Source organism: Desulfosarcina widdelii, assembly GCF_009688965.1.
In the GTDB taxonomy this organism is placed as follows: Bacteria; Desulfobacterota; Desulfobacteria; order Desulfobacterales; family Desulfosarcinaceae; genus Desulfosarcina; species Desulfosarcina widdelii.
Window position 1 is genome coordinate 2,765,389 of sequence record NZ_AP021875.1, and the last position, 56,001, is coordinate 2,821,389.

Below are 56,001 nucleotides of genomic sequence, written 5' to 3' on the forward strand. Positions count from 1 at the left end.
ACTGCAAGGCAAAACCTTGCGAAAACAATGGAAAACGTTTGCAGAGACCACGCGCCGATGATTGTAACGCGGAAATCATCGGAATCTGTGGTGATCATGTCTCTTGAGGACTATGAAGCCCTTGAGGAGACAGCCTATCTGTTGCGGTCACCAAAAAACACTAGACGGCTGATTGAATCTATCGCTCAACTCGAAGATGGCAAAGGAAACGAAAAGGAGCTTGTAGAGTGAAGCTCATCTTTTCAGACCATGCCTGGGACGATTATATATACTGGCAAAAAACTGACAAAAAAATCCTTCGCCGTATCAACACCCTCATAAAGGAGACAAAACGCAACCCTTTTGAGGGTGTCGGCAAACCTGAACCATTGAAACATGCACTTTCCGGCTATTGGTCCAGACGAATAAGCGACGAGCACAGATTCGTTTACAAGGTTTCAGAAGATGCCATTAATATTGCTCAACTGAGGTATCACTATTGACGGATCCCATATCGTAGCCTTCATGTCCCCTACACCATCCGGGAAATTCAGCTACCGGCATGGTCGCTTCCCAACAAAAACCCGCAAATCATATCGACCAGGCCATCGGCCAGACGCTCCGATTCGATGTCCGACCCCATGAATTTGGCCGTGTGGGCCACGTTCTCGACGGCATTGTGGATAACCATGGCCGCCGCCTGGGAATCGGTTATGTTTTTCAAGCTGTCGGCATTTTTCTCCAACAGGTGCCGAATCCGATCGACCTCGCGTTCGCGTTCCCGGTCGTAGATGCGTTTGATGTCCGGGTCCGTATACCGCAGGGCATGGGTCTGCCGGTGAAAATCCGGCGAGATGTCGTAGGCATCGAACACACTATCGACAATGGTTTTTATCTTCTCCCGAACCAGACTGTCTTCATTGTAGTCGTTCAGCTTTTTCCATATCGTGCGGTAGTGCTGCTCCACATAGTCTTCCAGCACTTCAAGCAGAAGCGCTCGCTTGTTTTTGAAATAAGAATAAAAACTTCCTATGGAGACGCCGGCTTTTTTAGCAATCTCCGTAGAATTCGTTCCGTGGATTCCCCTGCGGGCAAACAATCGAAGGGCCGTTTTGACAATCCGCTGTTTGGTTTTGATTCCGCGTTGCTGCTTCGGTGTTCTCAACCGTTTCATTGGCTCCCCGTATTCTGGTGTACGATTCCATCAATTGTACACGCTCCCCCCCACCTTTTCAAGGATGCATATTTTTTACGAATTTATATTCGTATTTTTATATATAACTATTTCTATATTTGATAAATTTTTTTCTTTACAAAAAAGAATAAATATTCGTATAAAGCGGCGGTCAGCGACTGAATCCCATTTTGGAGGCAAGATGAAGGCCCTGCAATTCAATGTCGGAACGCTCCAGTTCATTGCGGCAAAAAGCCTGACGCCCTTTTTGGGAAATCGCGTCTTGTTAAAAGGGCCGTTGAAAACGGTACGGTTGGCCGAGGTTCCCGAACCCCAACTGCCTTCGCAGGAATGGGTGAAAATCAGGACGATCTATTGCGGCTTTTGCGGGAGCGATCTCAACCTCATGCTGCTGCACGACTCCCCCACGGCGTCGCCGTTCACCTCATTTCCCTGCGTGACCGGCCATGAAATCGTCGGGGAAATCGTCGCCAAGGGAAACGATGTCGACGATTACGACGTCGGCGACATCGTGACCCTCAACCCCTTTTTGGGGTGTGAAGCCCGCGGCATCGCCCCCTGCTGCCCCGCTTGCACGGCGGGGCGATCCTGCAATTGCGAGAACATGGCCGAAGGCGACCTTGCGCCGGGAATGTTCATCGGCATCAACCGGATGATCAACGGCGGATTCGCCCCCTTCCTGGTGGCCCACCGCAGCCAGTTGTTTCGCGTGCCCACAGGACTCTCTTTGAAATCGGCCGCCATGACGGAACCGGTGGCCGTGGCCCTGCAGACCGTATTCGACAACCTGCCGGAACCCGGCGAAAAGGTCCTGGTTATCGGCGGCGGGGTCATCGGCAACCTGGTGGTCCAGTCCATCCGCGCGCTGGCGCCGACGGCCTCCATCTTTGTCATCGAACCTTCGGCCCACGCCGCAGACCTATCCCTGAAAATGGGCGCCAGCAAGATCCTTCCCTGGAAGCAGGCGGTCCGCAAGGCAGCGGACATCACCGGTGCCAGGGCATACAAGCCCCTGCTGGGCAGCAAAATTCTCATGGGCGGGTTCAACCGGATCTACGACACGGTAGGCGTTTCGTATACGCTCAACATGAGCCTGCGGATGCTGGCCGCCTTGGGCACCGTGAGCGTGGTGGGAATCGGCAAGGAAGTAAAATTGGATCCGACTCCCCTGTGGCTCAAGCTCCAGACCGTCAAGGGCGTATACGGCTACGGTATGGTGTTCTACAACGGAGAAAAGCGCCACGTTTTCGACATCTCGCTGGCGTTCATGGCTGAAGGTCGGATTGACGCCCAAACCCTGGTGACCCATATCTTCAATCTGGACGCGTACATGGAAATGATCACGGTAAACATGAACAAGGGGAAGCACAAAGCGGTTAAAACCCTGGTGTCGTTTGTCTGAGTCACCATTCGATAAATAGGAGCTGTCCATGCATTTTTCTCTACTTCTTTTCGCCCTGGGGTACATCCTGAAGATTGCCTCCATCGTCTCCAGGCCCTTCAAGCGCTTTATCCGTAAAGCCGACGTCCGCGTCCTGATCAAGACGGCGGACGGCAGCCGGGCGAGGTCGTTCGTGTTCAACAAAGGAAAGGTCTCCTCGCTTGCGGGGAACCGCGAGGATTTTGATGTCGCCCTGATTTTTTTGGATGCGGCCACGGGATTTCGGGTGTTGACCAGCAAGCGGAAAGACGCTTCGTTCAATGCCGCGGCCGAAGGCAAGTTGAAAATCGCCGGGATGAGCTTTTTCGCCCAGTGGTTCGAGGATGCTACTAAACTCGTTCTTTCGTGATTGAAAAGGAGCCCAAGATGTCACAGATAAACGGCGGGCACATCGCAGCCAAATACATGCAGGAAGTGGAAAAGGTGGAAAAGGTCTTTACCCTTTCGGGCGGCCATATCGAAAACCTTCTGGACGGATTGAACGAGTATGGCATTCAGGCCATCGACGTGAGGCATGAGCAGGCCGCAGCCATGATGGCCCATGCCTGGTCGATCTACAAAAAACAGCCCGGCGTCTGCCTGGTGACGGCAGGGCCGGGGTTCACCAACACCCTGACCGGCATCGCCAATGCCTTTCTGGACAACGCCCCGCTGGTGGTGCTCTGCGGCCGCCACCCCTTGAGGGACGACCTGACGGGGGCGCTCCAGGAGATGAACCAGATCGACGTCGTACGCCCGATAACCAAGTGGTGCGCCACCTGCTACGATATCAAGCGAATCCCCGAGTATCTCGCAACGGCTTTCCGGCAGGCCGTTCTGGGGCGGCCCGGACCGGTTTTTCTCGAACTTCCGCCGGATATTCTCTTTGCTTCCATGGACGAGAAAGCGGTTCGCTTTCCCGTCAAGCGCACCCATCAAACGGTGGTCCGCCCTCACGATGCGGAACTGCGGGAAGCGGCAGCAATCATCAACGGCGCCAAAATGCCGCTGTTTATCGGCGGCAGCGGCCTCGGCATGAGCGACGGCGACCCGCAGTTCAAAACCTTCATCGAGAAAATCGGCTTTCCCTTCGCTTTGATCAACAACGGCCACGGGGTCCTGCCGGACAGCCACCCGCTGTCCATCAACGACGGCGGCTTTACGGGCGTGTCGGCCGTGGCCCCCCAGGCGGACGTTATCGTCGCCGCCGGCATCCGCTTCAACTGGATCATGCAGGCCACCAAGCTGTTCCCCGACGCCAGGGTCGTCCGCATCGATATCGATCCCACGGAAATCGATCGCAACCGGACCTCGGAAGTGGGACTGGTGGGCGACTGCGGCCAGGTGTTCGAGGCCCTGATCCCCCTGGTCGAAACGGGCCGCCACGATGCGTGGATCGAGAAGGCCCGCAACGCCTACGGGGCGTTCATGGCCACGGAGACCGAGCAGAAGAACACGCCGTCCGATCCCATCCACCCGTTCCGCCTGGTGGCCCGCATCATGGAAGCGGTCGGCCCGGACGCCTATTACGTGTCCGATGGCGGGGATACCAGCTACTACGGCATGGCCGGTTTTCTCTCGGACAACCGGGCCGGCGTATTGTCCCCGGCCGGAGCCCTGCTGGGATGCATCGGCACGGGCATCCCCTTTGCCATGGCCGCCAAACTGGCCCATCCGGAAAAGCCGGTCATCCTGCTGCAGGGCGACGGCTCCTTCGGTTTCAACGCCATGGAGTTCGACACCATGGTGCGCCACAACATTCCCGTGATCTGCGTGGTCAACAACGACTGCGCCTGGGGCATGATCAAGCACTCCCAAGAGATGAGCATCGGCGAAGATCGCTGCACCTGCTCCGAACTGGGTATGCGGCAGTACGAGAAAGTGGTCGAGGGGCTGGGCGGCTTCGGTGCACTGGTCACCAAGGACGAGGAGATCGTTACGGCCATCCAACGGGCGTTGGCCTCGGGCAAACCGGCCTGCGTCAATGTGGTCACCGACCCCACGGTCTACAGCCCGGCCACCGCCATGTTCTACCAGAACCTTTCCGATTTCTGATGCCCGTCGGGCTAGGGGCCGTACCCGCGCCCCTTGCCTTCCTGAACCCTTACTGGCAGGAGTCGCCATGAACATCCTGATTACCGGCGCCGCCGGATTTATCGGCAGCCATCTGGCCAGGGAACTGGCCCATCAAGGGCACCGGGTTCGGGGCCTGCTGATGCCCCGGGAAGATGGTCAGACCCTGGAGGCGTCTGGGATCGAAATCGTTCGTGGGGATTTGACCGCGCCCGACACCCTTGCCGGTGCAGCCGAGGACATTGACATCGTTTTTCATCTGGCCGCCCGCACCATCGACTGGGGAACCCGCAAACAGTTCGAGGCCATCATGGTGGACGGCACCCGCAACATTCTTCAAGCATCCAAGGGGCACACGTCGCGGTTCGTCTACTGTTCGTCCGTTGCCGCCTACGGACTGGACCGGGACCTGGCCGGATTCGACGAAGACAGGGCAACCAGGATGTGCGGCGTTCCCTACTGCGACACCAAGATCATTGCCGAGAACCTGGTAAAGCAATACTGCGGCGCCAACGGCCTGGCGTATACCATCGTTCGGCCGGCCAACGTGTTCGGCCCCGGAAGCGTGTGGGTGAAGGAGATGCTGGATGCCTTTCGGCGCGGCCCGCTGCCCCTGATCGACAAGGGGCGGGTGCCGGGCGCCTTCGTCTATGTGGACAACCTCGTCAGGGGCATGATCCTGGCCGGCCTGGCCGACATTGCCGCCGGCAGGACCTACCTGTTTCGCGACGATTATCCCATTACCTGGGGCGAGTATCTGCGAACCATCGGGGGATGGATCGGAAAAACGCCCAGGGGCAACCTCTCTTTCCGGATGGCATGGACGCTGGGCGCCGTTTGCGAAGCCCTGTTGACTCCATTGGGTATCCGCCCTCCCTTGACGCGGTTGTCTGTCGGGGTGATGGGAAAGGACCTGAGTGTGGACGCCGGCCGGGCCCGCCGGGAATTGGGGTGGAAAAGCCGGATTTCCCAGGATCAGGCCATGCAGCGAATCAAGGAGTGGGTAGAAAGCGATTATCTTTGACTAAAGCTGGCGTTTCGCCTTTTTCGAAAAAATTAAAGATGATGCCATGAACACAACTGATAATTCTCTTCTTAAAAACCTGAAACTGCCGGCCATGGGCCAACTGGGTATCGTGGTGGGAAAAATGGGCCCGGCAATCGCGCACTATTACAATCTGCTCGGCATCCGACCCTGGTACCGGGCCAAAATCGTCGAATCCGATATCCATTACCGCGGCAAACCCATCGAACTCGAACTGGACATTGCCGTGGGGTACAGCGGGGGGCTTCAATTCGAGTTGATCGAGGTCATCCGCGGGGAAGACAACATCTACACGGAATTGATCGACTCCCGGGGCCAGGGGATTCACCACATCGGCTTCGTCGTTTCCGGAATATCCGAACGGATCGAAATTTTCAAACGGTCCGGTTTCCAGCCCTTGCAGCACGGCACCCTGAGAACCCGAGGCAAAGCAATCACCCGCTTTGCCTATTTCGACACCCTCGACCAGTTCGGCTACATTACCGAATTGATCCAGACAACCCTGTTTGGCGTCAGCGTCGGCATGTCCCGCTGGATGATGAAGGCAGGCAAGCTGATTGGCGATGTGGAGACGATTTAAAAAATGGATTGGAGCTTGCCTTCAACTAAAATAACGCCATTTCAATCGAGATAGTCTTCCCGCACCGGCGAGAACACTTCCACGGCCACCGAGTCTTCCAACGCCTTCGCGGCATGGGGAACACCGGAACCGATGCACCAGCTGTCCCCGGGCGCCACGTCATGGTCCAGGCCGTCGATGGTCAGGACGATATGGCCTGATATCAGCAGGCCGGTCTGCTCGTGGGGGTGTTCGTGGGCCGGGATGTCGCTGCCACCGGTCAATCTGAAACGGGCCATGAGGGTCTTTTCTCCATGAACCATGGTCCCCATTTTCACGCCTTCGATCATCTCGCGTTCGGTCAGTTGATCCTCTTTTTTGAACATAATGCCTCCGCTAATTTCAACCTAAAATAGGCGTTTCGCCTTTCTCGAAAAATAGAGAAAAACTATGATTGCACTATTTTGCGTACTGTTTTCCATCTCAAAAGGCGATACCCTAAGGGATTGCCGATCTCACCGCATCTTCGGCGTTAGCCACCGCGCCGCATAGCCGACTATAGCGCCACGGCGGCTGCCTTGAATCTACGGCAAGCTCGATAATCGCCTAATTTAGGTTCAATAATCCGATTTCGCCGGTTCCTTGATCGTTTATCCCCCTGAGTCTTCAGTCCCTTTTGTTGCATCCTCGGATTCCAGCGCGGCAGCACAGGCCTCGGGCAGCGCCTTGTTGGCCTTGACCCCCAAGGCCTTGAGCTGTTCGGCCCGCCGGACGAGGTTGCCCCGCCCGGAGCAAAGGCGCTCGGTTGCCGTACGGTGGGCCTGCCGGGCCCGCTCCAGTTGCCGACCGACCTCTTCCAGGGCTTCGATGAAACCGACGAATTTATCGTACAGGTTGCCGGCCTGCCGGGCAATCTCCAGGGCGTTGGCGTTCTGGTCGGCATAGCGCCAGATGTTGTGAATGGTTCTCAGGGTGACCAGCAGGGTGGACGGCGAAACCATGATCACGTTTTTCTCGAAGGCCTCGGTCATCAGGTTGCGGTCATGGTCGATTGCCGCGAAGAACGCCGCTTCGATGGGCACGAACATCAGCACGAAATCCAGAGTCCGGATGCCTTCCAGGTCTTCGTAGTGCTTTTCGCTCAATCCCTTGAGGTGGTTGCGCAGCGACGCCAGGTGCGCCTTGATGGCGGCGGAACGGACATTTTCGTCTTCGGATGAATGGTACCGTTCGTAATCCTTGAGCGACACTTTGGCATCCACGATCACGTCCCGCCCCTCGGGCAGCCGCACGATGACGTCCGGCTGGTAGCGGCTGCCGCCGGCCCCGGTCAGGCTCACCTGGGTGTCGTAGACCCGGCCCTTTTCCAGTCCCGAAGCTTCGAGAATCTTCTCCAGGATCACCTCCCCCCAGCCGCCCAGGGTTTTCACGTCTCCCTTGAGAGCATTGGTCAGGTTGAGGGCATCCTTGCCGATTCGTTCGTTGAGCCGTTTCAGGTGGCCGATTTCGTTGACCAGCGCCGCGCGGTCGCGGGCCTCCTTGTCGTAAACATCCTCCACTCTCTTTTTAAAGTCGCCCAATTGCTCCCGCAGCGGCCCGATCAACCCATCCATCTGAACCTTGCTGCGCTCGGAGAAGGTTTTGCCCTTCTCCTCCAGGATTCGGTCCGCCAGGACCTTGAACTCGTTGGTCAGCCGCTCGCGGGCGTCGTTGAGCAGGGCGATCTTCTCTTCGGCCTGCCGGCGCTCCCCCTCCAGTTGGGTGGAGACCTCCGCCAGCTTTTTTTCCAAAGAGAGGTTGACGGCGGCAAGCCGCTCGAATTCGCCGCGACTTTTTCCCAGGCTTGTTTCCAGTTCGGGAATCCGGGCCGCCGTCTGAGTCAGGGCCGCCTTTTCCGCTTCCAGTTGGACCCGGGTTGCCCGGCTTTGCTCCAACCGATCCTCGTACGCCGCCAATTCCGTCTCGGCCGCCTCCATTTGCCTGGCGGCCGACGCCAGTTTCTCTTCCAGGGCGACTTTCTCTATCTCCGCCATTTTGGTCGCAGCGGCGAGATCGGCCTTCAGACGGGACCGGATCACCATCAGCACGATGGCCACGATTAGAAGCAGACCGGCAACGCCGCCGCTCAGGTACAGGATTTGATTCGGTGTCATCTGACGTTCACCTTGGGTCGAAATTGCCACATTGGTATCATCCCCGCGAAGGCCGTGTAGGGACGAAAAATTTTTCGCCCTTACGCACACTACACGGAAAGCGATAAATTTCAAGTTGCCCGCGCGCCTTTCTACGAGTTCATCACTCTTGTTTATACGCAAGTTTTGCCAACAAATCCACCCTGCCCCCGCTAACCATTGCCTGACTTTTTTCTAACATAATTCTAACAAAACCGTTGACTGAGCCATTTGTGCCATTTATTTTTTGCTCATAGAGATCGGGTTCGACGCATGATTGAATGGTCCGATCATCAACCGCTTACAGAGGCAATTCCATGGCCTACGACCACACATGGCAATCCGTACTGCGACCGGGAGATTCCGAAGACTTCTTCAAGGATCACCGCCCCATGGAATTTCGTGTGCGTTCGGAGGGATTCGATCCGGTCAATGCCTGGTGGCTGTCCGAACTTTCCCGGCTGATCTATCGACGGGACGCCTCGGAAGGTTTTCACCATCCCGGTCAGGCCTCCAGGAACGATATCCTGGAAACCGTGGGGCTGGTGGAAAGGTGCTTTTTCAATGGTCCCACGGTTCAGGGGGCCCTGGTGACAACCGTCGAGGACGGCGAGGACGCCTACGCAGCGTTGGTGTTTCGCGGAACCGTCGGACGGCTGGCCAGTTGGCTGGGCAACCTGGACATGGCCATGACCCCATGGCGCCGCGGCGGCAGGGTGCATCGGGGATTTAATACCATGCTGATGGAGCTTCGGGATGAAATCTCGGAAGCTTTGGATGAGGTCCACGCTCCCCTGTTCTATACCGGACACAGTCTGGGCGGGGCACTGGCGACCCTGGCCGCCTCGCTGCGTCCACCGCGGGCCGTCTATACCTTCGGCGCCCCGCGCATCGGCGACGCGGCTTTTTCCGAAACCCTGGCCGGGATGCCGATCTACCATGTATGCAACCCCAAAGATATCGTGACCGCCCTGCCCCCTGCCCGATGGGGTTCGGGGTTCACCCTTCCGGGCACCCGGATCATCAACACCGAAGTGCCCCTTGCCCATCGCCGCTTTTCCCAGACGCCTGCTTTTCTTGCCGGCCACGCACCGTTGAATTACACGGCGCAGCTGCCGGTGGCCTTCGACAACTGATTCAGCCACCGCACCCGAAGACGTTGACCCTTGCAACCGGTCTCTGGTACCTAAAGTAGGCGTTTCGCCTTTTTCGAAAAATAGACGAAGGGCATGATTCCATGACGTTATTTGTAGTTTTCCGTTTCAAAAGGCGAAACCCTTCGGGATTACCGATCTCACCGCATCTTCGGCGTTAGCCGCCACGGCGCATAGCCGACTATAGCGCCGCGGCAGCTGCCTTGAATCTGCGGCAAGCTCGACAATCGCCTATTTTAGTTGGTAGGAACCGTTTCAACCCCATGCGAAAAGGAGCCCTGCTGCCGTGCCCGTCATTCCGGATCGAACCGACCTTCTCGACAATTATTTGATCGCTTCGGAAGCGCGGATCGGCGGCATACGGAAGGACTGCGAGAAAAAGATCGTCTGGTACGGCAGCCGGCGCCGGCAGCGCGACCTGGCCATCGTATACCTTCACGGGTTTTCGGCCAGCCGCATGGAAACCTGGCCCCTGTGCGACCGCCTGGCCCAATCTTTGGGAGCCAACCTCTTTTATACCCGCCTCGCCGGCCACGGCCGGGATGGGGCCGCCATGGCCACCGCCACGGTCCGGGACTGGCAGGTCGACGCTATGGAAGCCCTGGCTGTCGGCCGTTTGCTGGGCAGGAAAGTCATTTTAGTGGGGACCTCCACCGGAGGCACCCTGGCCACCTGGCTGGCCGCCCAGCCGTCGGCGGCACGACTGCTGGACAGCCTGATCCTCATTTCTCCCAACTTCATGCCCAAAAACCCGCTGGCCGCGGCAGTCCTCTGGCCGCCGGCCCTGCGATTGATGGAACGCTTTTTCGGCGGCTGGCGGAGTTTCAGCGTGCAGAATCCCGAGCAGGCCCGCGTCTGGACCGTACGATACCCGATCAAGGCCATCGGTACGATGATGCAACTGGTGCGCCTCTCCTGGAAGCTGGACCTGAAATCCGTTGCCGTTCCGCTGCTGATGATGGTCAACCCCTGGGACCGGGTCATTAACGTCTCTTTGGCCCTTTTACGCTACCGGGCCTTTGGCAGCCCATATAAAAAACGGGTTCTGTTCCGGGGCAACCGGGACCCGGGCCGTCACGTGCTGGCCGGAGAAATTCTCTCTACGAAATCAACGGATAAGGTGCTGGCGGTTATCGAGAGGTTTTTGATCGACCGCGAATCATGATCGGATGGCTGCAAGCGCCTTTCCCATGCGAAATTAGTTCGTGTAAACACTGGTTCCGTTTGTGAAAGGGGACTGCCGGGTGCGCCCTTTGAGCGCCGCACCCGGCAGCCTGAATACGCATGGGTTCTGACAACGGGCAGGGATTATCAGAAGGTGTAGGTGACGCCGACGCCGCCATAGGTTTTTACATCCAGGGAGCCGCCGTCATCCTTGTCTGCCAGGTTGTCGCTGTCGAGGGCGTCCGTATACTTGATGAATGCCGAAACGCTCCATTCCGGAGTGATGACGTACCCGGCCGAAATCGAAAGATTGTAGTCGTAAAAGCCGGCGCTGCCGTCTGAACAATAGTCATCTCCGGCCCAAGCCATGGAAGCGCCCGCCCCCAGGCTGAGCTTCTCGCTGACGGCATAGGAATAGGTGAGTCCCAACGAGGTATACCATTCCTTGAGTTCATCGATGTCCCGGTACACGTCTAAAGAGACGGCAAAACCAGCCGCCAGATCCATTCCCGCATTGGCAAAAAGTTCACGGGTTCCCGGCGCACCACCAGCATCCGTCGTGGGGAACAGATACTCGATGTAGCCGACCCGAAGATCCACCATACCGACTGTGAAGCCATAGGAAGCGGTCAGATCAACCTCGGAAAACTCTCCTGAATCCAGCCTGTCGTCATAGTCGTCCATATCGAAGTTGCCCCAGACGTTGAGGTCGAAACCGCCTTTGGCAATGTCGATGCTAGGTTGGGCGACCCACCCGTCATTGAGAGTCATGCCTCGCCATACATAGGCGGAATTGAGATCGACGGCGCCGGTGACATCCGCTGCCGATACGCTCTGAAAGGTAAATGCCAGGGACGCCACCAGGATCATGACTACTATAATGTGTTTCATCACTGCTTCTCCTCCTCATTGTGCATTGAAAAAATTTAATCGGTTAGGCGATCAATCGGTTTGCGCCACGGGATGACCATTGTCTGGCTGCCTCCTGTCACCTCCTCTCCACATCCGCCGCCCCGCTAAACCGGACTCGTTGAGGAAGGGACAGCAGCACGACACATGCCAATTCACCGAACGCCCACAAACTTTATTTATCCTTTAATAGTAATAGGATATAAATTTTTTTGGGCGTCCTCTAATCGTCACGCCTGGACATCGTGCGCCAGTTTTGTAACTATTACGCAATATGGTAGACAATTTTGTTTCAATTGAAAAAATGGAAGATTTATTGCAGGATCAACACGCCATCACGTATCGTCGGACAGACCGATGCGTAAAGGAAAGGAACGGCTTTAAATGAACGACAACCCCACCCACCCGACACCCGTGGGCTACATCCTGTGGATTTTCGGATTCACCGGTTCGCACCGGTTTTACTTCGGAAAACCCATCTCCGGAACCATCTATTTCTTCACTCTGGGCCTGCTGGGCATCGGCTGGCTCATCGACCTGTTCCTCATCCCCGGTCTGAACCGGCAGGCCAGCCTCCGGTTTCGCGCCGGGCCCTTGGACTATACCCTGGCCTGGGTGCTGCTCACCTTTTTAGGCCTGTTGGGCATTCACCGCATGTACATGGGGAAATGGCTGACCGGCATCGTCTATCTGCTTACCGGCGGCATCTTTGGCGTGGGGTATCTGTACGACTTCTGGACCTTGAATGATCAAATTACGGTGATCAACGGTTCCTGACGGTGGGCCGGTCGAGTTCTTTTCGGGCGGTCATAACGGGTCGATCCCTGGCCTATGCCAACAAGCCTGTCTGCTGGAAGTCAGCGATCACCGCTTGGACCAGTTTGGCGTCGACATCGGCCGGCAGGGCCAGCCCTTCGGCCATCTGCTTCGAAACGCCCTCGGGATCGGAAACGAACCATTGGAACGGCGTGCCGTGAAGATGACTGAGGTGATTGGCATAGGCAACAATCCGGACCAGGTTAGGTTCGGTTCCGGCGTCTTCGACATGGTGGTGCGATTTCACGCAGGCCTTGGCCGAGGCCGGCATGTTCCACTTCTCCATGAGCAATTCGCCGATTTCCATGTGATCGGTTTTCAGGATTGACTTCTCTGCTTCGTGGTCGCAGAGGCATTCCCGCTTTTTCAGGCTCTGTACCCGGCGATAGATGTCTCCGCTCACCAGGAGTAAAACCAGCTTGCCGATGTCGTGGAGCACCCCCCCGACAAAAGCCTTCTCCGGGTCGTCGTAACCGGCGGCGACGGCAATCCGGCGGGCGGCCGTTCCGCATTCGGCGGCATGCTGCCACAAAGACTGCCCCCAGGTCTGCATCCCGGGATTGTTCCTGAAAAAATAGGCCTGCATGGAGGTGGAAAGGATGAGGCTCTTGGTGGTTCTGGCGCCCAGTCGGGCCAACGCCTGGCTCAGGGATTCGACCCGTTGGAGTCCGCCGTAAAGCGCCGAATTGCTGATTTTAATCAGCTTGGTCACCAGGGATTGGTCGTTGCCGATCACCTTCTCGACTTCCCTGATGTCCACCTCGGGATCGGAAAGCATGTCCAGGGCACGTGTCACCACGGTCGGCAGGGGCGGCAGTTCGTATATTTTGGCCACCAGCTGTTTTGCGATGGGTCCGCCGTTCGCGCCCACTCCGTTTTTGGTCCCTGCCTGATCGACCGCCTTGGCCTTCAACATCCCGGCATCGGCCATCGTCTTTTTGGGAGTCACCATCCAGGAGAGCAATTCAAGGTATTGCTGAGGAGAAATCCCTGTGAATCCCTTCTCACTGAAAACGTAAAGGAAGACCGCCACCTGACCTTTGATGACCACCGGAATCAGGGCACACTCACCCGATTCGACCCGCCCGGAGAACTTTTCCAGCATCTCGGAAGGAAAACGGCTGCCGAAGAACCCGACCCTCGACCGGTGCACAGCATCGAAGACCGGCTCCCGGTCCAGCCTGCCCAGCTGTCCGGCGGTGGACTTCTGGAAAAGTCCCTTCTCCCTGGTATACCGCATCTGTTTGCAGTGCACGATCTGCCCCTCTTTAGCGGTCAGGATCAGGACAACATCGTACAAGCCTTTGCAGAAGGTGACCAGGGTCTCGATGCGCTTCATGGGGTCATCACTGGACATCAGTTTCTTAAGGGCCTGGCGGAAAGCGGCGAAAAGCGGATCTGTGACGGCGGCTCCCTGCAGCCGAATTTCTGCGGTATCCGCCGGAGAAAGGGTGACGGCTCCTTTTTCCATCTGTTCCTGGATAATTCCCATAACCGTGGATGTCTCGAAGGGGGCCTTTTCGAAGACCTGTCCGAGGGTACGGCAACCGTCAACCAGCCTCAGCACAACCTTTTCCTCGGTGGACAGGGAGGAAGGATGGGCCTCGGCCAGAAAAATTTCGCGATCCAGCGACTCGATGCCGGTCATCCAGTCGCGGTATTCGTCGGATTGAGCCGCAATGGAAATCGCCATCACCCGGGCATCCAGTTTGGTTTCGGCCCCGTCTTTTTCCACCGGTGTGTCCGTGAAGTGAAAGCCCCCCTTGTCGAGCAGAAACATCTCCAGTAGAACTTCATTCATTCCGGTCAACAGGTTTTCCGTGACAGTCGAAAGGGGAAACAGATCCATCTGTGTGAGGATCGAACGGATGGACAGCCCGGTTTCCTCCTGAATGCGGCGGATTCGCTTGACCTGGTCGGCGGTGACCTTTCCGCTGTAAATCAGGCTCTGAAGGACCTTTGCGTCCCCTTTTAAGGAATAGGCATCGACAATGAAACCATTGTCGAAACTCAGCGTAATCAGGCGCTGGTCTTCGGCGATGGAAAGCACTCCGTTGAGATTCAACTGGGACAGGAACATGATGGCGTCGGCAGGATGGTATTTGCTCAGGTCTCCGTCAAAAATCATATTTATCCTCACAGGGTTAGGTGGTCGCTTATTAATTCGGCCATTCTCTCCCGAACTTGAGTGTGGTATATAATGAAAAGCTGGATCGGATGCGGTGTGGGAGCTGCCCTGATGCGTGCCTGCATCGACGAAGCGAAAAGCCGGAAATCCCATGGCATCTGGCTGGGGGTGTGGGGTAAAAACGAGCGGGCGATAAGATTCTACCGGAAATGGGGATTCAACCCTGTCGGAAAGCAGCCGTTTGTTCTGGGAGGCGACCGCCAGACCGACCTGGTTTTCTGGCTTCCCGTCGATACGAGGCTCGAGAATAATTCTTCAAAAGAAAGAGGTCTGCAATGAAAACACTGAAAATGGTTTTGATTGGTTGTGTTCTGTTTTCGTTGTTGGGTTTCACGACCGTGGGCTGCGAAAAGGAAGGCCCTGCGGAGAAAGCAGGAAAAAGAGTGGATGAAGCGGTCGATTCCGCCAAAAAAACCTTCAAGGAAATGACCGACAAATAACAACCGACCGCCGGTGAGTATCATCGATCCGCAGCAAGCGAAAAGGAGCCGTGCGCCATGACAGCCGATGAAAAAATTCGTTGCCCCTGGACCGGCGACGATCCCCTGATGCAGCAATACCATGACGAGGAGTGGGGCGTTCCGGTTCACGACGACCGCAAGTGGTTCGAGTTTATCGTTCTGGATGCCTTCCAGGCCGGATTGTCGTGGAAAACGATCCTGCACAAGCGTGCGGCCTTTGGCAAGGTCTTCTATGATTTCGATCCGCAGCGGGTGGCATCGATGAGCGACAACGCCGTCGCCGCTGCCATCGCCAATCCGGCCATCGTCCGCAATCGCCTCAAGATCCGGGCCACGGTGAACAATGCCCGTGCATTTTTGGACCTTCAGGCGCGCCACGGCAGCTTCGATGCTTACATCTGGGACTTCACCGACGGCCGGGTGATCCAGAACAACTGGGCGACCGAAAACGATGTACCGGCCAACACCGGCTTGTCGGACAAGGTCAGCAAGGCGCTTAAAAAGCAAGGATTCAGCTTCGTGGGCAGCACGATCTGCTACGCGTTTCTACAGGCCGGCGGGGTGGTGAACGACCATCTGGTGAGTTGTTTCCGGCACCGGGAATTGGGTGCAAAAAATGGATAGACCGACCATCCTGGTTATCGAAGACGACGAGAACACCCGATCCCTGGTGGCCTTGTATCTGGAAAGGGAAGACTTTCTGGCGATTACGGCCGGAGACGGAGAGGCCGGATTGCGATTGGCGGACCGCCATCATCCCGATCTGGTGATTCTTGACCTGATGATCCCCAAGTTGGACGGATGGGAGGTCTGCCGTCGTCTGCGGCAGCATTCCGATGTACCGGTCATCATGCTCACGGCCAGGGACGAAGAGATCGACCGGGTGGCCGGGCTCACATTAGGCGCCGACGACTACGTGGTCAAACCCTTCAGCCCCAGGGAACTGGTGGCGCGGGTCAAAGCCGTCCTGCGTCGGACGGCCAATACCCCTTTGTCGACCGAAGCCGTGTTGACCCATGGGCCGGTCCGCCTGGACCTGGAGAAGCGCCGCCTGACCATAGACGGCCGGCCGGTGGATCTCACCCCCCATGAATATGCCCTTCTGGCGGCGCTCATGAAAACTCCGGGACGCACCTTCACCCGCGACGAACTGCTGGGACATCTCTATCCCAAAGGCGAGGCGGTGGTCATCGATCGGGTAGTGGATGTCCACATCGGCAAGCTGCGCCAGAAGATCGAACCGGCACCCGCCGAACCCCGATATATCAAAACCGTGCGCGGCATCGGCTACCGCTTTGCCGAAAGGGTGCCACCATGATCCGACGCTACCTGATCGTCAAGCTGCTGGCCGTCAACCTGATCGTCGTCGGGTTTGCCGTGGCGGTGGTGTGGCTGGCCATCGACACCCTGGCGGCCGGCTACTTCGTCACCCTCATGGAAAAGTATCACATCTCGCCCGAACCGGCCCATGCCATGTTCGTCGAATCCGTGCACCGCTACCTGATTTGGGGCTTTGCAGGAGCCATCGGCCTGGCCGCGCTTCTCAGCTTCTTCATGAACCGCCTTATCCTGGGACCGCTGACCCGTATGAATACCGCGGCGGGGAAGATCAGTGCCGGCGAGTTCTCGGCGCGGGTGCCGGTAGCCACGGCCGACGAGATCGGACAGCTGGCCCGGGCCTTTAACCGGATGGCGGAAAACCTCGAAAAAATCGAACGCCTGCGCCGCGCCCTGATGATCGATGTGGCCCACGAACTGCGCACGCCGCTGACCAACATCCGGGGCTACCTGGAAGCGCTCAACGACGGTGTGCTGCCGCCGGACCCGGACACCCTCTCCCTGCTGCAGAAAGAAACCCTGCGCCTGGCGGAGCTGGTGGAAGACGTCCTTGCCCTGGCCCGGGCCGATGCCGCCGGAGTCCGGCTTCAGCCGGCAGCAGTCGACCTGGTTGAGATGGTCAACGACACCCTGGCCCCTTTTCAACCGGCCATCCGGAAGAAGTCCCTGATCGTCGACATCCATGCTCCCGCATCCCCGGCGACCGCAACCGCCGACCAGGACCGCCTGGTCCGGGTCCTTCGCAACCTGACCGAAAATGCCATTCGATATGCCCCGCCGGATTCGACCGTGAAGATCCGCATTGCAGAACGGGAGCACGACATGCAGGTGGACTATGCCAACCTCGCCGGTGATCTTCTTCCCGACGACCTGCCCTATCTCTTCGAGCGTTTTTTCAGAGGAGAGAAATCCCGCTCCCGACAGCACGGCGGCGCCGGCATCGGCCTGTCCATTGTCAAGGAACTGGTGGAGGCTCACGGTGGCAGGGTGCACTCCCAGCTGTCGGACGGCATCCTGCATATCGGCTTTACGCTGCCCCGGTCGTCCCGGACAGCCGAAGCCGACCCGCTCGATTCGAAGTGACCCTTTGGGCTCGCGCAAAAATAACTTCAACTTTTGAAAGCGGATGCATCCCACCCGCCTGCGTTGTGAAAATGCGACATATCTCCAATATGCCTTTCATTTTCACGCCTTGTCGGCCGGGCGCCTCAGCTGCCAATTCTGCCAACGTATTTTTGCACGAACTCTTTTGTTAGGATCAGGAGGCTATCGCACCGGTACGACTTCGAGCCAGTAGCCGTCCGGATCGTTGATAAAATAGATACCCATCGCCTTATTCTCATAGCATATGCAGCCCATCTTTGTATGAAGGGCATGGGCGGCCTCGAAATCGGGCGTTCTAAAGGCAATATGGAACTCCTCATCCCCCAGGTCATATGGTTTTTCCTGAGATTTCAACCAGGTGAGCTCCAGTTTATTGGCCGTCGTCCCATCGCCTAAAAAAACGATAATATAACTGCCGTCATCCGCGGTGTGGCGTTTCTCTTCCTTCAATCCCAGCGCTTCTTCATAAAAGGACAGACTTTTGTCAAGATCCAACACATTGATGTTAAAGTGGTCGATGGTAAACTTCATAGCGTCTCCTCTTTTCGGTTATCCGTGGCATGTTCGATCCAGCTGATCCAGCCAGCATCGGGCCGGAATCGCTTGTCAACATTGCGCCGGGTTGGTCCGTTAAACGGTAAAACGGGAAAATCGGTCCGTCAACCAGGAGACAACAAACATCCCTTTCCCTCTCTTGAAAATCTTTACCCGATCTTTACATTATCCTTACGCATGCTTTACGCGAAGGTCCTATTGTCTGGCTGTGAATGCAAGTAAACGGACAGACCAACAGGAGGTACCCAATGAAACGAATCATTCTGCTATCGCTGGTCCTGGCTGCAGTCTTTCTGGGATATCAGCAAGTCAGGGGCACAGACGAAAATATGGAGAAAACCATGGAAAAAATGGCTGAACATACCCGCTCCGCCGTATTCGCCGGCGGCTGCTTCTGGTGCACCGAATCGGATTTCGAAAAACTGGACGGCGTCATCGCGGTCGTATCGGGATACACCGGCGGCCAGATAGCCGAGCCTTCTTACAAACAGGTCTCGGCCGGCGGCACCGGCCACGTCGAGGCCGTCAAGGTCACCTACGATCCGGATCGAATTTCCTACGAAGCACTGCTGGACCATTTCTGGCGGCATGTGGATCCCACCGATGCCGGAGGCCAGTTCGTGGATCGGGGCAACCAGTACCGCAGCGTCATCTTTTACGCCAACGAAGCCGAACGCAAAGCCGCCGAAGCCTCCAAAAAGGCGCTGGCAGCCTCCGGTCAATTCGACCGCCCCATCGTCACCGACATTCTTCCGCTGGGAACCTTTTACGAAGCCGAAGATTACCATCAGGATTACTACAAAAAAAATCCACTGCGCTACAAATGGTACCGCTCCGGATCGGGAAGGGATCGGTTTCTGGAAAAATCCTGGGCCGAGGACATGCTGAAGGATAAAAAAATGAGCACTGCCGTGGAGATGACAGGTCAAAAAAAGAAAATGATGTACACGGTTCCAACCGATGCGGAACTCAAGAAGAAGCTGACCGACCTGCAGTACCGGGTGACCCGGAAGGACGCAACCGAACCGCCCTTCAAAAACGAATACTGGGACAACCATGCACCCGGCATCTACGTGGACGTCGTTTCCGGCGAACCACTGTTCAGCTCCACCGACAAATTCGATTCGGGCACCGGCTGGCCCAGCTTCACCCGGCCGCTGGATCCCAACAACGTGGTCGAGAAAAAGGATACGAGCTGGCTGATGGTGCGAACCGAAGTCCGCAGCAAGAACGCCGACTCCCACCTGGGTCACGTATTCCCGGACGGCCCCGAGCCCACGGGGCTACGCTATTGTATCAACTCGGCATCCCTTCGGTTCGTTCCTGCCGACGCACTTGAAAAGGAAGGCTACGCCGGCTACCAATATCTGTTCAAAAATTAGGGATTCAGTTTTCAGATGTAGGTAATCAGGCTTGGATCGTTCTGGCTCTCCAGATGGGCCACACAGTTGAACAGAACCAGCCACAACTGATCCTGATCGTATCGCAGCACGGTAACGGAGGTATTGCGCACTTCCCATCCCAGGCGGATGGTCTGATCCCGGGAGGTTTCCAGGGTCTTGCGTAGCGCCACCGCCGTGGGACCGCCGGACGTGAAGACGGCCACTTTCTTGTTCTCGCCCAGATTTTGCACCAGATTGTCGATAGCACTGTCGATGCGGTCCCGGAATTCCTTTACCCGTTGCAAATGGACTTCTTCGTCCCTGGGGATCGCATCGACCTTGGCCGCAATATCGAAAATCCGACGAATGGCACCGTGGTTGGTGTGAATCTGCGCCAACTGTTCGGAAAGGTCGGGATCCTCCTCAATCACGGCGGTGAGCCGATTCATCAGTTTATCGGAGTCGCCGAACTCATTGAAACCGTCATCGATGTGGATGTCCTTGGCATTGTAGCCGTTCATCTGGCTCAGGGCGATGGTGGCCGTCTGCAAATGCCGTTTCAGCGCGCCGGAATAGATGCAGTCGAAGCGGATGCCATTGCTGGCGAAATGCCGGCCCAACAGCTCGGCCTGCCGCTCGCCCACCGGCGAAAGGCAGTCGTAAGCCGGCTGGCCGAAGGAGGCCTGGCCGTGTCGAATCAGGTAAATTTCAGTCATCGGGTGTTCCTTTATTGGCCAAATCACGGACAGGTAAAACTATCCCAGTCCCGTCAAAATCGTCAAGAAAAATGAATCTCGATTCATTTTCCCTTGACTTGCCGCAAATCACCAATAGGATAGCGGCTGTTTTTTTCGAATCCGCTAAAAAGTAAGGAGCCGTGATGACTTTATCAACCGTTGCCATCGTCCGCTATGAAAAACCCCGCGAATCCGTGAAAAAGGCCGTAGCATTAAGCCAAGGCCTGGAAAACCTGAAACCCGGCATGCGGGTGTTCATCAAACCCAACATCGTCTTTTGGACCAAAAGCGTCTCCTTCCCTAAATGGGGGGTCATCACCACCTCCCGGGTGGTGGAGGACATGGTGCGGCTACTCAAGGACCGCGGCGTGGACGACATCACCATCGGCGAAGGCACGGTCACCCAGGACCCCCGGGATACACAAACGCCGGCCCACGCCCACGAAAACCTGGGATACAAGACCCTGGAAAAGCGCTACGGAATCAAAGCGATCAACGTCTTCGAGCGGCCCTTCGAAAAGGTCGACATCGGGGACGGCATCACGTTGAATTTCAATACGGACATCCTGCACAGCGACCTGGTGGTCGATCTGCCTGCCATGAAGGCCCACAACCAGACCATGGTGAGTCTGGGCATCAAGAATCTCAAGGGCACCATCGACATCCCCTCCCGCAAAAAATGCCACAACGCCGATCCGGAGAAAAACCTGGATTTCATGGTGGCCCGCCTGGCCGACAAGCTGCCGCCGGTGTTCACCCTTATCGACGGCATCTATACCCTCGAGCGCGGTCCGGGACCCGACGGCAGCATGCGCAAAAGCGACATCCTGGTGGCATCCGGGGACATCCTTTCCGCGGATATGGTCGGTGCGCGACTGCTCGGTTATGAGCCGCAGGAAGTGCCCCACCTGGCCATGGCTGCCGCCAACCGCGGCAGGCCCGCGGATCTTTCCGATGTGACGGTCGTGGGCGAATCCATGGAGGAACTGGCCAGCCGTCACAACTACGACTTTGCCTATTCCAGCGACGAAACCGGAGAATTGCCCATGGCGCTGGCCAAACAGGGCATCAAGGGGGTCTTTTACCGCAAGTACGACGACACCATGTGCACCTATTGCAGCCAGTTGAACGGATTGACGCTCACCGCCATCCGTTTTGCCTGGAAGGAAGGGGTTGAAGGCCGCCTGGAAGTGCTTACCGGCAAACGCATGAATCCGACGCCCGGCATGGAGAAAACCCTTTTGCTGGGCAAGTGCATGTACCAGAAGCACAAGAACAATCCCGACATCAACGAAATGATCGCCGTCAAGGGGTGCCCGCCCAAACCGGCGGACATCGTCAAGGCCCTGCACCAGGCCGGCATCGAGGCCGACCCGGGGCTGTTCGAGAACATGGACCAGCTGCCCGGTTTTTTCATGGCACGCTACAAGGACCGACCGGAATTCGAAGAGAAGTTTTTCAGGGTGGAATAGGACAGGGCGATAAAACCGTAAAACGCTTTTCATGCACCTGCAGCCACATATCCGAAAGGACGGGATGGGTTCGTGGCAACGGCTTCACGCCGCGATTCTGCAGGCAACTATCGCATGCCCTCGTGGTGGCGGGGTTTATCCCCGCCTTTTCAGGAATGACGCCAATGTACAGGTTATTTGGATGTTGCCTTGTCGATATCGATGATTTTTCCGCCCGGATAATTTTTGGTCTCGTAACGGGTGATATTCATCAATTTGTGGTTGATACTGGCCAGCCTCTGAACCTGTACTTCGATTTTTTGGATGGTTGACAGGAGTGGATCATCTTCTGAAATTTTCAATGCCAGCAACTCGGAAATGCCGGATAAGACCATTAACGGTTGATTCATTTCATGGCACACCGCGCCGGCCATTTCGATGACGCCATGCAGCCTGTCGCTTTCCCTGAGCGACTTTTCCGCCTGCTTGCGCTTCGTCAGGTCCTGAAAGGTCTCGATCGCCCCGACGATTTTGTTTGACGAATCCGTCAGTCGAGTTGCCGTGAAATAGAGCCACTTGCCTTCCTTTCCCAAATTCGGAAAAAAATCCTGGGCCTCGTAGGCGTTGTCCACCAATACGGATTTCTCGTATTTGCCTTTATAATGCCGGGCGATCACCTCTTCGATAGAACGATCTACGACGAGATCGGCCAATACGGGCCGCTTTGCGGGATAGAACGCTTTCCAGGCGTCTTGGGTGCCGATCACATCGGCTGCGGGAACCCCGGTTAATTTCTCGCAGGCCCGGTTCCAGTGCGTAACAGTGTGCATGTGGTCGATGACGAAGGCGGGTATCGCCATGCCATGAATGATTTGGGAAAGATTCGATTCCGGCAGGTTTCTTTTTTTGATTTCTTGGGCCATCGTCCGTTCCCTGTGAATAATGATAATCGGCAATTTCTTTTTAATCGGCAAAAGCCCATGGAGGGGTTCGGCTCATCGTCGATCGTCACGTCTTCATGCAATCCGCCCGATCCAGTCGTTTTAAGCGCGAGCTTCTATCCATTTTTCTAAAATATCGTCCAGTTCACTGGGATTGATCGGTTTGGTGATGTAATCGTCCATTTCGGCATCGAGACATCTTTAGCGATCGCCTTTCATTTCTCAGAATCGGGATCAAGCTGCCGTCGTAGCGACGCAGGATGCTTACAGCATTGTTGACCTCCCGGCCATGATCGAGAACGGGACAATCGCATTGTTCATCCGGGCACAGGAACTCGGCACAACGGCGGCCCACGATCGTTGCCAGATCGTCCACAGCCGCAATGGTGCAGGCGGCTTCTTTTGCCCAGCGGATCTTGCGATCCTTTCCGATGACAACGACGCCGAATGGACACTTCATCAGGATATCCTTTATAAGCTCTTTTGTTATCACCCTTTCTTCCTTCGGTCGCCGTTGGTTGCTATCCTTACGAACTCCCCCGGTAAATGGTGCCAGCGTCACCCGATTCGATCGACACGGCCACAACCAAATTGATAAATAGCGAACCGTTCACCTTATTATCGACACATCTTATCGATAAGTTAAGACTTGCCGGCGGGGTAAAACCAGATCCCAAAGCCTATACCGCGCTGGCGCCCCCATCCACCATCAGCGTCTGCCCCGTAATAAACCCGGCCCCGTCCGAAGACAAAAACAGGGCCGGATGAACCACGTCGGCGGTCTCGGCGATGCGGCCCATGGGGATGGCCTTGACGATCTCCTTGAGCATCTCTTCGTTGGACCAGAAGGGCTTGGAAAAGCCGGTGCGTACCATGCACGGGGCCACGGCGTTGACCTGAATGTTGAACGGCGCCAGTTCCTGGGCCAGGGTCTTGGTCATCATCTCGATAGCCGCCTTGGCGATGCCGTATACTCCCATGAAAGGGGCGGCCCGCCGGGCAGCGATAGAGGTGATGCTGACAATTTTACCGGCCTTCTGTTCGCGCATGAGCCGGGCCGCCTTGCGCGAGCAAAGCCAGGTCCCGGTGAGGTTGGATTCCACGATCTTGGAGAACAGGGCTGGTTCGGCGTCCACCACACTGGTAATCAGGTTCATCCCCACGTTGTTCAACAGCACATCGATGCGGCCGAACCGCTCCACGGTCTGCGCGAAAAGCCGGTCCACGTCCTCTGCCTTGGCAACGTGGGCCGCGACGGCCAGCACCCGGTCACCGCCATCCATTTCGGCTACGGCCGCGTCCAGCCCCTCCTGTTTGCGCCCGCAGATCGCCACCTTGGCGCCCTGGGCAAGCAGCGTTTTGGCCATGTCCAGCCCAATGCCGCGGCTGCCGCCCGTAACCACAGCCACCTTGTCATCCAGTCCGTAGGACAGCGTCTTCATGGTTGCCTCCATTCGTTCGTTGACGGATTCGTAAAAAGGCCGATATCGGCGTTACGCTCATCCTTCGTCACTGCGGCGTACGCCAAAGTACGCCTCATTCCTCAGGATTCGCAAGCCTTGATCTCGACCTTTTTACGAATCCGTCGGAAATGTGACTTTTTATGAGCCTGTTCGTTAATATCGGGAGAATCGAATCGACACCGTTTGCGTGCAGTGGGTACTATCATACCATCATTTACGGCAAACGGTCCAGATCCAGCGGAAGGGGCTTGTCCGGATTGATCTCCAGGGTCAATGCGCATTCGGGACAATGCTCCACGCAAAGTTCGCACCCCATGCACCGCGCGGCGTCGTAAAGGCGCCGGCCGTCCGTTATGCGCACCGCCTGGAAGTGACAGATTTCGACACACCGCCCGCACCCGCTGCAGCGGTCCTGATCGTGGACGACCCGATAGCCCGCCGGGGCGTTCATCGTCAAACCGGGATCCAGGGCGCGCGCTGCAGCCGTAGCCTGGAGGCTTACGCAGCAGTCGGGGCAGCAATTGCAGATGACCCCGGTGCTGCCGCCGGTGGCCACCTTAAAAAAGGCCTGGGTGATGTGCCCTTGGCTGCGGTAATACCGAACGATGGATAGCGCCTCTTCTTGGCCGATCTGTCGGGCATGGTACTTTTGACAGTGGTCCAGCCAGAACCCGGCCGTTTTTTTTCCGATGGCGATGCAGCACGCCAACGGTTCGCAGGTTCCGGTGGCCGCCTTGCAGGGGCAGTCCATGACGGCAATGAATTCGGGCTCCTGGAAAATGATGCGGGTGGCGTAACGAAACGGAACCACCTGTTTGTTCTTCTGGGAGACCGAATGGATATTTTTCTCCAGGCGCAGGATCTTTTGAACGTCGCCGGCCGAAAGCACCTTGCTGTGGTAGCGGTCGAATGCCATCCGGGCCACCCCGGCAAGGGGTTTGAACCGGATAAAGCGGCGCGAAAGTCTGACAATGGCCATGGCCACGCGGACATAGGGGCGATAAAAGACGAAATAAAGATAGTTGTGAACGAAGCGGTCGATTCGCCATCCGTGGAGCTTTACCAGATTGCGTGTGGAGACCTTCATTCCGGGCACCTCTATTTAGAGCCCATCCAGAAATGGCCAATTTGCCCGATATCTTTGTTGCGCGAAAAATTTTATCCTCGAAATATCAACCATATGACTGCGGTAAAATTTTTCGTGCGCCTCGATCTCGACCCAATTGGCCTATTTCTGGATCTGCACTATTCAATAAGGTTCATAGAATGAATAATATTCGAAATTATAACTCAATTCAAATCTTCTTGACTTCACCTATTGAATTCCCTAAAAAAAGTCAACTGATGCCTTATAAATGGGAGATCAACCGCATGACCAGCCGATTCGACGGATACATGGGAAAAGTTCTGGACATCAACCTCTCCACCGGTGCCATTGGTGAATACCCGGTTTCCGACGAGGACCGCGAACGCTTTCTCGGCGGTCGATTTCTCTCCACCAAAATCATGTGGGACGAGCTGGCGCCGGGCATCGACCCCCTTTCCGAAGAGAATATCCTGATCGTCATGACATCGCCCCTAACCGGTACGGGGGCTCCGTCTACCAGCCGCTACGACATCTCGGCCAAAAGCCCCCTCACCGGCGCCGTCGGCCACTCCAACAGCGGCGGCAACTTCGGCATCCGCCTGAAGCGGGCCGGGTGGGACGGCATGATCGTCCGCGGCAAAGCGGACAAACCAGTCTACATCGAAGTGGATCAGGATCAAATTCAAATCCGGGATGCAAAAAAAATATGGGGAATGGACACCCAGGCCGCCCAGGCCGCCATGGGCAAGGGCGGCACCCTGGCCATCGGCCCTGCCGGAGAGAACCGGGTCAAATTTGCCACGGTGGTCTCCCAGGAACGCAGCCACGGCCGAACCGGCATGGGTGCTGTCATGGGGTCGAAGAATCTGAAGGGCATCGTGGCGCGGGGAAAATGCAAGATCCCCATCCGGGACAAAAAGCGTTTCCGCAAAAGTGTCAAGAAGTGGACTCGAATGCTCAAAAGCCACCCGGCCACCGGCGATGCAGCTCCGCGCTACGGCACCGCCGTTTTTCTCACCGCCCTGTCCGCCGGCAACGCCCTGCCCACCAAGAATTTTTCCAGGGGAAGCTATGAAAATGCTGACAAGATCTCCGGCCAGCGCCTGGCCGAGGAGTATTTGGTCAAAAACGAAGGCTGCGTCTCCTGCCCCATCCGCTGCGGCCGGGTGGTGGAGCTGGACGGCAAGAACGTCAAAGGCCCCGAATATGAAATCCTCTGCCTGATGGGCTCCAACCTGCTGATCGACGACCTTGAAGCCATCATTCGCTGGAACTACGAACTGGATCTTCTTGGCATGGACACCATCACGGTGGGCAACCTGCTCGGTTTTGCTATGGAACTCAACGAAAAAGGCATGTGGGACAGCGGCATCCGTTTCGGCCGCAAGGAAAATATTTCCGCCATCCTCGAAGACATCGCCCATCGGCGGGGTGTTGGCAGCGATCTGGCAGAAGGAGTGAAATTCCTGTCGGAGAAATATGGTGGAATTGAGTTTGCCGCACACGTCAAGGGGTTGGAAATCGCCGCTTACGAACCCCGGGCATCCGTGGGTCATGGCCTGGGCTACGCCACGGCCAGCCGCGGGGCCTGCCACCTGGACGGCGGCTATCTGGTCTATCTGGAGGTAACCGGTCCCATCACGCTCAACCCGCTGCACCTGCGTTCCAAGCCCGGATGGGTAATCCTGGATCAGGACCTGCTGGCCGCCATCAGCGCCGGCGGCAACTGCCTGTTCACCTCCTGGACCTTTGTCCCCGGGATCGCCTTTGCCCTATCCCGTTTCCCTTGGGTGGCCAAGACCATCACCTGGCTGCTGACCCTTTCCTGGCCCGTCGTGGACGGCCTGCTGAAGGTCCCACCGTTCTTCATGAAGCTGCACCTGCCCCTTTTGCCCCACAGCAAAGTCCTCAAGCAGGTCACGGGCATGAAAATGGATTTCGGCCGCTTTACGCGCGTGGGGGCTCGGGGCTACACCTTGGAACGCCTTTTCAACCTGCGTGAAGGCTTCAGCAAGCAGGCGGACACCCTGCCCGGGCGGTTCACCGACGAACCGCTGCCGGAAAGCAAAAAGAAATCGACTGTCCCCATCGGAAAAATGCTGCCCAAGTACTACAAGCTCAGGGGCTGGGATGCCGACGGAATTCCCAGGGAAAAGACACTCAAGAAACTGGGGTTGAAATTTGCTGTACCGGCTGTCGTGAAACAATAGGGCACAAACAGCCGGTAAAAACCGATCGATCATCCCACTTGGACGGCAATGCGCCGCGGTGTGGCTTTTTCTACCTTGGGCAGGGTCAATCGCAGCACCCCGTCGCTGAGCTTGGCATCGATTTTCTCCTGATCGATAACTTCGGAAAGGGAAAACTGCCGGTAATAGCGACCGGTCTGATATTCCTCGAGCACCTTCTCGCCGGTTGTTTTAACGCTGTCGCTCACTTCTCCCGCAAGTGTCAGGGTATCGTCCCGAAGATCCACCATCAAATCTTCGGCTTTCACTCCGGGCATATCGGCCAGCAGGGTAATGGCTTTTTCGGTTTCGAAAATATCCACACTGGGGGTAAACACCGGCCCTGGTTTGGTCTGCTCGGCAGGCGCGTCGAAGGCTTGTTTTTCTCTTACTTTCAATTCCTGATTGTCCGACATGATCATGTCCTCCTTTCGGAAGGTTAGGCCTTATTGAATTGCGATTTGCCGCGGTCTGGCTTTTTCCGCTTTCGGAATCGTCACGATCAACACGCCGTCAGCCAGCCTGGCTTTGACGTTTTCCGTGTCGATATCGTCGGGCAGAGCCACGGCTCGCGAGAAACGCCCTGCTTCACGCTCCCTTCGGTGGTAACGCGCATCGGCTGCCTCCTCGGAAATTCTACGTTCTCCTGCCAGGGTCAACTGGTTGGCCGTAACGTTGAGATCCAGGTCATTGGATTTTACGCCGGGCAGCTCCGCACTGACGGTATACGCGTCGCTATCCTCGCTGATGTTGATCGCCGGATAAACGCCGGCCCCGCCGCGGCCCGTCTGCCGATTGCCGAACACATCCAACAGCCGATCCATCTGTCTGCGCATTTCATCCAGGTCCGCCGCGGAAGTTTTGAAACGCCGCCCGGGATCGCCGAATAAAGTTCTGTAAATCATGCCATGCCTCCTTTTGGTGAAATCGTGAACACCGTTGCCATCGTATGGTGCCCTTTGCCGGTGCCCAAACAATATGACTGGATCAAATCTTGTCAAGAATGGTAGAAAATTTTTTGATTGCATTATTATTCATTTTTGATAAATAGAGGTAATATTATTTTAACGAACCGTTTGGAGATCGAATATGTCTTACGGAGACCCCAAAAAAAAGAACCCTTCCCCGGCATTCATATCCAGTTCAGGGTTGCGGGGACGGCAGTCGGTGCGGGCCACCTTTAAACTCTCCTCGGGCTGTATCGCGGCCATCAGCATCGTCGCCGCCCAGTTGGGCATCAAACAAAAATCCCTGTTCGACCATCTGGCCCAGGACTCCGAGTCCCTTAACGCCATTGCAAAAGAGGTCCGAAACGCCCGGGTCCGGGCGGAAAACCGCGTTCAGAAAACCTATGTGATCAGCAGGAGTTCCCTATTGCTGCTGGATGAAATCTCGAGGGCGTTCAATGCCCCCCGGGACGCTCTGGTCGAGTTCTCGGTACGGCGACTGCTGCCGGTAATCGACAAGGAACAAAAGCGATACGAGAGCCGCAAAGCCGCATTCGATGGCATTCGACGGCATTTCGAGACGGGTCGGCAGCTTCTGGACAATATGCGAGAGGAACTGGGAGAGGATGATCCTGTGGTTGCCAAATTGGATTCCGTGATGGAAAATTACGCCGGTGCGGCAAGAGCCATCGAAATATTTCTGGAGCGCACCCGCGGCATCGAGGATTTCGACCCCGAGGATCTCAACCAGATGGATGTGCAGTTCGAAAGGTAAGAGGCGAAAAAATAGACAGCGCGCTTATATTATTGACAGAACGGCCGATCTATAGGCAGCATAGCGTTTATTGAACGCAAAACCGTCTTGAACGCGCAGGGAGATTATACTCACAGGCCTTTCAGATAAGGATTGGAGCCCACAAGATGATCAAGCTCATCGATCTGCTCAAAATTGCCGGAATCTATTTGAACAGCTATAAAATCCACTGTGCGTCGAGCAAGGAGGACTCTCCTTTAGAAGCGTTCTTCGAAGGCCGCTTCAAGGCATGGCAGGAACACCAGAACCAGCAGAATTTCAAATGCGATGAAATCATATCTCTTATCCATCTCCAGGAAGACAAATGGCTGTTTGCCGGCATCTATCAGGTCCTGGGTGTCAAACACCGCAAAGAAGAAGATAACAACTGGTTCGAATACGGCACCAAGGAGATACCCGGCCTCGATCATCTTACCGGACGGACGGTGGTTCAGTTCCGCAAGGATTTCATCGCATCCCATCTCATCGGCACCAAATATATCGACAAGCTGCTGATTTCCGAAATTCGTGAAAAGCGGTTGCAGGTATCCGATTTTCCCGGCTACAACGCCGTGAATCTCCCCTATCCCATGCTACGTATCGTCGTAAGAAAAAACATGCCGCAATGGAAAGCGGCGTTGAGCGATGTCTCGGGGGTCTACCTGGTTACTGACACGCAAACCGGCAAGCATTTCGTCGGCAGCGCCTTTGGCGGGGACACGATCTGGCATAAATGGGTCTCTTTTGCCATCAACGGCCACGCGGACATCAAATCCCTGCGCCAGTTGCTGAGCCGCGAAGTCGGCGACTACCAGAACAACTTCCAGTTTTCGATTCTCGAAATCTGCGACCTGAATACCAACAGGGCCTATATCGAGTATCGGGAGGCGTACTGGAAGGCCGCGCTCTGCTCCGTCTCTCACGGGTACAACGAGAAGTAAGTTTTTTCTGGTTCCCATGCTTCTCGCGTGGGAACCCATGCCATACAATCGGCGCTCCCACGCGGAGCATGATAGTGAGGTTTACGGCGGTGTGAAACGACTTTTCTTTTACCCCTCCCGGATGACGATCTCTTCTCCCAGCCTGGCTCCGAGCAGCAATTCAGTCTTATCGCCTTCAGCGGAGAAGTTTTTGGGAGTGTACTCCGTGGCCGGCTTGCCGCCGTCTTCGCTGGCCGGCAGCAACCCCATTCTTTGATAGGCCTCGGCCACCAGTTCGCTGCAAAAAAGGCTGGACAGATCCTCCTCCACATGGCCCAGGGGGCCGTCCCACACGGCTTTGACCATCTGGACGATATGATCTTCGTACGGACGGTTTTTTACCTCCTGGCGGAAGCGGGAAAGTCCGTTCAGCATCGCAGGGGTCCTTTTAACGGTAAGGTGGCGAACCGCTACTCTGCCGTTGTATCCGTTCACCGCTTCGCTCAGGACATTGACCTGCACTCCGTTTTTCAGAATGCCGTCGAAAAAGTCCTTGGCTTTGCATACCGGCGTGCTCTGGTAGAGAAGGGCCACGTCCGGTTCTTTGACCCGCACCACCATGGCCACGTGGGACCAGGAGCACAGGGAGCCGATTCGCAGCCCCATGCTGATCAGCCCCTTGCCTGCAAACAGGACGATATCGCCGGTATCCAGCTGCTCGCGTACGTCTTCGTAGGTCGCCATTTCTTTTTCTCCCCGGTTCGCGTTATGATTATGGGTCCAGCCCGAACAAACAGCCCGGCCCGCGCCATTTTTTATATTTCGAAAACGAAGGGTAGAGAAACGAACGCAACGATAAAATAGGATGGAACTCCATCATTGCCGTATCAAAGGCAAACGAAAGGTACAACGCTTTTTACGAATCGTCCAACAACACTTCGAGAAGCTCTCTTTCCTGCGGGTTTGGCAAAAGGCCGTAAAGAAAGGCCTGAAGAACGATTTCGCCTTGCTGGTTGGTGAAAACGGCTTCCGCCTCGGCGCGGTTCTTCGCGTCCACCTGCGATAGCGTGAAGCGGCAGGTGACGGTGTCGTTGAGATAGACCGGTTTTTTGAATCGGAAGCTCATGCCCGAGGCCAGCCATCCGATCTGGCCGCCGATTTCGGTAATCATTCCCCCGATGAGAAGCCCATGGCAGACGCGTGCATCGAATCCCTTGCTTTTCACGAAGCCTTCATGGAAGTGAATGGGATTATGGTCCCGGGTAACGGCAGTGAATGCCGCAACATCCTGTTCGGTAAAGGTACGGGTCAGGGTGAAGGTATCGCCGGCCTTCAGCCCGGCAACGGTGCGGCGGCGGATGTCGGTCATCGAAAGACTCCGTTCTTCCAATCCCCTTATTTCTTTATTTTCACCCACAGCAACCTGGCTGTCCCCTCCCCCGTGTTCTTCCACTGGGAGGGCAGTTCGCCGGTGAGATAAATCACGTCTCCCGGCTGGGCGCGGTGAAGCCTGCTGCCCATTTCCAGTTCCAACTGTCCTGTGAGAAGATATCCCATCTCCTGGCCTTTGTGGACGAAAAAATGGGAACCGAGCTTCTTGCCTTCCGGAATCTCGACGATGAAGGGGTCGGCATCGGCATCGAAGTTGGGCGGCGATAATCGATAGCCGACCACATCGCTTTTGGGCAGATCGGCCAGACTCATGCGGATTCCTTCTCCGGAGAACACCACCTGGGCCGCGTCGTCGGACCGATCCTGGAACAACCCGGCCACCGGCACCCCCAAAACCTCGGCAATTTTATACAGGGCCGGCAAAGAGGGATAGATGGTGCCGCTTTCGATCTGGGAAATGGTGCTGGGCGTCACCCCCACCAGCGCAGCCAACTCCTTCTGGGCCATGGCCTGACGCTTGCGTATCTGTTTCAGACGGCCACCCAGATCGATATTGTTGCTTTTGCCTGATTCGCTTTCGAACGTTACAGCCAACCCATCGTTCCAATACACGAGGGGCCGGTTCAGGGCGTCGGGCTTGCGCTTGTCGGCCTTGAGAATCGTCAGGGCCGTTTTTCCCCGGCTTACGGTAAGATCGACGGCCACCTGGGCGATATGGTTGATGTTGGCCCGCAGGCGGTCCGAGTGGGCGCCTTTTTCCATAATCCAGTAGGCAATGGTGTCCAGTTCGTAAAGGCGCGGGCAGGCGTGGGAGTAAAATTTCAGGATGGCTTCCTCCCCGCCCCATAGATCCTGCATGCCGGTAAGCGAATCGAAGACGAAACGCACGTCTCCCTGCATGGTGGCGTGCAGGTTGTAGAAGGCTTCCGAAACGACACCGGGATCTTCGGGGTCGTTGATACACACAATCCGGTAAGGCCATCGGGCGCCGTTTTTCTCGTAGAACTTGCTGAACACCTCGCTGCCGTCCCCTTTTCCGTGGGTGAAGCAGTCCAGGATGGTCATGTGTTGGTTCTCGGCCAGGGGCCCTAAGTCTTCAAGCAGACTCTTGGGGGAGCGGTCGAAGCTGATGTAAATCAGCGGCTTGTTGCGGTTCTGGGATTCCTGAATGAAATTGAGGCTGAAGATCGACGCCAGACTGCCGGCATTGTCGTACCAGACCACATTGTCCCCGATAAACAGCCCCCCCAGCTGGCGATCGAGTTGGGGGACCCCCGACGATACGCGTGTTTTCTTTTTAAACATGGGTGCCCTGTCCGCTCGCAAAAGATTTTCCGTCATCGTTGCACGGGACGATACACCACCCTTCCCCCTAACGAAAGGGTAAAATTCATCAACGGTTCGTTTACCGGGCAGCTTCATTCTTCAGGGAATTGGATATCCTGAAAAAGAGTTGCCAAATCGCGTTCAGGTCAATACAACCCGAATATCGTTAATTGCAGGCAACTCGGCCGTTCGATAAAAGAGGTCTCCTTCCATGCCGGACGTCAAACCCATCGCTGTCATCGCCTGCGCCGTCTTGGGCGTGGATCTGAAGCATGTCTGCGGCCAACTGGGCTTGAAAGTCGAATTCAACTTCCTGGAGGCCGGGCTGCACGAAAGGCCCGGGGAATTGAGAGAAAAACTCCAGGCGGTCATCGATGCTATTTCCGCCGAGGGCCGGGCCCAACGCATCGTCATCGGCTACGGCGTCTGCGGAAGAGGAACCGTTGGCATCCAGGCCCGCGGGATTCCGCTGGTCATTGCCAGGGTGCATGACTGCATCGCCATGTTCCTGGGCGGGCCTGCGGCCTATCGTCGTGAGTTCGCAAAATTTCCCGGCACCTATTATATCTCCTCCGGGTGGCTCGAAAAAAAGGCCGCTCCCATCTCCCAACGCGGTCAGCAGGCCTGGTTCGGAGACAGGCGCGTGGTTCGCGCCGATGTCGCCGAACGCTATGGCGAGCGCACGGCGGACCGCACCATGGATTTTCTCAACTCCTGGCAAAAGAATTATCAGCGGGCCGCTTTCATCGATACCGGCGCTCGCCGGGAATCCCGGTCTGAACGCTACGCCCGCGAGATGGCCGCCGCCTATGGCTGGACCTACGAAAAAATTACCGGAAGCCCGGCGTTGTTCGAAAAGCTGCTTACCGCCACCGCGACAACCAAGGAAGTTCTCTTCGTAGAACCCGACCAGGTGATCGCCTTCGATGCGGCCCGCGAAACCCTCTCCTCCCGCCCGCTGAAGGACGACAATGGCGGCACCTGTCGAACGCTTGTGCTCGAAGAGACCGATGGTTCGCCCCCATCCAGCGCCCGACTGGGGTTGGGCATCGATGCCGGCGGCACCTATACGGACGCCGTGATCTACAATTTTGAAGATGGCGAAACCCGGTGCAAGGGAAAAGCCCTGACCACCCGCTGGGATTTCACCATCGGCATCGGCCGGGCCCTGGAAAAACTGAATCCGGATCTGTTGAAGCGGGTGGACATCGTGGCGCTTTCGACCACACTGGCCACCAATGCCATCGTCGAGGGGGACGGCCAGAAGGTGGGCTTGCTGATCATGCCGCCCTATGGCATTTACGATCCGAAAGATTATCCCCATGAGCCCAAAGCCTGGATCCGCGGAAGGCTGTCCATCGCCGGTGAGGAGACCGAACCGGTGGATGAAGCGCAGGTGAGAAAAATCGTTCGGGACATGGTGGCAGGAAAGGGCGTGCAAGCTTTTGCCGTTTCCGGATTTGCCGGCGCCATCAACCCGGATCACGAGCTGGCCGTCAAACGCATCGTCCATGAAGAGGCCGGGATGTTGACCACCTGCGGACATGAACTATCGGCGATTCTGGATTTCAAAATCCGTGCAACCACGGCCGTGCTCAACGCCCGCATCGTACCCCGCCTGGGCGCGCTCATCACCCATCTTGAGCGTGTGCTGAGAAAAAAAGGCCTGGGGGCGCCCATTGTCGTGGTCAAGGGAGACGGCACCCTGATCGGTTCGGAAATGGCAAGGACACGGCCGGTGGAGACCATTTTCTCCGGACCGGCAGCCAGCGTCGCCGGAGCCCGGCATCTCACCGGGCTGGAGGATGCCCTGGTGGTCGACATGGGCGGCACCACCACGGACACGGCCGCCTTGGAGCAGGGAAGCGTGCGGGTATGCAGCAGCGGCTCCACCGTGGCCGGTCGGCGAACCCATGTACGCGCCCTGGACATCCGCACTGCCGGCTTGGGAGGCGACAGCCTGATCGTCCGCGAAAAAGATGGCTTTCGCATCGGCCCGCGCCGGGTGGCGCCCGTCGCCTGGCTGGGCGCCAACCACGGTGATACCGTGGCTGCCATTGACTATCTGGCTTTCCGAACACACCGTTTCCAATCGTCCACCCGTAACATGCAGATCATCGTCGCCACCGGGACGGCGGACGATCTCGAGCTGACGCAACTGGAGCGACGGGTAATGGGACTATTGCGCCAGCGGCCTCATTCCGTCGACGAACTGATTCGCAAAACCGATGTGTATATCGACCGCCACCTTCCCTTGGAACGCCTGGAAGAAAGGTTCGCCATCCAGCGCTGCGGCCTGACGCCCACGGATCTGTTGCATCTGGCCGGCGAATTCGAGCGGTGGGACACAGCGGCGGCCGAAAAATTTTTCAAAGTCGTCGCCGAATTGGACGGAACGGATGAGATTCTACTGCGCGACCGGCTGATCGAGTCCGTGGCCCGCAGCCTGGCGCTGGAGATCGTCAAACGACAATTGGACGAGCAAGTCGATCCTGAAGCCCTGCACCACTGCCCGGTTTGCCGGACCCTGCTGGACAATCTTTTTTCCGGCGGCAACGGTCATTATCGCGTCCATTTCGATTTCAAGCGGCCGGTTATCGGCATTGGCGCACCCATTTCGTTTTTCCTTCCCCAAGCGGCCGCCATGATCAACGCCCGGGCCGTGCTGCCCGAGCACGCCGACGTGGCCAACGCCATTGGCGCCATCACCAGCAAAGTGGTCATCGAACGCCGGGTGCGCATCGTGCCCGCCGAAGGCTCCGGGTTTTTCGTCGAAGGCCTGTCCGGCGCCAGACGGTTCAAGGATTTTGACAAGGTGGATGCGTTTGCCAGGAACGAACTGGCCGGCATGGTAAGAAGACTGGCAAAGCTGGCCGGCACCAGCAGCCGAACCGTCACCATCGAAACCGAGGACCAGCTTCCCGAAGACGCCGGCGGCCATCCGGTTTTCCTCGGCCGGATCGTCAAGGCGCGTCTTTGCGGCCCCCCCGACCGTGTCATGGCCGGCGAACGGGTGGCTCAGTGCCCCTAATCATAAATCCACGAAGCGTTTCGGGATACTCAAGGCAAGACTGTTTTCAACTCAATCGACTCATTTTTTCAGATCGCGGATGGCCTTGATGCCGGCCAATGAAAAATGGATGGTGTGCTCGGCAATTTGATTGACCATGTCGGCGGTGAATTCTTCGTGATCCAGAAAATCAGCCCGGTTTTTGTTTAGCAGGATATATCCCCGGCATTGGTTGACGATGCTCAGCTCGCAAAGTCTGACGGTTGTTTCCGGCACATCGGACCCCATTACCTGACGGACCACACGATGCAATTCCTCCCTTCGGGGAGCCACTTCTTCCTTCCAGGCTTCGTCGATCAGGCCGGTGGGATTGGCCATTTCCATCAACTCCAGCCGCCGGAAGTGGTTTTTCTCTCCATCGACGAGCAGAACTTTGGCAATGAACCGATGGATCAAGAAAGCGAGCTGCTCTTCAGAGGAAACGTCTTCCGGAAGCGTGGCGACATTGGTCATGAATTGCTGCATGGCCTGCTTCCAGGCGGCTACGTACAGGTCGGTCTTTCCACCGAAATAGTAGTTGACGGCCGCCACATTGGCACCGGCTCGTCGGCAAATCTCTGAAACCTTGGCTCCGCCGTATCCCTTTTCTGCAAATATCTCACAGGCGACATCCAGCAGCTTCTGCCTGGTTTCTTTGCCATCTTTTCTCTTTGCCATGGATAGAATAACCTTTATGATGATTCGTACTTAACACAATAAACATTATTGAATGTTTATTTCAAATTAATTTTTAAAAAAAATATTTGATCTTGTCAACAGTTTTTGCTACACCTGCCGATATCAACTGAAAATGCCCGTTTCCGGACGGCCTTAAAATCGAATAACGATTCTAAGAAGGGACAAAAAAACCCATGCAAGCGTCACAACCAATGACTATGAAAAAAAAGATGGCGATCCTCTCATGCGCCCTTCTGGCCATGATCGGCTGCCAGGGTGAAAACCAGCAGCAGGCCCAGGCCCCTGCCGCGGCTCCCGCCCCCCAGGTCTCCGTGGTGACCATACAGCCGCAACCGATTCTGCTGACCACGGAGCTGCCCGGGCGCACGTCCGCCTACCGCATCGCCGAAATCCGTCCCCAGGTGAACGGGCTGATCCAGAAACGTCTGTTCACCGAGGGCGCCGATGTAAAAGCCGGTGATGTCCTCTACCAGATCGATCCCGCCACCTTCAAAGCGGCCCTTGGCAACGCCGAGGCCGCCCTGAGCCGTTCGGAAGCCACGTTGCCGGCGATTCGGTCGCGGGTCGAGCGTTACAAGGAACTGCTGGCCGAAAAAGCGGTCAGCCAACAGGATTTCGACGACGCAGCCGCCGAATTGAAAAACGCCGAGGCCGACGTTCAGTACTGGAAAGCCTCGGTGGAAACGGCGCGCATCAATCTGGCCTACACCCGCATCACTGCCCCCATTTCCGGACGGATTGGCCGGTCCACGGTAACCGAAGGCGCCATCGTGACCGCCTACCAAGCCATGGCCCTGGCCACCATCCAGCAATTGGACCCGATCTATGTTGACGTGCCGCAGTCCACCACCGATTTGCTGCGGCTGAGAAAACTCCTGAAGGAAGGCCAGCTCGACCAGAGCGGAAAAAGCCAGAACAAGGTGGCCCTGCTTTTGGAAGACGGCAGCACCTACCCCCACGAAGGATCGCTCAAGTTCAGAGACGTGTCCGTCGAGCAGAGCACCGGATCGGTCACCCTGCGGGTGGTTTTCCCCAACCCGGACGGGTTGCTGCTGCCCGGCATGTTCGTACGCGCCGTTATCAAGGAAGGTGAAAACCAGACGGCCATCCTGGTTCCCCAGCAGGGGGTCTCGCGGGATCGGCGGGGCAACCCACAGGCCCTGATCGTGGACTCCGAAGGAAAGACGGCCTTACGCATGCTCACCGTAGAGCGGGCCGTTGGAGATCAATGGCTGGTCTCAGAGGGCCTGGTCCCCGGCGACCGCGTCATCGTCGAGGGGCTGAAAATGCTGCGCCCCGGCACCCCGGTAAAGGCCGTTCCGTTCACCCCAAGCAATGCCGCAGCGGCCGGCGGATCGAATTAAGGGAGGCCTCCGATGTTATCAAAATTCTTCCTGGATCGCCCGGTTTTCGCCTGGGTGATCGCCATCGTTATGATGACCGCCGGCGGCCTGGCCATTTACAATCTGCCGATCTCCCAGTATCCACCCATCGCACCGCCGTCCATCGCCATCGAAGCCTATTACCCCGGAGCCTCGGCGGAAACGGTCGAAAACACGGTGACCCAGATCATCGAACAGAAAATGACCGGCCTGGCCGACATGCTCTACCTTTCCGGTGAAAGTTCGTCATCGGGAAGTTCGCGCATTGAATTGACCTTCGCCCCCGGAACCGATCCGGATCTGGCCTGGGCCAAGGTGCAGAACAAGCTTCAGCTCGCCACGGCCAGCCTGCCCGACGTGGTCCAGCGCCAGGGCGTCGAGGTCAGCAAATCGACCCGCAACTACCTGATCATCGTGGGCCTGGTCTCCGAGGACGGGAGCATGAACAACCACGACCTTGGCGATTATGCCCAGTCCAACCTGGAAAAAATCCTTTCCCGAGTACCGGGGGTGGGCGAGGTCGAATCCTTCGGATCCCAGTATTCCATGCGGGTATGGGTCAATCCCGACAAGCTGACCAATTATCGTCTCACGATGCAGGATGTCATCGGAGCATTGAGAAGCTACAACGTGGAAGTCTCCGCCGGGCAGTTCGGCGGGGCGCCGGCCGTGAAAGGTCAGCGACTGAACGCGGCCATCGTTGTCCAGCACCTGCTCCAGACCCCGGAAGAGTTTGCCGCCATCCCCATCCGCACCAATCCGGACGGGTCCGTGGTGCGCATCAGCGATATCGGACGCACAGAGCTGGGTACCGAGCGCTACGGCGTTGTCAGCAATTACAACGGCAAGCCCGCCTCGGCCCTTGCCGTCCGCCAGGCCGCCGGCGCCAATGCGTTGGAGACCGCCGACAACGTCAAGAATAAAATGGAAGAAATGAGCCGCTATTTTCCACCGGGCATGAAGGTGGTTTACCCCTACGACACCACCCCCTTCACCAAGGTGGCCATCGACGAGGTGGTCAAGACCCTGTTCGAGGCAGTGTTTCTGGTCTTCGTGATCATGTATCTCTTCATGGGGACCTTCCGGGCCACCCTGATTCCCACCATCGCCGTGCCGGTGGTGCTGCTGGGAACCTTCGGCATCCTCGGATTTTTCGGCTTTTCCATCAACATGTTGACCATGTTCGCCATGGTGCTGGCCATCGGACTGTTGGTGGACGACGCCATCGTGGTGGTGGAAAACGTAGAGCGCATTATGGCCGAGGAGGGGCTTCCCCCCCGGGAGGCTACTGCCAAGTCCATGGACCAGATCACCAGCGCCCTGATCGGCATCGGCCTGGTGCTGGCTGCCGTATTCGGCCCCATGGCTTTTTTCCCGGGATCGACCGGAATCATCTACCGCCAGTTTTCCCTGACCATCGCCGCTGCCATGCTGTTGTCGGTGGTGGTGGCCCTGATCCTCACCCCGGTGCTTTGCGCCTCCCTGCTCAAACCGGTACCGGCCGGACACCAGCCGGCCGATGGCGCCGTTTTCTTCCTGCGCCCCTTTTTCCGGTGGTTCGACCGTGCCTTCGACTGGTTTCGGAACCTGTATGTAAAACTCGTGGGCCGGGTGCTGGCCAAAAAACTGCGATACATGCTTATCTTCGTGCTGATCGTGGTTGCCATGGGGATGCTGTTCAAGCGCATGCCTACCGCCTATCTGCCCGACGAAGACCAGGGGATTCTTTTTGTTCAGGCCATCCTGCCGGGAAACGCGACCCTGGAGCAGACCGATGCGGTCATGGAGAAGGTCCAGAAGTTTTTCCTGAACAACGAAAAAGATGCGGTGTCGTCCATCATGACCATATCCGGGTTCAGTTTCGCCGGCCAGGGCCAGAACATGGGACTGGGTTTTGTCCACCTGCGTGACTGGGACCTGCGCGAGCGGCCGGACCTGAAGGTAACAGCCGTGGCCGGCCGGGCCATGGGCGCCTTTTCACAGATCAAGGAAGCCATGGTCTATGCCTTTCCGCCGCCGGCAGTCATCGAACTGGGCAATGCCCTGGGGTTTGATTTTCAGCTCCAGGACCGCGGTGGTATCGGTCACGACAAATTAATGGCGGCCCGTAACCAGCTTTTGGGTATGGCGGCGCAAGACCCGCGCCTGACCAAGGTCCGGCCCAACGGTATGGAGGATGTGCCCGAATATATCATTGACGTGGACTGGGACAAGGCAGGCGCCCTGGGCGTTCCCATTTCCAGCATCCACAGTACCATCGCCGCGGCTTTCGGCGGCAGCTATGTCAATGATTTTATTCAGGGGGGGCGCGTCAAACGGGTCTACATCCAGGCCGACGCACCCTATCGCATGCTGCCTGAAGACTTGAGCAAACTCTATATGCGCAACACCGAAGGCAAGATGGTTCCTTTCAGCTCCTTTGCTACCGGAAGCTGGACCCAGGGCTCGCCGCAACTGGAGCGCTACAACGCCTTTCCATCCATGAACATCCAGGGAGAACCGGCCGAGGGGCGCAGTTCCGGCGAGGCCATGAGCGCAATGGAAGAAATCGCCGCCAAGCTGCCCGAAGGAATCGGCTTCGACTGGACCGGGCTTTCCTACCAGGAACGCATGGCCGGCTCCCAGGCGCCGCTGCTTTACGCCTTTTCCATCTTCGTCATCTTCCTGTGCCTGGCGGCCCTGTACGAAAGCTGGCCGATTCCCATCTCGATCCTGATGACCCTGCCGCTCGGCGCCATCGGCGGTATTATCGCCTCCACCTGGCGGGGCCTGCCCAACGACGTCTATTTTCAGATCGGGCTGTTGACCACCATGGGGCTGACAACTAAAAACGCCATCCTCATCGTCCAGTTCGCCAAGGCACGTGTGGAAGAAGGCGCCCGGTTGACGGCAGCCACCCTGGAGGGGGCCAAGACCCGGCTGCGGCCCATCATCATGACTTCCCTGGCCTTCGGCTTCGGTGTTTTGCCCCTGTTTTTGGCCAGCGGGGCCGGGGCTGGAGCGCAACGGGCCATCGGAACCGGTGTGTTGGGTGGTATGATCACCTCCACCATCCTGGTGACCCTGTTCGCACCGCTTTTTTACGTGATGATTTACAAGGCGATGGGCAAACATCGAAAACGGGTAACCATGAAGCACATTGATGAGAAAGACTCAGGGGAGGCCATTTCATGAACAGGAAATTGACGATCCTAAACAGCATCATGGTTCTCCTTTTGGCCGCTTGCTCGTTTACGCCCGAATACAACCGGCCCGAGGCGCCCGTCTCGCAGGACTGGCCCGGCGGAACGGCTTATGAGAAAGCGCCGGTGGCCTTGGATGAACCGCTTGCCAGCGATATCCCCTGGCGCGACTTCTTTACCGACGGGCGGATGCAGCAAGTGATTGAAATGGCGCTTGAAAACAACCGCGATCTGCGGCTGGCCGCGCTGAATGTGGAGCGCGCCCGGGCCATGTACGGCATTCAGCGGGCAACGCTCTATCCTTCCGTGGACGCCACGGCGGACGCCAGCAAGTCACGAGTCCCAGCGGATCTTTCCTCTTCGGGAGAAGTTACACATCCCGAGCAATACAGCATCGGCCTGGGGATCTTTTCCTGGGAGATCGACTTCTTCGGTCGGTTGCGCAGCCTCAGGGAACAGGCCCTGGAAACCTTCCTGGCCACCGAGCAGGCCCGGCGCGGCACGCAAATTCTGATCGTTTCCTCGGTTGCCAACGCCTACCTGTCCCTGGCCGCCGACCGGGAGAACCTTCGTCTGTCGCAAACCACCTATGACGCCCAAAAGGAGTCCTACGATCTGATCAAACGGCGGTTTGACGTGGGGCTCTCCTCAGAGCTGGACCTGAACCGGGTAAAAAGCCAGGTCGCCGTAGCCCAGCGCAATATTGCCCGCTACACCCTGCGGGTGGCCCAGGACATCAACGCCTTGCGGCTTCTGGTGGGAAGCCCGGACCAACTGTCGAAAGCTTTGCTGCCCGACAATCTGGCCGGCGTCGAGCCGCCGAGCACCGTTACCGCCGGCGTCTCTTCCGAAGTTTTGTTGCTTCGCCCGGACATCCTGCAGGCCGAAAACCAGCTCAAGGCGGCCAATGCCAACATCGGTGCGGCCCGTTCGGCGCTTTTCCCCAACATCTCTTTGACCACCTCCATCGGGACGGCCAGCGCCGAGCTGTCCGGCCTGTTCAAGTCGGGGTCTGAAACCTGGCTTTTCGGACCACAGCTCTCCATGCCGGTCTTCGATGCCCGGTTGTGGGCGGCAGTGGACGCGGCCAAGGCCGAGAACCAAATCGCCTTGACCAACTATGAAAAGGCCATTCAGGAGGCATTCAGAGAGGTTGCCGACGTGCTGGCCATTGCCGGCACCATCGACGACCGCCTAAACGCTCAGCAGACCTATGTCGATGCAGCCTCGCAAACTTACCGGCTTTCGGACATGCGCTACAACAAGGGCATCGACGACTACCTGAGCGTTCTCGACGCCCAGCGTTCACTTTTCTCCGCCCAACAGGAACTGGTAATGCTCAAGCTGGAAAAATTGTCCAATCAGGTTCGGCTTTATGCGGTGCTGGGCGGCGGCACTCAGTAGCCTGGAGTTCCGGCAGTCGATCATCGAACATCCGTGCATGCGATTTACCGTTTGGGGGCAGGCACCTTGCCTTGCCCCCTGTCCGTAAGCAGCCCATCCCAGCCCGTCCGTGGCGACGTTTTCCTTGGCTGGAAAGCCCGGCCGCTTCACCTATTTTTCAGATCCGCGTAACCAAAAAATTCCGGCATACGACTTAATACCAGAAGGAAGCCCGTTTGTCGGAAAGGAATAATCCCATGCAAAGAAAAATCGTCACCAAAGTCTTCAAACGGCTGGTTCTGATGATGGCCGTTCACCTGCTTGTTTTTACAACCATCGCGACAGTTGTATATGCTCAACCCGGAAGAGGGCCTGGCCATGGCCCCGGCGAGGTTCTCCATAAAATGCCGCCCGACCATCGTACCGTTAATGTCGGCAACTCCAGATACTATTTTCACGGCGGCGCTTTTTATCAGCAAAGGCCGGGCGGCTTCTTTCCCGTGCATGCACCCGTCGGAGCAGTGGTATTCAGCCTTCCTGTGGGCGCCATGGCGTTATTGGTGGGGGGCATCACCTACTATCTTTACAACGATGTTTATTACCGCAGGGCCCAGCAAGGATATGTGGTCGTGGAGCAGCCCTCGGAGGTGGTAGCCGTGAAGGAAACCTCTGCCGTGGTGCCGTCTCAACAGATTACGGGCGAAACGGTAACGATCACCGCTGCACTGCTCAATGTCCGTTCGGGTCCCGGCCTGAACTTTCCGGTGGTCCAACAGATTCGACAACACGAAACGGTGGCGATCAATGGATACGCTCCCGAATGGCTGTATGTACAGCTTCCCGATGGCAGCTTCGGGTGGGTGATGCTCAAATACACTTCGGCATTCGATTCGAATGCTGCCGGATAGGCAATTCGCAAACCAACGGGCGGTGGATGGCCCGCCGGAGGCGACGCTGCCCTGCCACCGCCCGGTAAAAACCTTCCTTATCTCCAATTCACGTCGGTTTCATCGTGTAACCTTTTCCTTAGCTGCACCGACTCAATAAGATAAGCAATCCGTCGCAGTGTATGGCAGTTGTTTATAAAAGTGCCGAAAACGACAATCGACCCGGAGAATAGGCAGTGTCCATCCAGAAATAGGCAAATTTGGTCGAGATCGAGGCGCACGAAAAATTTTACCGCAGGTGCCCGGAGGAAATCCCCTTGGGGTGCATATAGTTGATATTTCGAGGATAAAATTTTTCTCGCAACAAAGATATCGGACAAATTGGTCATTTCTGGATAGAAATTAGATAGGGGTGTGCCTGATTCGGAGACGGAGGAAATGCATGGCAACCGGCGATACCATATTGATGATCAGTTGCGATCTGGAACTGGTCGAACAGATAGAAACGCATATGGAAGTCAACGGCTTCGGAACGAAAGCCCTGAATCCCGGAGAGGATCCGCAAGCCAGGATCGGTGAAATTTCACCGGCGATGGTCGTGGTTGATTCTACGATGCCGGGGATGAACGGATTTTTTGCGTGCCGGGAAATCAGGAAAGGATACGATGGCCCGATTCTTTTTCTGAATGGGGAAAGCGACGACCTGGATGAACTGCTGGCATTCGAAACCGGTGCCGATGATTACATTGCCAGACCGCTGCATCCGCGAATTATGGCTGCCAGGATCAACGCCCTGCTGAAGCGCAACCGCGTCCCCGGGCAATCGACCACGAACCCGGTTGCCGTCGGCGACCTGGTCGTCGATCCATCCCGGCGCGAGGCCTACCTCAACGACAGCCCCCTGCGGCTGACCACGACCCAGTTCGACCTGCTCTGGCACCTGGCCAACCACACCGGAACCGTGGTCAGCCGGGACGATCTGAATCGGGTGTTGTACAAAACCGATTACAACGGTATCGATCGCTCCATCGACGTATACATTTCAAGGATCCGCCGCAAACTCGGCGACGACCCGACCGAACCGGTCTACCTGAAAACCGTCCGGGGCGTCGGATACATCTTTACCGCCCCTAACGGCAACCGGATATAGAAAATCCAATCCGGAATTGACCGCCGTGGTTCGCCCTATGGCCTCGGTCCTGGCCTTGGGCCCCTTTCGATCCTTAGGCGTTCCATCTGCTTCCTGGACATCACATCGGACAGTCTGGCCTCGCCGTCCGACCACACCTGTTTCAGCTCGGCATCCATACGGTCGTGCAGAAGAAGCATCTCCTCGTCGAAACGGCGATGAACGGCATCGCTTTTCTTTTTCAGATCCTTTAGGATCGCCGCGCCCTTTTCCGCCTGGTCCGCCGTCAGACCGAGTTCCTTTTGCAATCGCGGGGCATCGAACAGCCCCCCCCTCTTTTCCGGCGGAGGCGGCGGTTTCATTCGTTCCATGCGCTTTTCAATTCTGTCCACCGTTCGATCCAGCTTTTCCTGCTGCGCCGGGTTCAACACTTCCCTGATCCGCAACAGGTATTGATCGAAAAGCTGCTTGAACACCGGCTGCGATTTTTTCCACAGGTCCGTGAACTCCCGGTGCATATCGTCGAACAAGGCATCGATCCGGTTTTGTTGTTCCTGCGACAACGTCAGTTCATCCATCTGCCTCTGGAGAATGAGTATCGGCGGCGGCGGTCCCTTGGGATCCATGAAACGTTTGATGCGGTGCTTGAAAAAAGTGTTGGTCCCCATCGCTCCAGTGAGCGCACCGAGAATGAATATCAGCAGAATACCTGCAATGACCTTCCATCTGTTCATCAGTCAATCCTTGATTCGTGTCCGTCAAAAACGGGCCACCGACTATAATCCAAATGGTTCGATCAATCCGAAGTCGATCGGATTATCCAAGGCCAGGGCCGCCATCTCGATGTCGGGGTTCAAACCGCTTTGAACCATCCATAGGGCGATGAAAAGGATCAGAACCCCGGCAACAGGTGCCAGACGCCACAGGTAGTGCTGAAACAGCCATCCCAGCGGAATTTGCCCTGGAGACTCGGGCAGCGAACGGATCCGTCTCAGGGCGTTCGCTTTCCAATCGGGATCCAGGGAATCCTGCCGGTGGCTTCCGGCCCCAAGATAGACGTCCTTTAGAACCCCTTCCACCCTTTTGCGCCCTTCATGGTCCCACCTCATGGCTACTCCTTTTCCCGGGTGATCATGTCTTCTATAATGGCCCTTAGTTTTTTTCGTGAACGGTGGCTCCTGACCTTCACATTGATGGCGCTCCACCCCAACAGCTTTGCGGCCTCCTTGACTGGAATCTCCTGAAGGTGAACCAGTTCAAGCACCATACGATCCTGCTCAGGCAGTTGGCACAATGCCCGGTTCAATACCTCCCTGGCTTCACTGCAGGCCAACCGGCGACGATACTCCTCTTTGGATTGCTGAATGGAAACGTGTTCGAGCCAATCCCGATGATCGGCGGTCAATTTGCTTACGACGGTCTCCTTGCGGCGGTATTGTTTGCGCAGATAATCGTAGGCCGCTTTTACCGCTATAGACGAGAGCCAGGCTTTGAACTTTTTCCGATCCCTGCAAGTTCCCAGGGACCGATAGGCCCTTACAAACGCATCCTGAACGGTCTCCTCCAATCCGGCTTCAGGCACGTGGTACTTGATACGATTGACGACCATAGCCCCATATTTGTTCATCAACAGCCCAAAGGCATCGGTATCGCCATTCAGCACCCGGTCGATCACTGCCGCGTCGTCGATTTCGGCGTCGGGCAAATCGCATTTCGATTGCTGATATCGCATATCGTATACATACAGTCGTTTGAATCGATGCAAGGGTTACGTTTTTGTGAACGCTTTCCCCTTCTTTATCGGATCGGCAGGAATTCGATCGAAAATGAGTCGATGGGATGCACGCATTGCTCCAAGCTTGGCTGCAGCGGGGTCAACCGTCGTTGATAGCATCCACCAGTTGTCGCAGACGCCCGAAATCCCGCCGGTTAAAGTCCACAACCAGCCGCGGCAGGTCGATCAGTTCGACCTCGTTCATCTCCTCTTCCAGGGCGCCTGACTGCCGGATGTCGCCACCGGGAATCAGGATATCTCGGTAAGCCTCCTTCAGGGTGTCGAGTTGTTCCGCTTTCAAGCGGCTGGACATGCGGATCACCAACTGGCCGTTCACATAGCGCAGGCTGTGGTAGCGCGAATAGAAATGACGGATCCGGGAAACCGCATCCTCCGGGCGGTCGAGTTTCTCGATCAGGCGGAAGTCATCAGCGGATATGTAGCCCTGACCGGAAAGCTCGTTTTCCAGAAAATTGCACAGGCGCTCCCAATAGGTACCTCCGGGTTCGTCGATCATGAGCAGGGGCAGCGGGTAGCGCTTGCCGGTCTGCAGCAAGGTGATGGATTCCATGGCCTCGTCCATGGTGCCGAAACCGCCCGGGAAAAGGATCACCGCATCGGCTTCCTTTAAAAAAGCGACTTTTCGGTTAAAAAAATATTTGTAGGAAATATAACGGGGATTGCCCACCAGCACCGGATTGGGTTTCTGTTCAAAGGGCAGCCGGATGTTGACGCCAAAGGAGTGTTCCGGCCCGGCGCCTTCGTTGGCAGCTTGCATAATACCGGGGCCGCCCCCGGTGATCACCATGAATCCGGCATCGGCCAATTGTTTGCCCAGTTCCACGGCGATCCGATACAACGGCGCCTCCGGTCGGATGCGCGCCGAGCCGAACACCGTCACCTTGCGCACCTCCCGATAAGGTCCGAAGACCTTGGCCGTGAAGCGCATCTCTTTCATGGAGGTGTTCATCAGCTTCAGGTCCCTGCGACCGCGGTTCTCCTGTCCGGCCTTCAGGGCAGCGAGAATGATCTCCCGCACGATATCCGGATGGTCAATGCCCCCCACGTCCTTGATCAGGGTGTCGATGGATTCGTCTACCACACCGTTGGTTCGTGTAAAATGCAATTCCACCGGTTTGGACGATTCGTTTTCGCTTCCTTCCTGCATATCCGCTCAGCCCTTTCTGTATATTGGTTGTAAAGCCGTAGTGTATCGGTTTTTGTTCGATTGGCAAGCGATTAGTTGCGTTCACCTTCGAAAACCGACATTCGGTCCGGCGAGATGCCAACCGTTGGGATCGTGGTTATGACAGGAAATATGACGATTTACGGTTTTTGAGATTGTACGATCATGCCATCGACCGGGTCGCCGTGGTCTGCGACCGGTTCTGGAAAGATACCTGGGTGGGAATTTTCAGCCTCTTCAGCGGCATTTGCATGACCTTTTTCGAAACCTCGCAGATATAGGCCGTGACCCGCTGGATCCGGGACGGGTGAGCAGGATGCCAGCGACAAACGGGTGCCTACGCACGGGCATGCCGCAACGGTTGTCTATAGATGGGTTCGCCGGAGGCGTTGGGTTGCCGGTGGAAGGGGCCGGGGATCAACCCCTTAAGCCATAGTGGAACATCTCGTAATGGGTATGCCCCCCGAGCAGGGCGTCAATTTTCTCCTGAATCGATTGCCGCTCCTTGCTCAGGAGCCACTTTTCCCAATCTTGCGCCGATTGCCAGGTGCTGATGACCAGAAAGACATCGGGTCGGTCGTTGCTTTTCATGGTTTCCCCGGAAATGTATCCGGGTTGGGACGTGGCCAGAGAACGCATCTCCTTGAAAAGTTTAAGCATTTCCTTTCCTTTGTTTCCGGGGACAGTCCGGGTGATCAGAATCTTGACACTCATGGGAGCCTCCTTTTCCTGTGGGGAATACCAAGTCTTTACAGGTGACCGTTGCGCGTCAGGGGATCGGATCTTCGTCGGTTGAAAGGAATGCTTTGGTTTGGCCAGCGGCTGGAAAGCGGTTCAGATTCCGGGCGCAACGGTATTATCGTTCATTAAATGCCGATCCTGGTCGCTTGTCAAACGGTTCTTGTCTTGACGTGCGGCGATCAACTTTATCCGGAGAGAAGAAAACGTCCCTTACCCCAACCGAACCACGACCCGGCCTTTCTGCTGTCCCTTGAGAATTACATCGATGTTGTCGCTGAGGTCATCCATGGAGATCTGCCGGGAAAGGTTTTCGATGGCGGCGACCTTCCAGGGGCCGGCCAGATTTCGCCACACCTGCAGCCGCAGATCCATGGGACAGTTCTGGGAGTCGATGCCGATCAGGCGGACACCGCGCAGGATAAAAGGAAAAACGGTCAGGGGCAGTTCCGGGGATGCTACGTTGCCGCAGCAGGCGACCGTGCCCCAGGGCAGTGTGGATTTGATGGTTGTGGCCAGAATCTCACCGCCCACGGTATCGATGGCGCCGGCCCACTGCCCCTTGAGCAGCGGCCGCCCGCTGGTATCGGCGGCATCCGCCCGATCGACGATCTGGGATGCACCGATTCCCTGGAGAAAATCCCATTCCGCGGTCTTGCCGGTCACCGCGGCCACCGTGTACCCCAGCTTGGCCAAAACAGCCACGGCCACGCTGCCCACCCCGCCGGTGGCGCCGGTAACCAGCACCGGCCCCGCTTCGGGAGCGACGCGTTCAGTGAGAAAAGAAATCCCCATGCCTGCGGTAAAACCGGCTGTGCCGTAGACCATGCTCTCTTTCAAAGTGAGACCCTCGGGCAGCGGAACCACCCATTCGGCCGGCACCCGCACGTATTGCCCGAAGCCGCCCGAGGTGTTCATGCCCAGATCGTATCCGGTCACCAATACCGGGTCGCCCTCTTTGAAGCCGCGGACCCGGCTTTGGGCGACCGTCCCTGCCGCGTCGATTCCCGGCGTATGGGGAAAGTTACGGGTAACTCCCCGGTTGCCGATGGCTGAAAGCGCGTCCTTGTAGTTCAACGAAGAGTAGTGTACCCGGATGAGCACGTCGCCGTCAGGCAGGTCGTCGATGCTGCGCTGTTCGATCTGGCGAAGGTAAGCGTTGTCTTCTGCGGCTCGCACCACCAATGCATTGAAAATGTCAGCAGTCATGATTCTTTTCTCCTTTGCTCGATCGATGGGTTGTGGGCGTTGGACCGGGGCGTATACTGCCGGGTGAGCCATGATGCCAGCCCGTCGAGCCCCGGAAAAAGAATGCGTTCGGTAATGTTGGCCTGGTCCAGCTTGTCGCGGATCTCCCACTTGAGATCCCGGGGGATCACAATCCGCCCGTATAGTTCTGGATGGCCGGCCAGCCAGCGGTCCAACTGGGCGGTCGGACTGGACATGACCGAAAAAAAGGCAAACTGGTTCACGATGCGTGCATCGATGGAAGGCGGTTCGAAAAAAAGCACCAGATCGCTGCCCAGGGCATCGAAGGCCTTGATGTCTCCCAGGGCATGCTCCAGCATCTCCAGGGTAAAGGCATGGGCGCCGTGACGGACGAGTTCGTCGGCCAGGGGGCTGGGCAGCATCTGGTTGATTTTCACGTAGTCGGCGTACCAGATGACCCCGTCGCAGTTGAAACGATCGGTGTCGGCAGTGGCAAAATGTGCGGCCACGAAGGGCGAATAGGTCCAGTCCAGCAGCCGGGTAGGCAAACCGTGGTGCTGGGCCACGGTGAGCCATCGCCAGGCCGTGGCATTCTCCCCGGTCCAGGAAACCTCGGCATATTTGCTGAAATTGCGCAGCAGGTGGTATTCCAGGTGAGAGTAGTCCCTGCAGCGCCGCGAAAAACTGGTTTGAAGATCGTAGGACTTGTCCGAAAGACCCCGAAAGGCGTAGTTGGAACGAAACCGCATCAGGCTTTCCTGCCAGGAGTTCGCATAGAGCCGCTCGCACAGCTCGCACCAGCTTTCCACCCGGACGTCGTTGCCGGTTTCCAATGCGACTGTCGTCATTTCCGCCTCCGTTGGGCCTGCTTGGCAGCCACTGTTGGTCGGTGCCAACGATGCACCATTTGTTGGAACGCGTCGTATAGGTTGTTCACCAAACTTTCGTCCCCCATGATCCGTTTCACCTGTTCTTCAATCTGCGAAATCCGCTGCCGGTCCAGGCCGACACCGGCCCACAAGGCCTCATAATCCGACCATACCGGTGGGACAGTACGGCTGTATACCCTTCCGACCAGTTCCAGATAGGCGCTTACGCCTTCAGCGGATTCACCATTGGGCGTCCGGTTGTCGGTGAGGAGCAAGAGGTGGCTGAACATTTCTCCCCTGGCGGCATCGTTGGCATCCTGGACCGCCCTGGCCGCCGACACCCGGATCCAGCGTTCATCCGGCGGCAACTGCGAAAGATTGCCCAGAAGATCGTTATGGATGTCACTCTGAATATGATCGCACACACAATGGATGTGCCAGCCAAGGCTGAAATCGTCCGAGGCAAAGTCGGGCTCCAGAAACCGCCGGTCGTGGGTATGCCCGCGCTCGAGGCCCGTCATCCATCGGCTGTCCGGATAGAGGGTGCCGGAAAGGTAGGCCGACCTATCCGTTACGGACAGGTGCGCGGACAAGACAGCGGCAAACCGGATGTGGGTCGCGGGCAGAGCCATTGGATTACCCTCCGAGAGTTTGGGCAATCGGATCGCCCGAAGAGTGTCGAAGGCACGAAAACAAAATACTGCACAAAACTGTGGGCGTCAAATGTCGTCCCCACCGGGTGTGGCCGAAAAGGGGTACATTTTGCCACAGGCGAAGGAACCAGGGTGGGTGCCTTGACGGTATACGCAGCCATCAAATACGCAGCCATCAAAGCGGAAAAAAAGGAGATCCGATTTACAGGCGGTGCCGCAAGGAGGTGCGACGCCGGGGCCGGCCTCGAACGAGCAGGAGGTATGATGGAAGGCACAAGGGGGCCGGCAGGCCGGCGCCGCACACCGGAAACCGGCCGTTTTTACAAAACGCAAAGGGAGGTGCGATCCATCTACGCAGTGTCGGCCAAAAATTCCGGCTGTTTCGGCGGTTTACCGCAACGACTGGGGCTACCAGTGCCCCTGGGCGTTGGGGGTTGAAACCAGGGTTACGTTTCCGTCGACATAAGCGGCTACCGCCTCGCGAACGGTTCCGCTCACGTCCCCGGCCACCTTGACGCTGGCCGCTTCCAGGGTTTTAAAAGCATTGGGTCCGCAAAAGCCGGTGAGGAGGACGTCGGCCTTCTTGTCGCTGATCATGACGGCCGCCTGAATACCTGCGCCTTTGAAGGCGTTGACATTCTCGGCATTGTCGAGGACTTCAAATGCCATCGTATCGGAATCGACAATCAGGATATAAGCCGCCCGACCGAAACGGGGATCCATGGGAGAATCCAGGTTCTTTCCCGTGGATGTAACGGCAATCTTCATGGTTTGTCCTTTCTGTGTCTACACTCTTCCAGGAGCGGATCAGTGCCCGCCGCCACCGCCACCGCACACCTGGTTGTCGGCGATCATGGGCAATTTTCCGGCAATCAAATCTTCCACCACCGGACGGATATCGGGGCGTTGGTCGTCATGATACACCTCGATGCCCACCTGGCGGAATCCCATCAGCGGGCGCATGCCGATGCCGCCGACGATCAGGGCGTTGACCTGGTTATCCGCCAGCAGGTTAACCGGCACCATGCAGCCGCCCTGGACATGGCTCTGATTCGGAAGGATGGAAACCTTCTCGATAGCGCCGTCCTTGACATCGATAAGGGTAAATACGTCGCAGTGTCCGAAATGACCGGACCGTTTACCGTTTAGGCCGCCCGCCTCCATCGAGGGGACGGCGATTCTTCCTTTTTCCATGGTATCTTTTGCTCCTTTCTATTTCTTGTTTATCGGTCCACGAAGATGTCCATTGCCGTCGAGCACGATCATTTACTCGGCCGTCATGGCCGCTGTGTTCATAATCGTTTTCCACACCAACCGCAAGTGCTCGGCGGCAGAACCTTCTCCGTCGTATTCGAAAAGGGTCTTGCCCTGGACCATGGCCCGGGTAAACACCGGATCGTAAGGCACCCGGCCGACGACGGGCAAATCGCCTTCACGGGCCAGGGCCTCGATTTCACTGCTTTTTTCCGGATTCAAATCGTATTTATTGATGCACACCATCACCGGCACCTTGAAATGCCGGCACAATTCGATGGCCCGCTGCATGTCATGAATTCCCGACACCGTGGGTTCGGTAACGATCAGGGCACTGGTGGCGCCTCCGACGGCGGCGATCACCGGGCAACCCACTCCCGGAGGGCCGTCGGTAATCAGCAAGTCGATGCCTTTCTCTTTGGCCAGTTGGCTGGCCTGCTGACGCACCAGAGTAACCAGCTTGCCCGAATTTTCCTCGGCAATGCCCAAGCGGGCGTGGACCATGGGCCCGAAACGGGTATCGGAAATAAACCACTGCCCGCAGATCTGCGGGGGAAAGTTGATGGCCTGCTCCGGACAAAAATCGACACATACCCCGCAGCCTTCGCATTCGATTTCATCGACGACAAAATCCGGTCCGATGGCCGACCACCGGCACAACTCAATGCAGGTACCGCATTGGGTGCAGCGTTGCGGATCGATGGAGGCGATTCCGCCCCCCATGAAATCAGTCCTCCGGCGAACGTCGGGCTGCATCAACAAATGAAGATCGGCGGCGTCCACGTCGGCATCGCACAGAAGGCAGCCGCCGGCCAGGCTGGCAAAAGCCGCCGTCAGGCTGGTTTTACCGGTTCCCCCCTTGCCGCTCAAAATGACGAGTTCCTTCATTTGGTTTCGCCCCCCTTTTCGACCAGGGTTTTTATTTGCTCGACCAGGTTCCGGAAACGGGTCCGCCACTCGGGAAGCACCTGGACAAACATCTCACCCCGCGAATAGCTTTCGGCAATCTGCCGATCGAAAGGAATTTCCATGAGGATTGGAACTCCCTCGCTTTGGGCGTAGTCTTTCACCTTGTCATCGCCCAGGTCGGACCGATTGAGCACCAGTCCCATGGGGATGCCCAGCGTCCGAACCGCCTCTACGGCCAACTTCAGATCGTGCAGCCCAAAGGGGGTAGGTTCGGTGACCAGCAGCACAAAATCGGTATTCTTCATGGCGGCAATCACCGGGCAGGATGTTCCCGGCGGTGCATCGATCAACGTCAGTCCCCGGTCCCAGGTCCGCTCTCGGACAAGCCGGATCAGGGGCGGCGACATGGCTTCTCCCACCCGCATTCGCCCGTGAACGAAACTGACCCCGTTCATGGCTCCGGTCTCAACCACACCCAGTTCGCGCCCCGTCTCGGTAATGGCCCCCTGGGGACAGATGGCCATGCAACCGCCGCAGCTATGACACAATTCGGGAAAGGTCAACACCAGGTCACCGGCAACGGCAATAGCCTTGAAACGGCAGATCTGCGCACATTTTCTGCATCGATCGCACCTGTCCAGATCGATTTTCGGAACCGGCGTGGTGACGACCCGGGACTCTTCGATCTCGGGCCGCAAAAACAGATGGGCGTTGGGTTCTTCCACGTCGCAGTCCAGCAACTGAACCGGCCCTTCCACAGAAACGGCAATATTGGTCGCCACGGTGGTCTTTCCGGTTCCACCTTTGCCACTGGCGATACTGATAATCATGGTCTGGCCTCCTCAATCTGCCGCAGACCGGCTGCGTCCGCCTTCGAACACCCGGCATGATCGGCCGCCAACCAAGCCTGCGTTTATGACCCAACCACAGTAAGCATAAGCCCAAAAGACGTCAAGCACTTTTTGGCTAATGCTCAAAAAAATCTGCCGGAGCGCAGTTGCTACCCCCGGCAGATTGGGTTGCCTCGATGACGGATTATCGGGAAAATGAAGATAAAGTGCAGGCACCTTCAAAAAAGGCGCCCGATTCGCAAGTATGATTCAGGAACGAAATTTTATGATTTTGACAGCCTCGTCCACCCATTCCGATATCAGCCGCGACTGGTCCCGGTGGGCTTTGTCTTTCTTGAGGCGTTGAAAAACTTCCTCTCTGGTTTTGACCGCCTCAAGGGCCGGTATGCTTTCGATGCTGCCGATATTGGCCAGGCCGCGGATGGCGATGCGTAAATTCTGCAGCAGGTGCGACATATACCGGTCGCTTTCCTTCAGGAAATAAATATCGGATTCCGGACTGCCGTACTCGTTGATGGCGCTGCGAAGCACTGAACGCCCGACGATGGTTTCAATCATGGCCAAAAAGATATACACCTCGCGCTCCAGACGCAACAGGTCCTTGGCGCTCAGGCGGTGCCGGCGGGTCAGGCCGAATTCGAGGGCTTCGCACAGGGCCTGGTGAATGCTCCGGACTTTGTCGAAATAGGCCTCCTGATCCCGATCCATGCGCCAGGCAGCGTAGCGCGCAACCTCCTGATCCAGCCCCTTCCGGTTGAAAAGAATGTCCTCGGGGGTAATTTCGATGTCGGCTAGCGACTTGTCGTATTCGTGCAGGATCAGGTTGGCCAGCATGAGCGCCTTGGCATCCGAGAACTGAATATCCTCCGGATCTTTTAGAAAATCTTCCAAAAGAATCTTGAAGGCCCGCTTGGGCTGGTTCATCTGAGCGGTCAGCTCCTGAAGCGAATTGAGAAAAGCGTTGCGGTCTTCCGGAGCGATCACGTCTTTCATGTGACGCCAAAGAAATTCGAATATTTTTTTCTCGTAGAGTGTGAATCGGGGAATTGCCGCGGCAAAGGCGCTTTTGAGAAAACGTCCCTTCTCGTTGAAACAACTGTTGAGGTCGTCGACCAGTCGTCTGGCTTCCTCCATCTCGATCCCGAAATCCCGGGACAGGATTTCGTAGTCCCGCTCCTCGAACTGGATGTTGCCTTTGACCATGGAGGTCATTTTCCTGCGGGTAACGGAGCGTCCCTTGAAAAACGAAACCATCTTGTACAACTGCCTGTGGACTGCACCCATGATGACACCCCGGGAGCCGACTTTATCGTCTTCCGAGCGGGTGAAGTAGAGGTTGTCGAAAACATCGTCCCGGACCGTATCCAGGCGCTTTTGAAGGTTGGTCAACACCTCCTGCCGGGCATCTTCGCTCTTGGGTTTGTTATCGATGGCTTCAAGCAGATGGGAGGAAAGGCCCAGCCGTTCCTCCAATAGACGGGAGTTGATCTTCTGGTAGTCGTCTCCGTAGACGCTTTTGATGACTTTTGCCACTTTTTCGGGAGAATTCTCAAGACTTGCGATAATTCGGGCTACTTTGGCCTTTTCGCGGGTAAATTCCTTTTCGCTTTTCTCCCGCATCAGCCAATCCACATTGTTGATCTCTATGGGCGGCGGCGAAATCTGAGCACTGATCTTGGGCAACCCGAAAATGGCGTTGTAGACGCTGGTAAACTGGCAGCCTTCCTCGGAAGCCTCCTTTTTCTGAATCCAGGCATTCACCTTGGAAACAAGGTTTCGCATGGTTTTGGCGTTCAGACGGTTTACCCCGGCCACCAGGGTGAGGTTACTGCTGACCGCCCCTTTTTCATCGAGCACCATCGGCACGACATTCTCTTTGCCGGGACCAAGAACGATGTCCCTCTGGTTCTCGTGGGCACGGTACAGGCGACAGAGGATGTGCAGGCTTCGCTGTAGGCGGTTCAACGATTCAGGAGACTTCGTCGGAAGGTGCAGGTGCAGGTTGTTGATGCCGCACTCGGAAAAAATTCCGAAGGCATCCAGCAGTTG

At 56.9% G+C, this 56,001-nt stretch carries 58 protein-coding genes (2 of these 58 cut by a window edge); 28 read left to right on the forward strand and 30 right to left on the reverse strand.

Features of this window, described 5'->3' with window-relative positions; translation table 11 throughout:
• On the forward strand, positions 1–231 hold the 3' portion of the coding sequence (locus tag GN111_RS12985) for a type II toxin-antitoxin system Phd/YefM family antitoxin (RefSeq protein ID WP_155304157.1). 21 nt of this gene lie to the left of the window's left edge; only the last 231 of its 252 coding nucleotides appear in the window; its start codon lies beyond the left edge, outside the window; the stop codon is at positions 229–231.
• On the forward strand, positions 228–482 hold the full coding sequence (locus GN111_RS12990) for a Txe/YoeB family addiction module toxin (RefSeq protein ID WP_155304158.1): 255 nt from the start codon (positions 228–230) through the stop codon (positions 480–482). Before GN111_RS12985 ends, GN111_RS12990 begins: the two co-directional genes overlap by 4 nt.
• Before the next feature lie 47 nt (positions 483–529).
• On the opposite strand, the gene GN111_RS12995 is transcribed toward GN111_RS12990, so the two are convergent.
• Positions 530–1,153 (reverse strand): TetR/AcrR family transcriptional regulator, encoded by a 624-nt coding sequence (locus GN111_RS12995; RefSeq protein ID WP_155304159.1) that lies wholly within the window; start codon positions 1,151–1,153, stop codon positions 530–532.
• 202 nt (positions 1,154–1,355) lie between these two features.
• Here GN111_RS12995 and GN111_RS13000 point away from each other — a divergent pair, with 202 nt between their 5' ends.
• From GN111_RS13000 to GN111_RS13020, 5 genes are all read left to right on the forward strand, one after another.
• Positions 1,356–2,576, forward strand: coding sequence for a zinc-dependent alcohol dehydrogenase (locus GN111_RS13000; protein WP_155304160.1), 1,221 nt, complete (start codon positions 1,356–1,358; stop codon positions 2,574–2,576).
• Positions 2,577–2,604: 28 nt separating this feature from the next.
• Complete coding sequence (locus GN111_RS13005) at positions 2,605–2,964, forward strand: hypothetical protein (protein ID WP_155304161.1); 360 nt, start codon at positions 2,605–2,607, stop codon at positions 2,962–2,964.
• A 17-nt stretch (positions 2,965–2,981) separates the two neighbouring features.
• Positions 2,982–4,649, forward strand: coding sequence for a thiamine pyrophosphate-binding protein (locus tag GN111_RS13010; protein WP_155304162.1), 1,668 nt, complete (start codon positions 2,982–2,984; stop codon positions 4,647–4,649).
• Between the two features lie 67 nt (positions 4,650–4,716).
• Positions 4,717–5,691: an NAD-dependent epimerase/dehydratase family protein gene (locus GN111_RS13015; protein WP_170302259.1), complete on the forward strand. Its 975-nt coding sequence runs from the start codon at positions 4,717–4,719 to the stop codon at positions 5,689–5,691.
• A 46-nt stretch (positions 5,692–5,737) separates the two neighbouring features.
• On the forward strand, positions 5,738–6,292 hold the full coding sequence (locus GN111_RS13020; RefSeq protein WP_155304164.1) for a VOC family protein: 555 nt from the start codon (positions 5,738–5,740) through the stop codon (positions 6,290–6,292).
• A gap of 41 nt (positions 6,293–6,333) precedes the next feature.
• Here GN111_RS13020 and GN111_RS13025 read toward each other — a convergent pair whose 3' ends face one another.
• Together GN111_RS13025 and GN111_RS13030 are read right to left on the reverse strand one after the other, a co-directional pair.
• Positions 6,334–6,657, reverse strand: a complete 324-nt coding sequence (locus tag GN111_RS13025) for a cupin domain-containing protein (protein ID WP_155304165.1) — start codon at positions 6,655–6,657, stop codon at positions 6,334–6,336.
• Positions 6,658–6,921: 264 nt separating this feature from the next.
• Positions 6,922–8,424: a DNA recombination protein RmuC gene (locus GN111_RS13030; RefSeq protein WP_155304166.1), complete on the reverse strand. Its 1,503-nt coding sequence runs from the start codon at positions 8,422–8,424 to the stop codon at positions 6,922–6,924.
• Between the two features lie 335 nt (positions 8,425–8,759).
• Between GN111_RS13030 and GN111_RS13035 the strand changes: the two genes are divergently transcribed.
• Entirely contained in the window at positions 8,760–9,578 is an 819-nt protein-coding gene (locus GN111_RS13035) for a lipase family protein (RefSeq protein WP_170302260.1), read from the forward strand.
• A 304-nt stretch (positions 9,579–9,882) separates the two neighbouring features.
• A complete protein-coding gene (locus GN111_RS13040; protein ID WP_155304168.1) occupies positions 9,883–10,761 on the forward strand; it encodes an alpha/beta hydrolase in 879 nt (292 codons plus the stop codon).
• 146 nt (positions 10,762–10,907) lie between these two features.
• On the opposite strand, the gene GN111_RS13045 is transcribed toward GN111_RS13040, so the two are convergent.
• On the reverse strand, positions 10,908–11,651 hold the full coding sequence (locus GN111_RS13045) for a TorF family putative porin (protein WP_155304169.1): 744 nt from the start codon (positions 11,649–11,651) through the stop codon (positions 10,908–10,910).
• 402 nt (positions 11,652–12,053) lie between these two features.
• On the opposite strand from GN111_RS13045, the gene GN111_RS13050 reads away from it, so the two are divergent.
• Positions 12,054–12,446, forward strand: a complete 393-nt coding sequence (locus tag GN111_RS13050; protein ID WP_155304170.1) for an NINE protein — start codon at positions 12,054–12,056, stop codon at positions 12,444–12,446.
• 52 nt (positions 12,447–12,498) lie between these two features.
• Here GN111_RS13050 and GN111_RS13055 read toward each other — a convergent pair whose 3' ends face one another.
• Positions 12,499–14,613 carry an HDOD domain-containing protein gene (locus GN111_RS13055; protein ID WP_170302261.1) on the reverse strand — a complete coding sequence of 705 codons (2,115 nt, stop codon included), beginning with the start codon at positions 14,611–14,613 and terminating at the stop codon, positions 12,499–12,501.
• Positions 14,614–14,685: 72 nt separating this feature from the next.
• On the opposite strand from GN111_RS13055, the gene GN111_RS13060 reads away from it, so the two are divergent.
• The 5 genes from GN111_RS13060 to GN111_RS13080 are packed head-to-tail and all read left to right on the forward strand — an operon-like array spanning position 14,686 to position 17,555.
• A complete protein-coding gene (locus GN111_RS13060) occupies positions 14,686–14,952 on the forward strand; it encodes a GNAT family N-acetyltransferase (protein WP_155304172.1) in 267 nt (88 codons plus the stop codon).
• Positions 14,949–15,113, forward strand: coding sequence for a transport-associated protein (locus GN111_RS13065; protein ID WP_155304173.1), 165 nt, complete (start codon positions 14,949–14,951; stop codon positions 15,111–15,113). Before GN111_RS13060 ends, GN111_RS13065 begins: the two co-directional genes overlap by 4 nt.
• Before the next feature lie 57 nt (positions 15,114–15,170).
• Complete coding sequence (locus tag GN111_RS13070; RefSeq protein WP_155304174.1) at positions 15,171–15,758, forward strand: DNA-3-methyladenine glycosylase I; 588 nt, start codon at positions 15,171–15,173, stop codon at positions 15,756–15,758.
• On the forward strand, positions 15,751–16,452 hold the full coding sequence (locus tag GN111_RS13075; RefSeq protein WP_155304175.1) for a response regulator transcription factor: 702 nt from the start codon (positions 15,751–15,753) through the stop codon (positions 16,450–16,452). The genes GN111_RS13070 and GN111_RS13075 overlap by 8 nt, the downstream gene beginning before the upstream one ends.
• On the forward strand, positions 16,449–17,555 hold the full coding sequence (locus GN111_RS13080; RefSeq protein WP_155304176.1) for an ATP-binding protein: 1,107 nt from the start codon (positions 16,449–16,451) through the stop codon (positions 17,553–17,555). The genes GN111_RS13075 and GN111_RS13080 overlap by 4 nt, the downstream gene beginning before the upstream one ends.
• Before the next feature lie 183 nt (positions 17,556–17,738).
• Here GN111_RS13080 and GN111_RS13085 read toward each other — a convergent pair whose 3' ends face one another.
• On the reverse strand, positions 17,739–18,107 hold the full coding sequence (locus tag GN111_RS13085; protein WP_155304177.1) for a VOC family protein: 369 nt from the start codon (positions 18,105–18,107) through the stop codon (positions 17,739–17,741).
• A gap of 272 nt (positions 18,108–18,379) precedes the next feature.
• Between GN111_RS13085 and msrB the strand changes: the two genes are divergently transcribed.
• Positions 18,380–19,513 (forward strand): peptide-methionine (R)-S-oxide reductase MsrB, encoded by a 1,134-nt coding sequence (msrB, locus tag GN111_RS13090; RefSeq protein WP_155304178.1) that lies wholly within the window; start codon positions 18,380–18,382, stop codon positions 19,511–19,513.
• Between the two features lie 11 nt (positions 19,514–19,524).
• Here msrB and GN111_RS13095 read toward each other — a convergent pair whose 3' ends face one another.
• Complete coding sequence (locus GN111_RS13095; protein WP_155304179.1) at positions 19,525–20,229, reverse strand: histidine phosphatase family protein; 705 nt, start codon at positions 20,227–20,229, stop codon at positions 19,525–19,527.
• Positions 20,230–20,393: 164 nt separating this feature from the next.
• Here GN111_RS13095 and GN111_RS13100 point away from each other — a divergent pair, with 164 nt between their 5' ends.
• A complete protein-coding gene (locus GN111_RS13100; RefSeq protein WP_155304180.1) occupies positions 20,394–21,722 on the forward strand; it encodes a DUF362 domain-containing protein in 1,329 nt (442 codons plus the stop codon).
• A gap of 173 nt (positions 21,723–21,895) precedes the next feature.
• Here the strand turns inward: GN111_RS13100 and GN111_RS13105 are convergent, their stop codons facing one another.
• From GN111_RS13105 to GN111_RS13120, 4 genes are all read right to left on the reverse strand, one after another.
• Positions 21,896–22,624, reverse strand: a complete 729-nt coding sequence (locus GN111_RS13105; RefSeq protein ID WP_155304181.1) for a histidine kinase dimerization/phospho-acceptor domain-containing protein — start codon at positions 22,622–22,624, stop codon at positions 21,896–21,898.
• A gap of 163 nt (positions 22,625–22,787) precedes the next feature.
• Complete coding sequence (locus GN111_RS13110) at positions 22,788–23,102, reverse strand: nitrogen regulation protein NR(II) (protein WP_155304182.1); 315 nt, start codon at positions 23,100–23,102, stop codon at positions 22,788–22,790.
• Positions 23,103–23,322: 220 nt separating this feature from the next.
• A complete protein-coding gene (locus GN111_RS13115) occupies positions 23,323–24,084 on the reverse strand; it encodes an SDR family NAD(P)-dependent oxidoreductase (RefSeq protein ID WP_170302262.1) in 762 nt (253 codons plus the stop codon).
• Positions 24,085–24,319: 235 nt separating this feature from the next.
• Positions 24,320–25,192 carry a 4Fe-4S binding protein gene (locus tag GN111_RS13120; RefSeq protein WP_155304184.1) on the reverse strand — a complete coding sequence of 291 codons (873 nt, stop codon included), beginning with the start codon at positions 25,190–25,192 and terminating at the stop codon, positions 24,320–24,322.
• A 284-nt stretch (positions 25,193–25,476) separates the two neighbouring features.
• On the opposite strand from GN111_RS13120, the gene GN111_RS13125 reads away from it, so the two are divergent.
• The gene (locus GN111_RS13125; RefSeq protein ID WP_170302263.1) at positions 25,477–27,402 is read left to right on the forward strand and encodes an aldehyde ferredoxin oxidoreductase family protein; all 1,926 of its coding nucleotides are present in this window, start codon (positions 25,477–25,479) and stop codon (positions 27,400–27,402) included.
• 29 nt (positions 27,403–27,431) lie between these two features.
• Here GN111_RS13125 and GN111_RS13130 read toward each other — a convergent pair whose 3' ends face one another.
• Together GN111_RS13130 and GN111_RS13135 are read right to left on the reverse strand one after the other, a co-directional pair.
• Positions 27,432–27,836, reverse strand: coding sequence for an Hsp20/alpha crystallin family protein (locus GN111_RS13130; RefSeq protein ID WP_155304186.1), 405 nt, complete (start codon positions 27,834–27,836; stop codon positions 27,432–27,434).
• Positions 27,837–27,866: 30 nt separating this feature from the next.
• The gene (locus GN111_RS13135) at positions 27,867–28,325 is read right to left on the reverse strand and encodes an Hsp20/alpha crystallin family protein (RefSeq protein ID WP_155304187.1); all 459 of its coding nucleotides are present in this window, start codon (positions 28,323–28,325) and stop codon (positions 27,867–27,869) included.
• A 184-nt stretch (positions 28,326–28,509) separates the two neighbouring features.
• Here GN111_RS13135 and GN111_RS13140 point away from each other — a divergent pair, with 184 nt between their 5' ends.
• Positions 28,510–29,142 (forward strand): hypothetical protein, encoded by a 633-nt coding sequence (locus GN111_RS13140; RefSeq protein WP_155304188.1) that lies wholly within the window; start codon positions 28,510–28,512, stop codon positions 29,140–29,142.
• Positions 29,143–29,288: 146 nt separating this feature from the next.
• On the forward strand, positions 29,289–30,101 hold the full coding sequence (locus GN111_RS13145; RefSeq protein WP_155304189.1) for a GIY-YIG nuclease family protein: 813 nt from the start codon (positions 29,289–29,291) through the stop codon (positions 30,099–30,101).
• 108 nt (positions 30,102–30,209) lie between these two features.
• On the opposite strand, the gene GN111_RS13150 is transcribed toward GN111_RS13145, so the two are convergent.
• The 3 genes from GN111_RS13150 to GN111_RS13160 form a co-directional block, all read right to left on the reverse strand.
• Positions 30,210–30,824 (reverse strand): C40 family peptidase, encoded by a 615-nt coding sequence (locus GN111_RS13150; protein WP_155304190.1) that lies wholly within the window; start codon positions 30,822–30,824, stop codon positions 30,210–30,212.
• A gap of 172 nt (positions 30,825–30,996) precedes the next feature.
• Entirely contained in the window at positions 30,997–31,449 is a 453-nt protein-coding gene (locus GN111_RS13155) for a MaoC family dehydratase (protein ID WP_155304191.1), read from the reverse strand.
• A gap of 26 nt (positions 31,450–31,475) precedes the next feature.
• On the reverse strand, positions 31,476–32,777 hold the full coding sequence (locus tag GN111_RS13160) for a helix-turn-helix domain-containing protein (RefSeq protein WP_155304192.1): 1,302 nt from the start codon (positions 32,775–32,777) through the stop codon (positions 31,476–31,478).
• A gap of 232 nt (positions 32,778–33,009) precedes the next feature.
• Here GN111_RS13160 and GN111_RS13165 point away from each other — a divergent pair, with 232 nt between their 5' ends.
• Positions 33,010–35,829, forward strand: a complete 2,820-nt coding sequence (locus GN111_RS13165; protein ID WP_155304193.1) for a DUF1638 domain-containing protein — start codon at positions 33,010–33,012, stop codon at positions 35,827–35,829.
• A 60-nt stretch (positions 35,830–35,889) separates the two neighbouring features.
• Here GN111_RS13165 and GN111_RS13170 read toward each other — a convergent pair whose 3' ends face one another.
• A complete protein-coding gene (locus GN111_RS13170) occupies positions 35,890–36,525 on the reverse strand; it encodes a TetR/AcrR family transcriptional regulator (RefSeq protein ID WP_155304194.1) in 636 nt (211 codons plus the stop codon).
• A gap of 212 nt (positions 36,526–36,737) precedes the next feature.
• Here GN111_RS13170 and GN111_RS13175 point away from each other — a divergent pair, with 212 nt between their 5' ends.
• From GN111_RS13175 to GN111_RS13195, 5 genes are all read left to right on the forward strand, one after another.
• Complete coding sequence (locus tag GN111_RS13175) at positions 36,738–37,910, forward strand: efflux RND transporter periplasmic adaptor subunit (protein WP_269433834.1); 1,173 nt, start codon at positions 36,738–36,740, stop codon at positions 37,908–37,910.
• Positions 37,911–37,922: 12 nt separating this feature from the next.
• Complete coding sequence (locus tag GN111_RS13180) at positions 37,923–41,102, forward strand: efflux RND transporter permease subunit (protein ID WP_155304196.1); 3,180 nt, start codon at positions 37,923–37,925, stop codon at positions 41,100–41,102.
• Complete coding sequence (locus GN111_RS13185) at positions 41,099–42,514, forward strand: efflux transporter outer membrane subunit (protein ID WP_155304197.1); 1,416 nt, start codon at positions 41,099–41,101, stop codon at positions 42,512–42,514. Before GN111_RS13180 ends, GN111_RS13185 begins: the two co-directional genes overlap by 4 nt.
• A gap of 236 nt (positions 42,515–42,750) precedes the next feature.
• Entirely contained in the window at positions 42,751–43,401 is a 651-nt protein-coding gene (locus tag GN111_RS13190; protein ID WP_155304198.1) for a DUF6515 family protein, read from the forward strand.
• A 421-nt stretch (positions 43,402–43,822) separates the two neighbouring features.
• Positions 43,823–44,530, forward strand: a complete 708-nt coding sequence (locus tag GN111_RS13195) for a winged helix-turn-helix domain-containing protein (protein WP_155304199.1) — start codon at positions 43,823–43,825, stop codon at positions 44,528–44,530.
• Between the two features lie 35 nt (positions 44,531–44,565).
• Here GN111_RS13195 and GN111_RS13200 read toward each other — a convergent pair whose 3' ends face one another.
• The 4 genes from GN111_RS13200 to GN111_RS13215 all read right to left on the reverse strand — a co-directional run bounded on the left by GN111_RS13200 (position 44,566) and on the right by GN111_RS13215 (position 47,451).
• A complete protein-coding gene (locus GN111_RS13200; RefSeq protein ID WP_155304200.1) occupies positions 44,566–45,243 on the reverse strand; it encodes a hypothetical protein in 678 nt (225 codons plus the stop codon).
• 42 nt (positions 45,244–45,285) lie between these two features.
• Positions 45,286–45,618 carry a hypothetical protein gene (locus tag GN111_RS13205; RefSeq protein ID WP_155304201.1) on the reverse strand — a complete coding sequence of 111 codons (333 nt, stop codon included), beginning with the start codon at positions 45,616–45,618 and terminating at the stop codon, positions 45,286–45,288.
• A 2-nt stretch (positions 45,619–45,620) separates the two neighbouring features.
• Positions 45,621–46,214, reverse strand: a complete 594-nt coding sequence (locus GN111_RS13210; RefSeq protein ID WP_170302264.1) for an RNA polymerase sigma factor — start codon at positions 46,212–46,214, stop codon at positions 45,621–45,623.
• 169 nt (positions 46,215–46,383) lie between these two features.
• Positions 46,384–47,451: an LOG family protein gene (locus GN111_RS13215; protein ID WP_197740544.1), complete on the reverse strand. Its 1,068-nt coding sequence runs from the start codon at positions 47,449–47,451 to the stop codon at positions 46,384–46,386.
• A 167-nt stretch (positions 47,452–47,618) separates the two neighbouring features.
• On the opposite strand from GN111_RS13215, the gene GN111_RS34185 reads away from it, so the two are divergent.
• Positions 47,619–47,750, forward strand: a complete 132-nt coding sequence (locus GN111_RS34185; RefSeq protein WP_269433835.1) for a hypothetical protein — start codon at positions 47,619–47,621, stop codon at positions 47,748–47,750.
• A gap of 136 nt (positions 47,751–47,886) precedes the next feature.
• Here GN111_RS34185 and GN111_RS13220 read toward each other — a convergent pair whose 3' ends face one another.
• The 4 genes from GN111_RS13220 to GN111_RS13235 all read right to left on the reverse strand — a co-directional run bounded on the left by GN111_RS13220 (position 47,887) and on the right by GN111_RS13235 (position 50,917).
• Positions 47,887–48,183: an antibiotic biosynthesis monooxygenase family protein gene (locus GN111_RS13220; RefSeq protein ID WP_155304203.1), complete on the reverse strand. Its 297-nt coding sequence runs from the start codon at positions 48,181–48,183 to the stop codon at positions 47,887–47,889.
• A 237-nt stretch (positions 48,184–48,420) separates the two neighbouring features.
• Positions 48,421–49,416: a YhdH/YhfP family quinone oxidoreductase gene (locus GN111_RS13225; RefSeq protein ID WP_155304204.1), complete on the reverse strand. Its 996-nt coding sequence runs from the start codon at positions 49,414–49,416 to the stop codon at positions 48,421–48,423.
• Positions 49,413–50,264, reverse strand: a complete 852-nt coding sequence (locus GN111_RS13230; protein WP_155304205.1) for an FRG domain-containing protein — start codon at positions 50,262–50,264, stop codon at positions 49,413–49,415. Before GN111_RS13230 ends, GN111_RS13225 begins: the two co-directional genes overlap by 4 nt.
• Entirely contained in the window at positions 50,261–50,917 is a 657-nt protein-coding gene (locus tag GN111_RS13235; protein ID WP_155304206.1) for a hypothetical protein, read from the reverse strand. The genes GN111_RS13230 and GN111_RS13235 overlap by 4 nt, the downstream gene beginning before the upstream one ends.
• Positions 50,918–51,079: 162 nt before the next feature.
• Here GN111_RS13235 and GN111_RS13240 point away from each other — a divergent pair, with 162 nt between their 5' ends.
• Positions 51,080–51,376, forward strand: coding sequence for a hypothetical protein (locus GN111_RS13240; protein ID WP_155304207.1), 297 nt, complete (start codon positions 51,080–51,082; stop codon positions 51,374–51,376).
• Here GN111_RS13240 and GN111_RS13245 read toward each other — a convergent pair.
• The 5 genes from GN111_RS13245 to GN111_RS13265 form a co-directional block, all read right to left on the reverse strand.
• Positions 51,347–51,706 carry a NifB/NifX family molybdenum-iron cluster-binding protein gene (locus GN111_RS13245; RefSeq protein ID WP_155304208.1) on the reverse strand — a complete coding sequence of 120 codons (360 nt, stop codon included), beginning with the start codon at positions 51,704–51,706 and terminating at the stop codon, positions 51,347–51,349. The genes GN111_RS13240 and GN111_RS13245 overlap by 30 nt on opposite strands.
• A 39-nt stretch (positions 51,707–51,745) precedes the next feature.
• Entirely contained in the window at positions 51,746–52,132 is a 387-nt protein-coding gene (locus GN111_RS13250) for a NifB/NifX family molybdenum-iron cluster-binding protein (RefSeq protein ID WP_155304209.1), read from the reverse strand.
• Between the two features lie 72 nt (positions 52,133–52,204).
• The gene (locus GN111_RS13255; RefSeq protein ID WP_155304210.1) at positions 52,205–53,080 is read right to left on the reverse strand and encodes an ATP-binding protein; all 876 of its coding nucleotides are present in this window, start codon (positions 53,078–53,080) and stop codon (positions 52,205–52,207) included.
• The gene (locus GN111_RS13260) at positions 53,077–53,931 is read right to left on the reverse strand and encodes an ATP-binding protein (RefSeq protein WP_155304211.1); all 855 of its coding nucleotides are present in this window, start codon (positions 53,929–53,931) and stop codon (positions 53,077–53,079) included. The genes GN111_RS13255 and GN111_RS13260 overlap by 4 nt, the downstream gene beginning before the upstream one ends.
• Positions 53,932–54,201: 270 nt before the next feature.
• On the reverse strand, positions 54,202–56,001 hold the 3' portion of the coding sequence (locus GN111_RS13265) for a hypothetical protein (RefSeq protein ID WP_155304212.1). Its footprint extends 519 nt past the window's final position; 1,800 of the gene's 2,319 nt are visible here — the last part of the coding sequence; its start codon lies beyond the right edge, outside the window — the gene reads right to left on this strand; its stop codon occupies positions 54,202–54,204.

Bases quoted from the DNA above. Each gene is read 5' to 3' on its own strand.
- GN111_RS13255 (WP_155304210.1), bottom strand. From the start codon at position 53,080: ATGAAGGAACTCGTCATTTTGAGCGGCAAGGGGGGAACCGGTAAAACC.
- GN111_RS13165 (WP_155304193.1), top strand. From the start codon at position 33,010: ATGCCGGACGTCAAACCCATCGCTGTCATCGCCTGCGCCGTCTTGGGC.
- GN111_RS13215 (WP_197740544.1), bottom strand. From the start codon at position 47,451: ATGCAGGAAGGAAGCGAAAACGAATCGTCCAAACCGGTGGAATTGCAT.
- GN111_RS13230 (WP_155304205.1), bottom strand. From the start codon at position 50,264: ATGACGACAGTCGCATTGGAAACCGGCAACGACGTCCGGGTGGAAAGC.
- GN111_RS13205 (WP_155304201.1), bottom strand. From the start codon at position 45,618: ATGAGGTGGGACCATGAAGGGCGCAAAAGGGTGGAAGGGGTTCTAAAG.
- GN111_RS13140 (WP_155304188.1), top strand. From the start codon at position 28,510: ATGTCTTACGGAGACCCCAAAAAAAAGAACCCTTCCCCGGCATTCATA.
- GN111_RS13155 (WP_155304191.1), bottom strand. From the start codon at position 31,449: ATGACCGACATCCGCCGCCGCACCGTTGCCGGGCTGAAGGCCGGCGAT.
- GN111_RS13150 (WP_155304190.1), bottom strand. From the start codon at position 30,824: ATGGCGACCTACGAAGACGTACGCGAGCAGCTGGATACCGGCGATATC.
- msrB (WP_155304178.1), top strand. From the start codon at position 18,380: ATGAAACGAATCATTCTGCTATCGCTGGTCCTGGCTGCAGTCTTTCTG.
- GN111_RS13145 (WP_155304189.1), top strand. From the start codon at position 29,289: ATGATCAAGCTCATCGATCTGCTCAAAATTGCCGGAATCTATTTGAAC.
- GN111_RS13170 (WP_155304194.1), bottom strand. From the start codon at position 36,525: ATGGCAAAGAGAAAAGATGGCAAAGAAACCAGGCAGAAGCTGCTGGAT.
- GN111_RS13220 (WP_155304203.1), bottom strand. From the start codon at position 48,183: ATGAGTGTCAAGATTCTGATCACCCGGACTGTCCCCGGAAACAAAGGA.
- GN111_RS13160 (WP_155304192.1), bottom strand. From the start codon at position 32,777: ATGTTTAAAAAGAAAACACGCGTATCGTCGGGGGTCCCCCAACTCGAT.
- GN111_RS13035 (WP_170302260.1), top strand. From the start codon at position 8,760: ATGGCCTACGACCACACATGGCAATCCGTACTGCGACCGGGAGATTCC.
- GN111_RS13175 (WP_269433834.1), top strand. From the start codon at position 36,738: ATGACTATGAAAAAAAAGATGGCGATCCTCTCATGCGCCCTTCTGGCC.
- GN111_RS13105 (WP_155304181.1), bottom strand. From the start codon at position 22,624: ATGGCCCAAGAAATCAAAAAAAGAAACCTGCCGGAATCGAATCTTTCC.
- GN111_RS13000 (WP_155304160.1), top strand. From the start codon at position 1,356: ATGAAGGCCCTGCAATTCAATGTCGGAACGCTCCAGTTCATTGCGGCA.
- GN111_RS13085 (WP_155304177.1), bottom strand. From the start codon at position 18,107: ATGAAGTTTACCATCGACCACTTTAACATCAATGTGTTGGATCTTGAC.
- GN111_RS13235 (WP_155304206.1), bottom strand. From the start codon at position 50,917: ATGGCTCTGCCCGCGACCCACATCCGGTTTGCCGCTGTCTTGTCCGCG.
- GN111_RS13185 (WP_155304197.1), top strand. From the start codon at position 41,099: ATGAACAGGAAATTGACGATCCTAAACAGCATCATGGTTCTCCTTTTG.
- GN111_RS13075 (WP_155304175.1), top strand. From the start codon at position 15,751: ATGGATAGACCGACCATCCTGGTTATCGAAGACGACGAGAACACCCGA.
- GN111_RS13060 (WP_155304172.1), top strand. From the start codon at position 14,686: ATGAAAAGCTGGATCGGATGCGGTGTGGGAGCTGCCCTGATGCGTGCC.
- GN111_RS13190 (WP_155304198.1), top strand. From the start codon at position 42,751: ATGCAAAGAAAAATCGTCACCAAAGTCTTCAAACGGCTGGTTCTGATG.
- GN111_RS13055 (WP_170302261.1), bottom strand. From the start codon at position 14,613: ATGATTTTTGACGGAGACCTGAGCAAATACCATCCTGCCGACGCCATC.
- GN111_RS13020 (WP_155304164.1), top strand. From the start codon at position 5,738: ATGAACACAACTGATAATTCTCTTCTTAAAAACCTGAAACTGCCGGCC.
- GN111_RS13135 (WP_155304187.1), bottom strand. From the start codon at position 28,325: ATGATTTACAGAACTTTATTCGGCGATCCCGGGCGGCGTTTCAAAACT.
- GN111_RS13005 (WP_155304161.1), top strand. From the start codon at position 2,605: ATGCATTTTTCTCTACTTCTTTTCGCCCTGGGGTACATCCTGAAGATT.
- GN111_RS13050 (WP_155304170.1), top strand. From the start codon at position 12,054: ATGAACGACAACCCCACCCACCCGACACCCGTGGGCTACATCCTGTGG.
- GN111_RS13225 (WP_155304204.1), bottom strand. From the start codon at position 49,416: ATGACTGCTGACATTTTCAATGCATTGGTGGTGCGAGCCGCAGAAGAC.
- GN111_RS13130 (WP_155304186.1), bottom strand. From the start codon at position 27,836: ATGTCGGACAATCAGGAATTGAAAGTAAGAGAAAAACAAGCCTTCGAC.
- GN111_RS13080 (WP_155304176.1), top strand. From the start codon at position 16,449: ATGATCCGACGCTACCTGATCGTCAAGCTGCTGGCCGTCAACCTGATC.
- GN111_RS13065 (WP_155304173.1), top strand. From the start codon at position 14,949: ATGAAAACACTGAAAATGGTTTTGATTGGTTGTGTTCTGTTTTCGTTG.
- GN111_RS13250 (WP_155304209.1), bottom strand. From the start codon at position 52,132: ATGGAAAAAGGAAGAATCGCCGTCCCCTCGATGGAGGCGGGCGGCCTA.
- GN111_RS13095 (WP_155304179.1), bottom strand. From the start codon at position 20,229: ATGACTGAAATTTACCTGATTCGACACGGCCAGGCCTCCTTCGGCCAG.
- GN111_RS13045 (WP_155304169.1), bottom strand. From the start codon at position 11,651: ATGAAACACATTATAGTAGTCATGATCCTGGTGGCGTCCCTGGCATTT.
- GN111_RS13110 (WP_155304182.1), bottom strand. From the start codon at position 23,102: ATGAAGTGTCCATTCGGCGTCGTTGTCATCGGAAAGGATCGCAAGATC.
- GN111_RS13070 (WP_155304174.1), top strand. From the start codon at position 15,171: ATGACAGCCGATGAAAAAATTCGTTGCCCCTGGACCGGCGACGATCCC.
- GN111_RS13245 (WP_155304208.1), bottom strand. From the start codon at position 51,706: ATGAAGATTGCCGTTACATCCACGGGAAAGAACCTGGATTCTCCCATG.
- GN111_RS13180 (WP_155304196.1), top strand. From the start codon at position 37,923: ATGTTATCAAAATTCTTCCTGGATCGCCCGGTTTTCGCCTGGGTGATC.
- GN111_RS13025 (WP_155304165.1), bottom strand. From the start codon at position 6,657: ATGTTCAAAAAAGAGGATCAACTGACCGAACGCGAGATGATCGAAGGC.
- GN111_RS13100 (WP_155304180.1), top strand. From the start codon at position 20,394: ATGACTTTATCAACCGTTGCCATCGTCCGCTATGAAAAACCCCGCGAA.
- GN111_RS13120 (WP_155304184.1), bottom strand. From the start codon at position 25,192: ATGAAGGTCTCCACACGCAATCTGGTAAAGCTCCACGGATGGCGAATC.
- GN111_RS12995 (WP_155304159.1), bottom strand. From the start codon at position 1,153: ATGAAACGGTTGAGAACACCGAAGCAGCAACGCGGAATCAAAACCAAA.
- GN111_RS13125 (WP_170302263.1), top strand. From the start codon at position 25,477: ATGACCAGCCGATTCGACGGATACATGGGAAAAGTTCTGGACATCAAC.
- GN111_RS13015 (WP_170302259.1), top strand. From the start codon at position 4,717: ATGAACATCCTGATTACCGGCGCCGCCGGATTTATCGGCAGCCATCTG.
- GN111_RS13010 (WP_155304162.1), top strand. From the start codon at position 2,982: ATGTCACAGATAAACGGCGGGCACATCGCAGCCAAATACATGCAGGAA.
- GN111_RS13195 (WP_155304199.1), top strand. From the start codon at position 43,823: ATGGCAACCGGCGATACCATATTGATGATCAGTTGCGATCTGGAACTG.
- GN111_RS13200 (WP_155304200.1), bottom strand. From the start codon at position 45,243: ATGAACAGATGGAAGGTCATTGCAGGTATTCTGCTGATATTCATTCTC.
- GN111_RS13115 (WP_170302262.1), bottom strand. From the start codon at position 24,084: ATGAAGACGCTGTCCTACGGACTGGATGACAAGGTGGCTGTGGTTACG.
- GN111_RS13030 (WP_155304166.1), bottom strand. From the start codon at position 8,424: ATGACACCGAATCAAATCCTGTACCTGAGCGGCGGCGTTGCCGGTCTG.
- GN111_RS13260 (WP_155304211.1), bottom strand. From the start codon at position 53,931: ATGATTATCAGTATCGCCAGTGGCAAAGGTGGAACCGGAAAGACCACC.